The sequence below is a fragment of the Streptomyces sp. NPDC027672 genome (assembly GCF_055566335.1).
Window position 1 is genome coordinate 853,383 of record NZ_JBVHSO010000002.1, and the last position, 55,876, is coordinate 909,258.

Sequence of the window (55,876 nt, forward strand, 5' to 3'; positions counted from 1 at the left end):
CCGGGCGCGGCGCGCGTTGTACCGGGTGCCCTGGAGGAGCACCTTCAGCAGGGCGTCCGCGATGCCCAGCAGCCGTACGGTGCGGACGACTCCGCCGCCGCCGGGGAGCAGGCCGAGGGTGACCTCGGGGCAGCCGATCCTGGTGCCGGGCGTGTCCAGGGCGACGCGGTGGTGGCAGGCGAGGGCCAGTTCGAAGCCGCCGCCGAGGGCCGCGCCGTTGATCGCGGCGACGACCGGCTTGCCGAGGGTCTCGATGCGGCGCAGGTTCCGCTTGATGGCGAGACCGCCCTCGAACAGCTCCCGCGCGGTGTCGGGCGTGACCCGGATGAGGTCGCGCAGGTCGCCGCCGGCGAAGAAGGTCTTCTTCGCGGAGGTGAGGATGACGCCGCGCAGGGAGTCCCGTTCGGCCTCCAGCCGGTCGGTGACGGCGGCGAGGGAGTCGCGGAACGCCTGGTTCATGGTGTTCGCGGACTGGTCCGGGTCGTCCAGGACGAGGGTGACGATCCCGGTGTCGTCCTGCTCCCAGCGGATGGTGGTGCTCTCGGTCATGGCAGTCGTCTTTCGTTGAGGTCGCTAGGTCCGCGGGGAGGTCAGATGCGCTCGACGACGGTGGCGATGCCCATGCCGCCGCCGACGCAGAGCGTGGCGAGGCCGTAGCGCTTGTCCTGGCGCTCCAGTTCGTCGACGAGGGTGCCGAGGATCATGGCGCCGGTGGCGCCGAGCGGGTGGCCGAGGGCGATGGCGCCGCCGTTGACGTTGATCTTGTCCAGGCCGAGGCCCATGTCCCGGGCGAAGCGCAGCACGACGGCGGCGAACGCCTCGTTGATCTCGACCAGGTCGATGTCGTCGATGGTGAGGCCGGCCTTGGCCAGGGCCTTGCGGCTGGCGGGGGCGGGGCCGGTGAGCATGATGGTCGGCTCGGAGCCGGAGACGGCCGCGGAGACGATCCGCGCGCGGGGCGTGAGGCCGTGGCGCTCGCCGGCCTCGCGGGAGCCGACCGCGACGAGCGCGGCGCCGTCCACGATGCCGGAGGAGTTGCCCGCGTGGTGGACGTGGTCGATCTTCTCCACCCAGTGGTACTTCTGCAGGGCGACCGCGTCGAAGCCGCCCAGGTCGCCGATGTCGGCGAACGACGGCTTCAGCTTGGCCAGGGAGTCGGCGGTGGTGCCGGGGCGCGGGTGTTCGTCGTGGTCGAGGACGACGAGGCCGTTGCGGTCGCGGACCGGGACGACCGAGCGCTCGAAGCGGCCGTCCTTCCAGGCGGCGGCGGCGCGTTCCTGGGACAGGGCCGCGTACTCGTCCACGTCCCGGCGGGAGAAGCCCTCGATGGTGGCGATGAGGTCGGCGCCGATGCCCTGGGGCACGAAGTTGACGGCGAGGTTGGTCATCGGGTCGTTGAACCAGGCACCGCCGTCCGAGGCCATCGGGACGCGGGACATGGACTCGACCCCGCCGGCGAGGACGAGGTCCTCCCAGCCGGCCCGGACCTTGGCGGCGGCGAGGTTGACGGCCTCCAGACCGGAGGCACAGAAGCGGTTCTCCTGCACGCCCGCGACCGTGTCCGGCAGCCCGGCGGCCAGGGCGGCGATCCGCGCGATGTCGGAGCCCTGGTCGCCGACGGGGCTGACGACGCCGAGCACGATGTCGTCGATGCCGGCCGGGTCCAGCCCGGGGAAGCGGTCGCGGAGCTCGTGGATGAGGCCGACGACCAGGTCGACCGGCTTGGTGCCGTGCAGGGCGCCGTTCGCCTTGCCGCGGCCGCGCGGGGTGCGGATCGCGTCGTACACGTACGCTTCGGTGCTCACTGGGGTGCCTTTCGGAGGGTGGGCCGGGCGGGGTGGGCGGGTCAGCGGCCGTCGGCGGCCGGGGCGCCGGGGCCGTCGGCCGGGCGGGCCGGTAGGCCCCAGTCCCGGGCGACCGCGGCGGCGTCCGCGCCGGGCCGGGCGGGGCCGGTGCGAACGGCAGTGGGCGTGGCGGAGAACCGGGGCGCGGGGGCGGGCTGGGTGACGCCGTCGTGCTCGGTGAAGGTGCCGCGGGCGGCGAGGTGCGGGTGGGCCGGGGCCTCGCGCAGGCCGAGCACGGGCGCCACGCAGGCGTCGGAGTCGGCGAAGACGGCGGTCCACTCGGCGCGGGTGCGGGACTTGAAGGCGGCGGCGACGCGTTCGCGCAACTCCTCCCAGCGGCTCATGTCCCGGTGGGCGGCGGCCGGTCCGGTCAGGCCGAGCAGGCGCAGGAACTCCGCGTAGAACTTCTCCTCCAGGGCGCCGACCGCCATGTACCGGCCGTCGGCGGTCTCGTAGGTGCCGTAGTAGGGGCAGCCGCCGTCCAGGAGGTTGGCGGCGCGCCGGTCCTGCCAGGCGCCGGCGGCGAGCAGGGCGTGGATCATCGTGGACAGGTGGGCGGTGCCGTCGACGATGGCCGCGTCGACCACCTGGCCGGTGCCGGTGGCGCGCGCGTGGTGCAGGGCGGCGAGGACGCCGACGACCAGGTAGAGGGAGCCGCCCGCGTAGTCCCCGAGGAGGTTGGCGGGCACGGCCGGGGGTTCGTCCGGGCGGCCGATCATGCCGAGCGCGCCGGTGAGCGCGATGTAGGCGACGTCGTGGCCGGCGCGGTGGGCGAGCGGGCCGTCCTGGCCCCAGCCGGTCATCCGGCCGTAGACCAGGCGGGGGTTGCGGGCGTGGCAGTCCCCGGGGCCGATGCCGAGCCGCTCGGCGACGCCCGGGCGGTAGCCCTCGACGAGGATGTCGGCCCGCTCGGCGAGGTCCAGGACGCGCGCGGGGCCGTCCGGTGCCTTCAGGTCGACCACGACCGAGCGCTTGTTGCGGTTGGTGAGGTCGTACGCCGGGTCGACGGCGAGGCCCGCGCCGCCCGGGCGGTCCACCCGGACCACGTCGGCGCCGAGGTCGGCCAGCAGCATGGCGGCGAACGGGCCCGGGCCGATGCCGGCCAGCTCCACCACCCGGACACCGGCGAGCGGGCCGGTGCCCGGCGCCGGCGGCGTCCCTGCCGTTGTCATGCGACCAGCCCCCAAGTGTGTGACACAACCGATGTAACACCGGTGATGCTAAGAACGTGTTCCACTGGACACAAGACCTGAACGAGCAAGCGCTTAGCCAAGTGCCCGACACGCCGGTCCTCACCCGGACGAGTGAACGGCCCGCATCCCGGACCGCGCACTCCTCACGCTAGCCTCGGCCACCGGCAGCGGCGCGGGCTGCGCGGCGGGAGCACGGCCAAGGGGTGTCCATGAGCAGGATGAGCAGAACCGACCGTCCCTACGACCTGGTGCTGTTCGGGGCCACCGGTTTCGTCGGCACGCTGACGGCCCGCTATCTCGCCGCGCACGCGCCGCGGGACCTGCGCTGGGCGGTCGCCGGCCGGGACGAACGGCGGCTGGCACGGCTGTGCGAGAGCCTGCCCGGCGGCGACGGCGTCGGAGTGCTGCGGGCCGACGTGGGCGAACCCGCCACACTGCGGGCGCTCGCCGAGCAGGCCCGCGTGGTCGCCACGACCGTGGGGCCGTACGTGCTGTACGGCGAGGCGCTCGTCGCCGCCTGCGCCGACACCGGCGCCGACTATCTGGACCTCACCGGCGAGCCGGAGTTCGTGGACCTGATGTACGTCCGGCACGACGCACGCGCGCGCGAGACCGGCGCCCGCCTGGTGCACGCCTGCGGCTTCGACTCGGTACCGCACGACCTGGGCGTGTACTTCACCGTCCGGCAGCTTCCCGAGGGCGTGCCGCTGACCGTGGACGGCTACGTCAGCGTGGACGCGGCCTTCTCCGGCGGCACCTTCGCCTCCGCGCTGAACCAGGCCGCACGCGGCCGGGGGATGCTGGCCGCCGCGCGCGACCGGGCCCGCCACGAGCCGCGGCTGCCGGGCCGCCGGGTGGCGGCGTCGGCCGGCGCGCCGCGGTTCGCCCCGGAGGCCGGCGCGTGGGCGCTGCCGCTGCCCACCCTCGACCCGCGGATCGTACGGCGGTCGGCGCGGGCGCTGGAGCGCTACGGCCCGGACTTCCGCTACCGCCACTACGCCGCCGTACGGCACCTGCCGGTCGCCCTCGGCGGGAGCGCCGCCGTGGCCGCGCTCGCGCTGGCGGCCCAGGTCCCGCCCGTCCGGCGCCGGCTGTCGGACCGGCTCAGGCCCGGCGAGGGACCGGACGCCGAGAAGCGGGCGAGGAGCTGGTTCCGGGTGCGGTTCGTCGGCGAAGGCGGCGGCCGGCGCGTGTTCACCGAGGTCGCGGGAGGCGACCCGGGGTACGACGAGACGGCGAAGATGTTCGCCGAGGCCGCCCTCTGCCTGGCCTTCGACGCCCTGCCGCCGACGGCCGGCCAGGTCACGACGGCCGAGGCGATGGGCGACGCGCTGACCGGACGGCTGCGCGCGGCCGGGATCACCTTCCGGGTGGTGGCCGCACGCTGACGGGACCGGCCGGCCCGCTCGTCCAGCCTCCCGGCACCGTGGCGGTGGGGCCTGCCGCTAGCGGCCGGTGAGGACGTCGTCCACGACGGCGGACAGGGTGCCGTTCATGGGGAGGCGGGTCATGTCACGGCGTTCGATGTAGCGGTCCACGAGCCGGGCGTAGGAGAGGGAGACGCGGGAGTAGCGGTCGTAGACGGCGGTGGGGAAGTCGCTGACGTCTTCGAAGCAGGCGGTCAGACGCAGGAACGTGCGGTGGAGTCCGGTGCGCTGCCGTACGTTGTCCTGTTCGCGGCGGTCGGCCCGGACGCCGAAGTTGGTCGGTTCCTTCACGCCGACGCCGTACTGGTCCTTGGAGATGTCCATGCCGAGGGTCTGGGCCACGCCGGCCGAGACGAAGGCCGCCCAGTCGCAGGAGTCGAAGGGGAGACGGAAGTAGTAGGCGATCAGGTGCATGACGGGCAGGGTCTCGGCCGCGTAGGTCCGCACGATGCTCGCGCGCAGCGTGTCCGGCTCACGGACGTACGCCTGGATGGCGTCGAGGTGGGCCGGCGGTGCCAGGTCCGGTCCGGCGGCGGACCACTTCTCGTGGAACTGGATCCGCGCGCTGAACAGCGTTTCCTGGTAGGCGTGGGCGAGCCACCGCGCGTCCCGGTCGCCGCCCAGGGTCTTCACCCGGTCCAGCACCTCACCCAGGCTCTCGTCCCCGATCCGGTGCACGCCGCCGGCCACGTCCTGCGGCGGGACGACGATGTCGTCCAGGACCGCCAGCAACGCCACGGCCTTGGCGAGCGCGTGCCACAGCGGGTCCCGGCGATAACCGGCCAGCCACAGGGTGAGCCACTGCACGGCGTCCCGGACGACATACCGGTGCACGTCCTCCAGTGACGTGTCGCCCTTGCGCGTGCAGATCAGCTCGGCCGGTGCGGCCCCGGCCAGCCACGCGGCGAAGGCACGCCCCCGCGCGCTGCTCCGGTAGGCCTCGTCGGTGGCGTCGAGCAGCGCGAGCCGGTCCCGGCGGCACTCGGCCTCGGTCTCCAGCAGCTCCGCCTTGTCCAGCGGCTCGGGCTCGGTCTCCGGGAGGAACCGGGTCAGCCCCCGTACCTGGGGGTCCAGCGCCCGCGCGGTGTCGAACAGGCCGATCTCGCTCAGGTGGAACTCCAGCATCGGCTCTCCTGGTCAGCCTGTGGCGCGCGGAGTGACGGACATCGGCAGGGCGTCGGGGTGGATCTGCGCGTCCGCCACCGCCCGGACCCTGTGGCCCGGCGCAGGGCGCAGATGCCAGCGCGTGGTGACGGCGGAGAGCACGGCGAGCATCTCGGCCCACGCGAAACCGTCGCCGATGCACTTCCTGTTGCCGGCGCCGAAGGGCAGGTAGGCGGCCCGGGGCAGGCTCTTCTCCGGCCTGGTGAGCCACCGGTCGGGGTCGAAGCGCAGCGGGTCCGGGAAGCAGGCGGGGTCGCGGTGCAGCGTCGCGGCGCTGTAGACCGCCTCGGCCCCGCGCGGGATCTCGTACCGCCCGACGCGCACGGTCTCCAGGGCGCGCCGCCCCATGAACCACAGGGGCTGGTACAGGCGCAGCACCTCGTGGACGAACCGGGCGGTGTACGGCAGGGCGGCGGGGGTGACCACGCCCGGCTCGGCCGCCCGTGCCTCCTCGCTGATCCGGTCGGCCATCCCCGGGTTGCGGGCGAGCACGTGCAGGGCCCACGACAGGGTGGTGGACGTGGTCTCGACACCGGCGACGAGGAAGGTGAGCATCTCGTCGCACGCCTCCTCGTCCGACATGCCGCCTTCGTGCGCGAGCAGGAGCGCGAGGACGCCGTGGCTCTCCGGACTGCTGCGGGCCTGCCGTACGGCCGACTCGGCGAGCCGGCGCAGGGCCGCCGCCGAGGCCAGGAACCTCCGCCGCCCGGGAGTCGGTACGACGGCCAGCGCCGGCGGCAGGATGGTGGCCCGGAGCACGCCGCGCACCAGAACGCCGAGGTCACGGCTGACGCGCGCCCCCAGATCCCCGATGGCCCGCCCGGTTTCCGAACCCTCGGTGAACGGGAAGAGTGCCGGCACCAGCATCGCGACGGCCAGCTCGCGCATCTCCCGCCCCATGTCCATGTCCCGCCCTGCCGGCCAGCCGCCCACCCGCGCCCCGGCGACCTGCACGAACATCTCCGAGTACCGCGCGACCCGCTCCCGGTGGAACGCCGGCTGCACAATGCGCCGCTGCCGGAGGTGGAACGGCCCGTCGGACGACGCCAGGCCGTTGCCTATGTACGGCCGGACCCGGTCGAACAGCATGCCTTTGCTGAACTTCCCGCTCTGCGTCACCAGCACGTCGTGAATGGCCTCAGGGGAATTGAGCACGTAGAACGCACGCCGCCCCAGCCGCATCTCCACCACGTCACCGCGACCGCGCAGCCCCTGCAGGTACATCGCCCGCCCCCGCGCCAGCCTGAGCGAATGTCCCACGAACGGCACTCCACCGGGCGCGAGGGGAACCCCACCCGCCGCTGTCTCGTCCAACCCGAGCCTCCCCCGCCCCCAGGAATGTCCGAACACCTTAGCGACCACAGGCCCCGGGAAACACAGGAGATTCAGCCGGTCAGCAGGGCGGATCCGTACGACCTCCGGGTGCCGTGGAACCTCCTTGGACCCCGGCGTCGGCCTGGCGTCTACGACTCTGCGTGCCGGGAGGCCGGCGACCGGCGCTTCGTCGGCTCCTCACCGCTGTCGGCCAGGTCCCGGACCGCCTCGCGCAGGGCCCGACGGCACAGCGCGTCCGCCCGGCGCGTGGTCTCCGGGAGCCGGAACCGCGGGGTCAGCGCCAGGCTGTGCGCCAGGGCGCCGGCCAGGCCGACCCGGTGGCCCACGGAGACGAAGACCGGCTTGACGCCGTCCCGGGTGCGCAGGGCGCGGCCGACCTCCTCGTCCCCGGCGAGCAGCGGGGCCGAACTGCCCCGCGCCGGGCCGGGCTCGTCGTAGCGGAAGGCGAACGGGTTCTTGGCGACGCCGATGACCGGCAGGCCGGTGAGCACGCCCAGATGGCTCGCCAGGCCGAACCGGCGCGGGTGGGCGAGGCCGTAGCCGTCGCACACGACCAGGCCGGGCGGGCCGGGCAGCCGCTCCAGGGCGGCCCGCACGGTCGGGATCTCCCGGAAGGCGAGCAGCCCGGGCACGTACGGGAAGGAGACCCGGCCGACGGCCGTCGCCTCCGCGACGACCTCCAGCGTGGCGGCGTCCAGGACGACGGCCGCCGCCGCGACCAGGTCCAGACCGTCGTCGTAGGCGACGTCGACGCCCGTGACCCGGCCCGTGCCGGGCGGCGGCCCGGGCTCGTCGAGCACCACACGGCCGCGCAGCCCGTCCTGTACGGCACGGGCCTCTTCCTTGGTCGCGGGCCAGCCCGCGGGGATGCCGACGATCGTCATGCCGGGTGACTGTACGGGTTCCCCGGACACCGTCCGCCGGGCGGGGTAGGCTCATGATCATGTTCGTTCTCGAGCTGACCTACACCGCTCCCCTGGACGCCGTGGACGCGGTGCTGCCCGACCATGTGGCCTGGCTGGAACGGCGGTACGAGGAGGGCCTGTTCCTGGCCTCCGGGCGCAAGAACCCCCGCGACGGCGGCGTGATCCTCGCCGTCGCCGAGGACCGCGCCCGGATCGAGGAGACCGTGGCGACCGACCCGTTCGTCACCGCCGGCGTGTGCTCCTACCGCGTCACCGAGTTCCTGGCCACCAAGACGGCGCCCGAACTGGCGCGGCACCGGCAGACGCTCGGCTGAGCCGCCTGCTCAGCCCTTCTTGTCGTCCAGCGCGCGCTGCAACTGCTCCTTGTTCATGTGCGAACGGCCCTCGATGCCACGCTGACGGGCCTCGTTGTACAACTGGTCGCGGGTCGGGCCGTGCGAACCGGCCCGGTTGCCCGACCGCTGACCGCCGCGCTTGGCCGACGACATGTCCTGCGTCGAGCTGCGGCTGGCGGTCTTGGACTCGCCGGAGCGGGCGCGTTCCTTGTTCACCGTCCGCGCGGCGATCTCCTCGGCGCGTCCGGTGCTCTCGCCCCGGTCCTGCGCGCTCTTCTTGATGTGCTCGTACTGCCGCTCGCGCTTGGGGCTGGAACCGGCTGGCATGATCGCTCCTTTCCTTGGCGGTAGGGAGCGGGTACCCGCCTCGCGCGGACTCACCGCACCGTTCCGGTCACCGCCGCGCCTTCCCACCGCCGGCTCACCGTTCCGGTCCCCGCCGCGGGCTCGCGGTCCCCGCCGTCGCCGTCGTCGCCGTCGTCGCCGTCGTCGCCTCAGCGTTCCAGCGATGCCGCCCGGCCCTGTTCGCCGGCCGCCCAGCAGCTCAGGTCCGGGGCGCAGGCCACGGTGTCGTAGGAGCCGGTGTCGACCGTGCGCCAGGTGCGGCCGCCGTCGGTCGTCAGGTCGGTGCCGGTCGGGCCGACGGCCAGGGCGGTGGTGCGGCTGTGCGGGAGCCAGGCGGCACCGGAGCGGTACGCGGGCGGCGGAGCGGCGGCGGGCCGCCAGGTGCGGCCGCCGTCCGCGGTGACCGCGGCGGCCTGCGGCGAGGGGCGGCCGGCGCGGTAGTCGCCGCCGACCGCGAGGCCGTGCGCGCGGTCGCGGAAGGCGAGCGCGAAGACGCCCCGCGCCGGATCGCCCGCCGGTACCGGGGTGTCGGCGGCCGTCCAGGTCAGCCCGCGGTCGGCGGAGTGCAGCACGCGCGCGCGGGCGCCGCCGCCCGTGGCCAGCCACACGTCGCGCGGGCCGGCGGTGACCAGACACCCGCCGCTCGCGGCGAAGGCGGCCTCGCCGTCCAGCGCGGGCGGCATGCCGGCGGCGGGCAGCACGCGCCAGGAGCGTCCGCCGTCGGCGGTGGACAGCAGGCGGAACCTGCCGTCCACCGGGTCGCTCACGGCGAGGCCGTGGCGGTGGTCGAAGAAGGCGAGGCAGTCGTAGAACGCCGCCGGGTCGGTGTTGCGGAAGGACTCCGTCCAGGTCGTGCCGCCGTCGTCGGTGCGGTAGACGCGGGACGCCTCGCCCTCGCCGACGGCCAGCACCACCGCGCGCCGCGCGCCGGACGCCGAGACGTCCCGGAACTCCAGACCGGCCGCGCCCGGCGGCGAGACGTTCCGCCAGCTCGCGCCGCCGTCCGTGGTGCGCAGCACCGTGCCGCCGGTGCCGGCCAGCCAGGCGGTGCGCCGGTCCACGGCGGCCAGGCCGCGGAAGCGGACCTGCGGCGCACCGGTGTCCCGCACCGCCCAGCGCGGCTCCCCGCGGCCGGGACCCGCCCGCCGGGCACCGGCCCGGCCCGGCTCCGGCTGGCTCTCGCCCGTCCGGACGGCAGCCGCGCGGTCGACGGCGTCCGCCCGGCCGGCGCCGGCCTTTCCGGCGGGCCGGGCCTCGGCCGCCGGGGCCGTGAGCACCGCCCCGCACACGACCGCCGCCGCCAGCGCCGCCGTCACCAGCCGGCCCGCCCGTCCCCCGCGTCGCGTACTCCCCGTGCGCCTCATGGCGGGCGAAGCTAGTCCAGACGCCCGGCCCCGTCCAGAGGGCCGCTCCGCGCGGAGGTCCGCGAAGGGTCGCGGATGGTCGTCGCGGGGCCGCGGATGGTCGTCGCGTGGTCGCGGATGGTCGTCGCGTGGTCGCGGGTGGCCGTGGATGGTCACAGAACCCGCACGAACGGCCCGGGGCCTGCCGCGCATGAACGCGGTGACCGAGGTCACTAGGTCGGGGTGTGCACGCATCGGCCGTTTCCTCCGTCTCTTCCAGTGCCGGGTGCCGCACGTCCGGGCGCAGTCCAGCCGTCACGAGGGAGCAAGGTGTTGTCCACCGTCATCGAGCAGCCCGTCGAGGCCCGTCTCGTCGCCGCCGCACCGCGCATGCCGAACATTCCCGCCACGCTGCGCTACGACCGGCGGGACCCGTTCGCGGTGTGCATGACGTTCCCGGCACCGGCCACCCTGGAGGGTGTCGACGTGTGCTGGACCTTCTCCCGCGAGCTGCTGACGGCCGGGTTGCGGGGCCCCGAGGGCCAGGGCGACGTCCGGGTGCGGCCGTACGGGTACGACCGCACGGTGCTGGAGTTCCACGCCCCGGAGGGCACCGCGATCGTGCATGTGCGCTCGGGTGAGATACGGCGGTTCCTGGCGGCGGCCGACGCACTGGTCCCCGCCGGCATGGAGCACCTCCAGCTCGACCTGGACCACGGTCTCGCGGAGCTGATGCGGGACGCCTGCTGACCGCGGCGCGCGCGGGTGGGCGCCCGTAAAACGCGTTGACACCCCGGACCGCCCCTCCTACGGTGTACAGCGGTTCTGTTGCCGTCGATCGGAGAAGGACGTTGCTCCTCTGAGGTCATGAGACACCGCGTCACACCGGTGAGGTGTGCGTGGCGTACGACCTCGGCGTAGAGCCGTCCCCCGGCACGGGTCCGCTTCAGGACCGGTGTGCCCGGTCTCGAAGGTTTCCGCCTCGCGGTGTCTCGACACGCGTCCCCCGCATGCTCACACCTTTCGCGAGGCGCCCATGTCTGCTTCCCTCACCTGTCACTCCCTGTCCTTCGCCTGGCCCGACGGCACCGTCGTCTTCGACGGTCTGGACATCGCCTTCGGCCCGGGCCGCACCGGGCTCGTCGGCGTCAACGGATCGGGCAAGTCCACCCTGCTCAAGCTGCTCGCCGGGGACCTCGTCCCGGCCGACGGCACCGTGAAGGCCGTCGGCGAGATCGGCCACCTCCCGCAGAACATCACGCTCGACACCGCCCTCCGTGTCGACGCGGCCCTCGGCATCGCCGAGCGGCGGGCCGCCCTGCACGCCATCGAGGCGGGCGACGCGGCCGAGGAGCACTTCGAGACCCTCGGCGACGACTGGGACGTGGAGGAACGCGCCCTGGTCACGCTCGGCGAACTCGGGCTCGGCCACATCGGCCTGGACCGGACCGTCGGCGAGCTGTCCGGCGGCGAGTCGGTGCTGCTGCGGCTCGCCGCGCTGCTGCTGCGCCGCCCGGGCATCCTGCTGCTCGACGAACCCACCAACAACCTCGACCTGTACGCGCGCCGGCGGCTCTGCCAGGCCGTCGCCTCCTATCCCGGCATCCTGGTCATGGTCAGCCACGACCGGGAACTGCTGGACCTGGCCGACCAGATCGCGGAGCTGCACTCCGGCGAGGTCACCTGGTACGGCGGCAACTACTCGGCCTACGAGGAGGCGCTGGCCGTCGAGCAGAAGGCGGCCGAGCGGACGGTGCGCGCCGCCGAGGCGGACGTGCGCAAGCAGCAGCGCGAACTGGCCGACGCCCAGCTCAAACTGGCCCGCCGCAAGCGGTACGGGCAGAAGATGTGGGACTCCAAGCGGGAACCGAAGATCGTCATGGGCGGTCGCAAGCGCGCCGCCCAGGAGTCCGCGGGCAAGCACCGGGCCGTGCACCAGGAACGGCTCGCCGAGGCCCGGGAACGGCTGGACGAGGCGGTGGAGGCCGTACGGGACGACGACGAGATCCGCATCGAGCTGCCGTACACCGCCGTACCGCCCGGCCTCCGGGTGCTCACCCTGGAGGACCTGCGCACGGCGTACCAGGCGCGCGTGGACGGCGTCCTCGATCTGCGCGGACCGGAGCGGATCGCGCTCGTCGGACGCAACGGCGCCGGCAAGACGACGCTGCTGCGGACCATCGCCGGCGAGCTTCAGCCGCTGGCCGGCACGGTGACCGCGCACGTTCCGCTGCGGTTCCTGCCGCAGCGGCTGGACGTGCTGGACGACGACCTGTCGGTGGCCGAGAACGTGGCCCGGTTCGCGCCGGGCGCCACCAACAACCGGGTCCGGGCCCGGCTCGCCCGCTTCCTGTTCCGGGGCGCCCGGGCCGACCAGCAGGCGGCCACCCTGTCGGGCGGCGAGCGCTTCCGGGCAGCCCTGGCCGCGCTGATGCTGGCCGAGCCCGCGCCCCGGCTGCTGCTGCTGGACGAGCCGACCAACAACCTGGACATGGCCAGCGTCCGGCAGCTGACCACGGCGCTGGAGTCGTACGAGGGCGCGCTGATCGTGGCCAGTCACGATCTGCGGTTCCTGGAGTCGGTCGGGATCACGCGCTGGCTGCTGATGGAGGAGGGCGGACTGACGGAGACGACTCCCGAGGCGCTGGCCGGACCGGTGTGACGGGTCCGGCGGGGCGCGGCACCGGGCCGGGGTTTGGCCCCGGCCCGGGTGCCCTGCATGATGACGGACCGGCGTTCCCTCCGGGGCGCCGGCAGCCGCACCATCGCACCGATCGATTCGAAAGGTCCCTCGTGCCCAGCAAGAAGGCCCTCGTCCGCCGTCCCGGTCCCCGCCTCGCCGACGGCCTGGTCACGCACATCGCGCGGGAGAAGGTCGACACCGAGCTGGCCGGCGAGCAGTGGGAGGCCTATGTGGCGGCCCTGCGCGCGCACGGCTGGGAGACGATCGAGGTCGAACCGGCCGACGACTGCCCGGACGCGGTGTTCGTCGAGGACACGGTCGTCATGTTCCGGAACGTGGCGCTGATCACCCGGCCGGGCGCCGAGTCCCGGCGCGCGGAGACCGCCGGCGTCGAGGAGGCCGTGGCGAGCCTCGGCTGCTCGGTGAACTGGATCTGGGAGCCGGGCACGCTGGACGGCGGTGACGTCCTCAAGGTCGGCGACACCGTGTACGTCGGCCGGGGCGGGCGCACCAACGCGGCCGGCGTGCGGCAGGTCCGGGCGGCCTTCGAGCCGCTGGGCGCCCGTGTGGTGGCCGTGCCGGTGAGCAAGGTGCTGCACCTGAAGTCGGCGGTCACCGCGCTGCCGGACGGCACGGTGATCGGGCACATCCCGAAGGTGGACCGGCCGTCGCTGTTCCCGGGTTTCCTGTCGGTGCCGGAGGAGTCGGGCGCGCACGTGGTGGTGCTCGGCGGCGGCACGCTGCTGATGGCGGCGAGCGCCCCGCGCACGGCGGAACTGCTGACGGACCTCGGGCACGAGGTGGTGACGGTCGACATCAGCGAGTTCGAGAAGCTGGAGGGCTGTGTGACGTGTCTCTCGGTACGGCTGCGGGAGCTGTACGCCTGACCGGGTGATCGTTCCCGCCGACGGCACCGGGACCTGCGGGTCCGGTACCGCCGGCGGGTCTGAGGGCGGCGTGTCGGGGTAGCTGATCAGCGGTTCTTTACGGCCTTCTTAACCTACGGTTACGTAACCTACGGGTTCGTAGCCTACGATCACGTAGGGCCCCGTGCGCCGCTCGCCGGGTCACCCACCCTCCCCCTGTCGCCGTCCCCCTGGAGTTCTCCGTGACGATCACTTCCCCTCGCCTCGCCGCCCCGTCCGTCTGGACCGACGAGCGGCTGCTGTACGCCCTGGAGGAAGTGGTCGAGAAGGAACTGAACCGGCATCTGAAGGTCGCCAAGGACTGGATGCCGCACGAGTACGTGCCGTGGAGCGACGGCCGCAACTTCCCCGGTCTGTTCGAGGACGGCGAAGCCTGGGCCAAGGACCAGTCGAAGGTGACGGAGATCGGCCGGATCGCCCTCGTGGTCAACCTGCTGACCGAGGACAACCTGCCGAGCTACCACCACGAGATCGCCACGCTCTTCGGCCGCAACGGCGCCTGGGGCACCTGGGTGCACCGCTGGACGGCCGAGGAGGGCCGGCACGGCATCGTGATGCGCGACTATCTGCTGGCCTCGCGCGCGGTGGACCCGGACCAGCTCGAGCGGTTCCGCATGGCGCACATGAGCGAGGGCTTCGAGTCCGACAACAGCCACTCGATGCTGCACTCGATCGCCTACGTCGCCTTCCAGGAACTGGCCACGCGGATCTCGCACCGCAACACCGGCCACCAGTCCGGCGACCCGGTCTGCGACCGCATGCTGGCCCGGATCGCGACCGACGAGAACCTGCACATGGTCTTCTACCGCAACCTGCTCAAGTCCGCCTTCGAGCTGGCCCCCGACCTGACCATGCAGGCGGTCCGGGATGTCGTGGTGAACTTCCGCATGCCCGGACACAGCCTCCCCGGCTTCGAGCGGGCCGCCGCGCAGATGGCGATCGGCGAGGTCTACAACCTGCGCATCCACCACGACGACGTGCTCCAGCCGGTGCTCCGCTTCCTGAGGGTCATGGAGATCGACGGCCTCGGGCCCGAGGGGCTCAAGGCGCAGGAGGAGCTCGGCCTGTTCCTGGGCGGGCTGGACGCGGAGGCCGCGCGCTTCGACGAGAAGCTGGCCGCGCGCAAGGCCCGGATGGCGGCACGCGCCGCGAGCTGAGGCTCCCCGCGGGGGCCGGGCGGTGCGCCGGCGTTCTCAGCGGGCGGTGCGGTGCGTTCCCGGGGAGCGGTGCGCCGGTGTTCTCAGCGGGCGGTGCGGCGCAGCGCCAGGCGTTCCTTCTCCGACAGGCCGCCCCAGACGCCGAACCGCTCGTCGTGGGTGAGCGCGTACTCCAGACAGGCCGGGCGCAGCTCGCACATGGCACAGATGCGCTTCGCGTCGCGCACCGAGCTGCCGGGCTCCGGGAAGAAGAAGTCCGGACCGGTCTGCGCGCACAGGGCCTGTGCCTGCCAGGTGTCGTCGGCCGGGGTGATGGTTTCGATGTGCATGGCCAGAAGCCTGCCCGAGGCCGAAAAACGTTCGATCAACGCCCGCTCAACGACGGGCCCGAGGCCGCCGGCCGCCCCGATCATGCTCCCCTCGGCCCGGCAGGCGCACGGCGGCGCGCGGAGCATCGCGGAAACCGGGAATACCCGCGCGCTCACGCCGGGTGAGTGCCGGGCGGCCCGGCCCGTCGCCGCTCCCGGCGGCGGGCACCGGCGGGCGGTGCCAGACTCGGCAGTGCACGCGGACGGCACCCTGGCGAGGAGGGCCGAGATGCTCACCACCCGTTTCGTCACCGGCGCGCCCTGCTGGATCGACGTCGGCGACCCCGACCCCGACGCCGCCACCGGTTTCTACGGCGCCCTGTTCGGCTGGCGGTACCGGCCGGCGGCGCCGGACACCGGCGGTTACGGCTTCTTCGAGCTGGACGGCAGGACCGTGGCGGGCGGCGGGCGCCGGGCCGGGCCCGGACAGGAGCCGGCGGCCTGGACGGTGTACTTCCGCAGCGAGGACGCCGAGGCCACCGCCGAGGCGGCGGAACGCGCCCACGGCACGGTGCTGGTCCGCCCGGCGGACGTGCCGGGCCACGGCCGCCTGGCGGTCCTCGCCGACCCGGCGGGCGTGGCGTTCGGGATCTGGCAGCCGGGCCGGACCGAGGGCGTGGACACGACGGGCGAACCCGGCGCGCTGAGCTGGGTGGAACTGCACACACCCGACATCGCGGCGGCCGCCGCGTTCTACCGCCGGGTGCTCGGCCTGGAGACGGCCGGAGTGCCCTTCCCGGGCGGGACGTACACGTGTGTCGGCCCCGAGGGCGGCGAGGACGACGCGATGTTCGGCGGCATGGTGCCGCTGGCGGACGTGCCCGCCGAGGCGGCGGACGGGCCGTACTGGCTGCCGTACTTCGACGTGGCGGACACCGACGCCGTCGCGGCTCGGGCGCGGGACCTCGGCGGGAGGGTGCGCCTGCCCCCGACGGCCGTGGCGGGCGTGGGCCGCATGGCCCATCTCGCCGACCCGTACGGGGCCCGCTTCGCGGTGCTCACGGCCGAGCCGCCGCAGGGCTGAGCCCTACCGGGAGCGGCCGGCCGGAACTCAGGCGGAGACGCGGCGTATGAGGGTGGTCGGCAGGATCACGCCCGCCGCCGGGGTGTCCGGGGTGCCGGCCGGCGCGAGCCGCCGGTCCCGGTCGCCGGACAGGCCGCGCAGCAGCAGGCGGGCCATGAGCCGGCCCATCTCCTCGATGTCCTGCCGGACCGTCGTCAGCGGCGGATCGGTCTGCTCGGCGACCGGCAGCATGTCGTCGAAGCCGACCACGGCCACGTCCTCGGGCACGCGCCGGCCGTGCTCGCGCAGCACCCGCAGCGCACCGAGCGCGGTGAGGTCGCTGGCGGCGAAGACGGCGTCGACGTCCGGGCAGCGGCCGAGCAGTTCGCGCATGGCGCGTTCGCCGCCGGCCGGGGTGAAGTCGCTCTCCGCGACCAGCCGGGGGTCGCAGGCGCCCAGGGCCTCGGTGACGGCGTCCCGGTAGCCGTCGAGCCGGTCCGCGGCCGACGTCTGGTCCAGCGCGCCGGTGAGGTGCGCGACGCGCCGGCGGCCGAGGTCCAGCAGATGCCGTACCGCGGCGCGCGCCCCGCCCCGGTTGTCGCAGTCGACGTACACCACCCCGGGATCCTCGGCCGCGCCGGTGTCCCAGTGCGGACGGCCGCCGAACACGGTGGGCACGCCGGCGTCCCGGATCAGGCCGGGCAGCGGGTCGTCCAGGTGCAGGGAGAAGACGAGCGCGCCGTCGACGTGGCCGCCGGCGAGGTACCGGGCCACACGCGCGTGGTCGGCCCGGCCCTCGGTGAGCAGCAGCACCAGTTGGTTGTCGTGCGCGGTCAGCTCCTTGCTGATGCCGCGCAGTTGGTGGGCGAAGAAGGGGTCGGCGAAGACCCGCGCCTCGGGCTCGGCGATGACGACCGCGACCGCGTCGTGGCGCCGGGTGACGAGGCTGCGCGCCGCCTGGTTGGGGACGTAGCCCAGTTCCTCCACGGCCTGCCGGACCCGTTCGGCCAGGGACTCGCGGACTCCGTCGCCGCCGTTGACCACCCGGGACACGGTGGCCCGCGACACGCCGGCCCGCGCGGCCACGGCCTCCAGGGTGGGGCGCGACACTGCGTCGGTCACTTCGGCACTCCTCATCGGCGGCTGACGATCAGGATAGCCGCGCGACACCGGCCGGTCCGCTGCCCGGACCGATCATGAGGGGGCGCACAGGCGGGCCCGTGGCGGCCCGGCGGGCAGTGGGTGGCCGGCAGGGGCACGACAGCGGTCGCCCCTCAGGGCGAGGGCTCGTCGCGGGCGCGGCTCGGCTGGACCCGTTTCGGTTCGCCGGGCATCTTCGGGTACTCCGGCGGGTACGGCAGGTCGCCCAGGCCGTGGTCGTGTTCGTCCCGGCGGGCCAGCTCCAGGAGCGCGTCCAGGGAGTAGGCGTGGTCGTCCATGTCGGCGTGCACGTCGCCGAGTTCGGCGAACCGGGCCGGCATGGTGGCGAGGTCGAAGTCGCGCGGCTCGGCGACGCCGACCTCCTCCCAGCGCAGGGGCGCCGAGACGGGGGCGTGCGGGCGGGGACGGACGGAGTAGGCGGAGGCGATGGTGCGGTCCCGTGCCGTCTGGTTGTAGTCGAGGAAGATACGGCGCCCGCGTTCCTCCTTCCACCACTTGATGGTCACCTCCCCGGGCATCCGGCGTTCCATCTCCCGGCCGACCGCGATCGCCGCACGGCGCACCTGGGTGAAGGTCCAGCGCGGCGCGATGGGCACGAACACGTGCAGGCCCCGCCCGCCCGAGGTCTTCGGCCAGCCGCGCAGCCCGCCGAACTCGTCCAGCACGGCGCGCAGTTCACCGGCGGCGCGGGCCGCGTCCGCGTAGTCGGTGCCGGGCTGCGGGTCGAGGTCGATGCGGAGTTCGTCGGGGTGGTCGACGTCCGTGGCGCGGACCGGCCAGGGGTGGAAGGTGAGGGTGCCGTACTGGGCGGCCCACACCACGGCGGCCTCCTCGGTGGGGCACATCTCGTCGGCGCTGCGTCCGCTGGGGAAGGTGATGTGGGCGGTCGGGATCCAGTCGGGCATGCCCTTGGGGGCCCGCTTCTGGTAGAACCACTCGCCGCCGACACCGTCCGGGTAGCGCTCCAGGGTGGTGGGGCGGTCGCGCAGGGCGCGCAGGATGCCGGGCGCGACGGAGGCGTAGTACCGGGCGAGGTCCAGCTTGGTGAAACCGCGCTCGGGAAAGAACACCTTGTCCGGGCTGGACAGCCGTACCGTCCGGCCGCCCACCTCCAGTTCCACCGCGTCACCCATGCGGCCACGGTAGGCGCACCCCGCATACCTCGCATACCGGGCGGAGCCGTACGTATGCGAGCAGAATCGGTGCCATGGATCTGCCCGTCATGCCGCCCGTGAAGCCGATGCTCGCCAAGTCGGTGGTGACGATCCCGCCGGGGATGCACTACGAGGCGAAGTGGGACGGCTTCCGGTCGATCGTGTTCCGCGACGGAGCCGAGGTCGAGCTGGGCAGCCGGACCGGCAAGCCGCTGACCAGGTACTTCCCCGAGCTGGTCGCGGCGCTGCGGGAGCGGGTGCCCGAGCGGTGCGTGCTGGACGGGGAGATCGTGATCGCGCGCGACGGCCGGCTGGACTTCGACGCGCTGACCGAGCGGATCCACCCGGCGGCCTCCCGGGTGCGGATGCTGGCCGAGAAGACGCCGGCCTCCTTCGTCGCCTTCGACCTGCTGGCGCTGGACGACCACGCCCTGCTCGACGTGCCCCTGACCGACCGGCGCGCCCTGCTGGACCGGGCCCTCGCCGGGGCGTCCCCGCCGGTGCACCTGGCGCCCTCCACGGCCGACATCGAGGTGGCCCGGCGGTGGTTCGAGCAGTTCGAGGGCGCCGGTCTGGACGGGGTCGTGGCCAAACCGCCCGGCCTGCGCTACCTCCAGGACGAACGGGCCATGTTCAAGATCAAGCACGAGCGGACGGCGGACGTCGTCGTCGCCGGGTACCGCCTCCACAAGAGCGGCCCGGTGGTGGGCTCGCTGCTGCTGGGCCTGTACGACGAGCAGGGCCGGCTCCAGCACGTCGGCGTGTCGGCCGCGTTCTCCATGAAGAAGCGCGCCGAACTGGTCGAGGAGCTGGCGCCGCTGCGCATGGACGACGCCGCCGGGCACCCGTGGGCCGCCTGGACCGACGAGGCCGCGCACGAGACGGCCCGGCTGCCGGGCGCACCGAGCCGCTGGTCCGGCAAGAAGGACCTGTCCTGGGTGCCGCTGCGGCCGGAGCGGGTGGCCGAGGTGGCCTACGACCACATGGAGAACGGACAGCGGTTCCGGCACACCGCCCGCTTCCGCCGCTGGCGCCCGGACCGCACACCGGACGGCTGCACCTACGCCCAGCTGGAGGAGCCGGTGCGCTACGACCTGGCGGAGATCCTCGGCGAGAAATAACTCCGGCACGCACGGCTACGGCTACGGCTACGGCTACGGCTACGGCTACGGCTACGGCTACGGCTGCATGAGGATCTTGACGGCGCCGTCCTGCTTGCGCTGGAACATCTCGTACGCGTGCGGGGCCTCCGCCAGCGGCAGCCGGTGCGTGGCGAAGTCGTCGACGCCGAGCGGGTCCTCGTCCGTGAGGTAGGGGATGATCTGGTCGGTCCAGCGGCGGACGTTGGCCTGGCCCATGCGGAGCTGGATCTGCTTGTCGAAGAGGGTCAGCATCGGCATCGGGTCGGCCATGCCGCCGTAGACACCGCTGAGCGAGATCGTGCCGCCCCGGCGGACCAGGTCGATCGCCATGTACAGGGCGCCGAGCCGGTCGATGCTGAAGCGTTCGGCCAGGGGCGCGCTGAGCTTGCGGGGCATCAGCGAGGTGGCGGTCTGGGCCAGCTTGGCGGCGGCGCTGCCGTGCGCCTCGGTGCCGACGGCGTCGATCACCGCGTCCGGGCCCCGGCCGCCGGTCACGTCCCGGATCGCGTGCACCAGCGCCTTCTCGTCGTCGAAGGCCCGCAGGTCGTACGTCTCGATCCCGCGCCGCTGCGCCCGGGCCAGCCGCTCGGGCACCAGGTCGACGCCGATGACCCGTTCGGCGCCGCGGGCCCGGGCGATCCGGCAGGCCATGTCACCGATCGGGCCGAGGCCGAGGACCGCGAGGGTGCCGCCGGGCGGGACGGCGGCGTACTCGACGGCCTGCCAGGCGGTGGGCAGCACATCCGAGAGGTAGACGAAGCGGTCGTCCGCCGGGCCCTCGGGCACCTTGACCGGCCCGAACTGCGCCTGCGGGACGCGCAGGTACTCGGCCTGGCCCCCGGGCACGGCGCCGTACAGCCGGGTGTAGCCGAACAGCGGGGCGCCCATGCCCTCGCCGGTGACCTGCGTGGTCTCGCACTGGGTGGGCAGTCCGGTGTCGCACATGAAGCAGTGCCCGCAGGCGATCTGGAACGGCACCACGACCCGGTCGCCGGGACGCAGGTTCGGCACCTCGGGGCCGACCTCCTCCACGATGCCCATGGGTTCGTGCCCGAGGATGTCACCGGGCGTCATGAACGGGGTGAGCACCTCGTACAGATGCAGGTCGGAGCCGCACAGTCCGGTGGACGTGACACGGATGACGGCGTCCGTGGGTTCCTCGATCCGCGGATCGGGCACGTCCTCGACCCGGACGTCCCGCTTGCCCTGCCAGGTGACTGCCTTCATAAGCCGCGCTCCCTTGGTCGCGTACGACTGCGTCCCGTGTCTGAGGGCGGCCGGGTACCCGGACCCGCCGCCGCCGAACCCGGGCGGCGCGGTCAGCCCGGGGCGGCCGCCGGTTCGGCCGGGTTGCGCAGTTCCTCCGCCGCGTCGGCGACCCGGCGGATCAGGTCGAAGAAGACGGTCTGCTCCGCGGCGGAGAGCGGGCCCAGGAACACCTGGTTCATCCGGGCGGTGCGCACGCTGAGCCTGCGGTGCGTGCGCAGCCCCTCGTCGGTGAGGCGGAGCAGGAAGCGCCGGCCGTCCCGCGGGTCGCGGACCTTGTGCAGCAGTGCGCGGCGGTCGAGCCGGCTGATCACCTCGGCGATCGTCGACCGGTCCAGGCCGACCCGCTCCCCCACCGTCCGCTGGTCGAGTCCCGGCTCGGCGACGAGCGTGTTCAAGACGGCGAACTGCGGTGAGGTGATCTCCTCCGAGACCATCGTGTTCCACAGCAGGTGGTGCGCCTGCTGGAGCCGCCGGGCCAGGTGCCCGGGATGGGTGGCGAGGTCCACCGCGGCCATGTGCGCTCCCTGATCAGTTCGTAGGTGCACTGAACGATACCCGGCTCCGGAACCGGCCGCCTCACCACGTGGCCGGGGAAAATCCAGGTCTTGACGGCCCTCGCCCGCGGTGGCAGCGTGAGCGGCACCTCGGCGAAATGCTCAGTGCGCTGACTATCGACGCGCTGACGGACGGAGAGACGGAGCTTTCGGGATGGACAAGGTGGTGGCCACGGCTGACGCGGCGGTGGCCGATGTGCCGGACGGCGCGTCCCTCGCCGTCGGCGGGTTCGGGCTCAGCGGTGTGCCGAACGTGCTGATCCAGGCGCTGTACGAGCGCGGCGTCGGCGGGCTGAGCGTGGTGTCGAACAACTGCGGCGCGCTGGACTCCGGGCTCGCGGTGCTGCTGGCCGCGGGCCGGATCACCCGGGTGACCGGCTCGTACATCGGCGGCAACAAGGAGTTCGCCCGCCAGTACCTGGGCGGTGAACTGGAGCTGGAGCTGATCCCGCAGGGCACGCTCGCCGAGCGGCTGCGCGCGGGCGGCGCCGGCATCCCGGCCTTCTACACCCCGGCCGGCGTCGGCACCCAGGTCGCCGAGGGCGGGCTGCCCTGGCGCTACGACGGCTCGGGCGGGGTCGCCCTGGCCTCGCCGCCGAAGGAGGTGCGGGAGTTCGACGGCGTGGAGTACGTGCTGGAGCGCGGGATCCGCACCGACTTCGCGCTGGTCAGGGCCGCGCGCGGGGACCGGCACGGCAATCTGGTGTTCCGCAGGTCGGCCCGGAACTTCAACCCGCTGGCCGCGATGGCCGGGCGGATCACGATCGCCGAGGTGGAGGAGCTGGTCGAGCCCGGCGCGATCGATCCGGACACGGTGCACGTGCCGGGCGTCTTCGTGCAGCGGGTGGTGCCGCTCACCCCGGAGCAGGCGGCGGACAAGCGGATCGAGTTCCGGACGGTGAGCGGCTGATGGCCTGGACACGTGAGCAGATGGCGGCCCGCGCGGCCCGCGAACTGCGGGACGGCCAGTACGTGAACCTCGGGATCGGACTGCCGACCCTGATCCCGAACCACCTGCCCGAGGGCGTCGAGGTGGTGCTGGAGTCGGAGAACGGCATCCTGGGCACGGGCCCGTACCCCGCCGAGGACCGGGTCGACCCGGATCTGATCAACGCGGGCAAGGAGACGGTGACGGTCCTGCCGGGCGCGTCCTTCTTCGACTCGGCGCTGTCCTTCGCGATGATCCGGGGCGGGCACATCGATGTGGCCGTGCTGGGCGCGATGCAGGTCTCCGCCGGCGGCGACCTGGCCAACTGGGCGGTGCCCGGGAAGCTGGTCACCGGGATCGGCGGCGCGATGGATCTGGTGCACGGTGCCCGCCAGGTGATCGTGGTGATGACGCACACGGCGAAGGACGGTTCGGCGAAGATCCTCAAGGAGTGCACGCTGCCGCTCACAGGCAAGGCGTGTGTGAACCGGGTCATCACCGATCTGGCGGTGTTGGACGTCATGGACGGTGGACTCCGGCTGACGGAGACCGCGCCGGGTGTGAGCGTGGACGAGGTCGTCGCCCGGACCGATGCGGAACTCACCGTTGCGGAGGATCTGCTGTGAACCCCGCTCACACCAACGATCCCGCGCACGCCGACAAGGCTGTGAACCCCGGCGAGCCTGTGAACCCCACCCACCCTGTGAACCCGAGCAAGCCTGGGAACCCCGGCAAGCCCCTGTACGCCGGCAAGCCCGTGTACATCGTGGACGCCGTCCGCACGCCGTTCGGCCGTTACAACGGCGGCCTGGCCGCCGTCCGCCCCGACGACCTGGCCGCCCACACCCTGCGCGCCCTCCTCGCCCGCACCCCGGACCTGGACCCGGCCCGCATCGAGGACGTGTACTTCGGCAACGCCAACGGCGCCGGCGAGGAGAACCGCAACGTCGCCCGCATGGCCGCCCTGCTCGCCGGACTGCCCACCTCCGTGCCCGGCGTGACCGTGAACCGGCTGTGCGCCTCCGGTCTGGAAGCGGTGATCCAGGCCGCCCGCGCCATCGCGACGGGCGATGCCTCCATCGCCGTGGCGGGCGGGGTGGAGTCCATGACGCGCGCGCCGTACGTCCTGCCCAAGGCGGACCAGCCGTTCCCGGCCGCGCACACCGAGCTGTACTCGACCACGCTCGGCTGGCGCATGGTCAACCCGCGCATGGACCCGCAGTGGACCATCCCGCTGGGCGAGAGCGCCGAGCTGATCGCCGACAAGCACGGGATCACCCGCGAGCAGCAGGACGCCTTCGCCCTGGACTCCCACCGCAAGGCCGCCGCCGCCCAGGAACAGGGCCTCTTCGACGCCGAGCTGACGTCCGTGCCGGTGCCGCGGCGCAAGGGCGAGCCGGTCGGTTTCGCCGCCGACGAGTGCGTGCGGCCGGACGCCTCCCTCGCCGCGATGGCGAAGCTGCGGCCCGCCTTCCGCGCCGAGGGCGGCACGGTCACCGCGGGCAACTCCTCGCCGCTCAACGACGGCGCGGCGGCCCTGCTGCTCACCGACGAGGAGGGGCTGAGGGCCACCGGCCGGGAGCCGCTGGCCCGGATCAGCGCGACCGGTGTCTCCGCGACCGACCCGCGGTACTTCGGTCTGGCCCCCGTGGAGGCGGTCGGCCGGGCCCTGGCCAAGGCGGGCAGGGACTTCGCCGACCTGTCGGTGCTGGAGCTGAACGAGGCGTTCGCCGCGCAGGTGCTCGGCTGTCTGGCGGAGTGGCCGCGGTTCGACCCGGCGGTCCTCAATCCGCAGGGCGGCGCCCTCGCGCTCGGCCACCCGCTCGGCGCCTCCGGTGCCCGGCTCGCCGGAACCGTCGCCCACCAGCTTGCCCGCCGGGGCTCCGGGACCGGCGTGGCGACCCTCTGCATCGGCGTGGGCCAGGGCCTCGCCCTCGTCCTCGAACGCTAAGGAAACGTCAGGTACTCCGATGACCCTCACCCAGTACGACATCGACCAGGAGATGGCCGCCGCGCACGCCGCGTACGGCAAGCGCGTCGCCGACGGTGCCCCGGCCGAGCACCACCCGCGCCGCGACTACGCGCCGTACCGGTCCTCCGTGCTGCGCCACCCGAAGCAGCCCCTGGTCGCGATCGACACGCGCCGGGACCCGGAACTGGTGGAGCTGCGCTCCCCCGCCTTCGGCGAGCGCGACCTCACCGGCATCGACAACGACCTGACCCGGCAGCACGCCGGGGAGCCGATCGGCGAGCGCATCACGGTCTCCGGGCGGCTGCTGGACCGTGACGGGCGCCCGGTGCGCGGCCAGTTGGTCGAGATCTGGCAGGCCAACTCGGCCGGCCGCTACGCCCACCAGCGCGAGCAGCACGACGCGCCGCTGGACGCGAACTTCACCGGCTTCGGCCGCACCCTCACCGACGCCGACGGCCGCTACCACTTCACCACCATCCAGCCGGGCCCCTACCCGTGGCGCAACCACGTCAACGCCTGGCGCCCGGCCCACATCCACTTCTCGGTGTTCGGCACGGCGTTCACCCAGCGGCTGGTGACCCAGATGTACTTCCCGAACGACCCGCTCTTCCCGTACGACCCGATCCTGCAGTCGGTGACGGACGACGCGGCCCGGCAGCGGCTGGTGGCCACCTACGACCACGGTCTGTCGGTGCCGGAGTTCTCCCTCGGCTACCGCTGGGACATCGTGCTGGACGGCCCGGCCGCCACCTGGACGGAAGAAGGACGCTGAGCACCATGACGATCATCGACCCGGGCAGCCCCGAGCAGGTGCTGCCCACCCCGTCCCACACGGTCGGCCCGTTCTACGGCTACGCGCTGCCGTTCCCCGGCGGCGAGGAGATCGCCCCGCTCGGCCACCCGGACACGGTCACCGTGCACGGGTACGTCCTCGACGGCCACGGCGACCCGCTGCCCGACGCGCTGGTCGAGGTGTGGGGCCCGGGTCCCGACGGCACGGTGCCCCGGGTGGACGGCTCCCTGCGCCGCGACCCGGCCACGGGCGGCTTCCTGGGCCGCAACGGCGTGGAGTTCACCGGCTGGGGGCGGATCCAGACCGACGCGAACGGCCACTGGTACGCGCGCACCCTGCGCCCCGGCGCGCGCGGGCAGAACGCGCCGTACCTCAGCGTGTGCGTCTTCGCGCGCGGTCTGCTCGTCCATCTGTTCACCCGTATCTACCTGCCGGGGAACGCGGCCGCGCTGGCCGCCGACCCGCTGCTCACCCGGGTGGGCGACCGCCGCGGCACGCTGATCGCGGGCGACGAGGGCGGCGGCACCTACCGTTTCGACATCCGCCTTCAAGGCGAAGGCGAGACGGTCTTCCTGGAGTACCAGTGACGTTCGCATCCCCGCCGTACGCCGACACCGGTCTGCTCGCCCCCGAGTGGGGGCCGTCGCCCGCCGCGGCGGAGACCGGCGACCACGCCTATCTGCGGGCCCTGCTCGACGCGGAGGCCGCGCTGACCCGGGCGCAGGCCGCGCTGGGGCTCGCTCCGGCCGCGGCCGCGGCGGCGGTGACCGAGGCGGCCGACCCGGCCCGGTTCGCCATCCGCTCCCTGGCGGCCCGGACCGCGGACGGCGGCAACCCGGTCATCCCGCTGGTCGCCGACCTGACCACGGCGGCCGGCCCGGAGTACGGCCCGTACGTGCACCGGGGCGCCACCAGCCAGGACATCATGGACACGGCGACGATGCTGGTCGCCGTGCGCGCCCTCGGCCCGGTCCTGGCCGACCTCGGCCGTACCGAGCGGGCGCTGGCGGACCTCGCCGCCGGGCACCGGGACACGGTGCAGCCGGGCCGGACGCTCACCCAGCACGCCGTGCCGACCACGTTCGGGCTGAAGGCGGCCGGCTGGCGGGCGCTGGTGCTGGACGCCCGCGACCGCGTCGCCCGGGTGCGCGAGTCGCTGCCCGTCCAGCTCGGCGGGGCGGCCGGCACCCTGGCGGCGTTCCGGGAGTACGGCGCCACGGACGCGGCCGCCCTGCTGCGGGCGTACGCCCGTGAAACCGGGCTCGCCACGCCGGAGCTGCCCTGGCACACGCTGCGCACACCGGTCGCGGACCTCGCCGGGTGCCTGGCGTTCACGGCGGGCGCGCTGGGCAAACTCGCCGTGGACGTGCTGACGTTGTCGCGCACCGAGATCGGCGAGGTGGGCGAGGGCAGCGGCGGCGGCTCGTCCGCGATGCCGCACAAGGCGAACCCGGTGCACGCCACCCTCCTCGCCTCCGCCGCGCGGCGCGCTCCCCAGCTCGCGGCCACGCTGTACGGCGCGCTCGCCGCCGAGGACGAGCGGCCGGCCGGTGCCTGGCACGCCGAGTGGGAGCCGCTGCGCGACCTGCTGCGGCTGGCGGGCGGCGCCGCCTGGCACGCGGCCGGGCTGGCCGAGGGTCTGCGGGTGCACCCGGACGCGATGCGCCGCAACCTCGGCCTGACCCGGGGACTGATCGTCTCCGAGCGGCTGTCCGCCGCCCTCGCGCCCGTCCTCGGCCGGGCCCGCGCCAAGGAACTGCTGACCGAACTGGCCCGCCGCGCCCACGCCGAGGACCGTCCGCTGCGCGAACTCCTCGCCGAGCGGCAGGAGTTGCGGGACGTCGACCTGGACGACCTGACCGACCCCGCCCACTACACCGGCTTCGCCGGCGATCTCACCGACCGTGCCCTGGAGCGACGTTGACCGCGACCCTCCTCAACCACCGCGCCGAAGGACCGGCTTCCGCGCCGCCGCTGCTGCTCGGGCCGTCGCTCGGCACCTCGCTCGCCCTGTGGGACGGGGTCGCGCCCGAGCTGTCCGCCGGCCACCGGGTGATCCGCTGGGATCTGCCCGGGCACGGCGGTTCGGCGGCGGAGCTGATCGCGGCGGGCGCGACCGTCGGCGACCTGGCCGGGCTGGTGCTGGCGCTCGCCGACGCGCTCGGCGCCGACCGGTTCGCCTACGCGGGCGTGTCCCTGGGCGGCGCGGTCGGCCTGCACTTGGCGGTGCACCATCCCGAGCGGCTGTCCTCGCTGGCCGTGCTGTGCTCCTCCGCCCACTTCGGCGGTGCGGCGCCCTGGCGGGAGCGGGCGGAGCGGGTGCGCCGGGAGGGCCTCGGGTGGCTGGCCGAGACCGCCGACGCGCGCTGGTTCACGCCCGGGTTCAGCGTGCCGGAGCTCGTGCGGGACCACCGGACGGCCGACCCGGAGGCGTACGCCGCCTGCTGCGACGCGCTCGCCGCGTTCGACCTGCGCGACCGGCTCGCCGAGATCACCGTACCGACGCTCCTGGTGGCCGGCCGGGAGGATCCCGCGACACCGCCGGCGCACCTGCGGGAGATCGCGGACGCGGTGCCGGGGGCGACGCTGGTGGAGCTGCCCGGCGCCTCGCATCTGGCGCCGGCGCAGGTTCCGCGGGCCGTGCTCGGGGCGCTCGCCGCCCACCTCGACGGGCCGCCGGCGAGCGGGCTGGCGGTGCGCCGGGAGGTGCTGGGCGACGCCCACGTGGACCGCGCGCAGGCCCGGCAGACCCCGTTCACCGCGCGGTTCCAAAACTTCATCTCCCGCTACGCCTGGGGTGAGATCTGGACCGATCCGACGCTGTCGCGCCGCGAACGGAGCATGATCACGCTGACGGCGCTGGTCGCGCACGGCCACTACGACGAGCTGGCGATGCATGTGCGGGCGGCGCGGCGGAACGGGCTGACGCCCGAGGAGATCGGCGCGGTGCTGCTCCAGACCGCCGTGTACTGCGGGGTGCCGGCCGCCAACTCGGCGTTCGCCACGGCCCAGCGGGTGCTCGCCGAGGAGGAGACGGACTGAACCGCGCGCCCGGCCCGGGTCAGCGCGGCTGCCGTCCCGTCCCGAGTGCCTCCCGCGCCCGGGCGGCCAGCCCCTCGGCGCCGCAGGCGACGGCGAGGTCCAGGCCGCGCCGGAGTTCCGTGGCCGAGCGGGCGGCGAGGCCGTACTCGACGCGGGCCGCCGCGAGTTCGTACCGGCAGGGCGAGGCTTCCAGGCAGGTGACGGCCCGGGCGGCGAGCCGTACCGCGCGCTGTCCGGTCTCCAGCGCGGCGGCGCAGCGCAGGGCCTCGCCGAGGGCGGTGTCCGTGCCGAACCGCTCGGCCTGCCGGCGCGCGTCGGACGCGAGCCGGGCGGCGCGGGCGGGGTCCTGCCCGGCGAGGGCCCTGGCGAGGTCGACGCGCCAGGGCGCGAGGACCGGGTTGTGGCCGCCGCGGGAGGCGGCGGTCTGCCCGGCGGCCTCCAGTTCGGCGATGCCCTCCGCGGTGCGGCCGACGGCGAGCAGCAGTCGGCCGCGCACGGAGCGGGCGTCGGGCAGCACGATGGTGGACGGGTACGGGGGCGCGAAGCCGTACCGGCCCGCGACCGACCAGGCCTCCCCGACCCGGCCCCGGGCCAGCAGGGTGTCGACCAGTCCGCAGGTCGCCGACCAGTGCAACGGCAGGCGGCGGCCGACGCGTTCGGCGAGGGCCACGGCCTCGCGCAGGGCGGCCTCGGCCTCGGGCAGCCGGCCCTGCCGGCGGTAGGCGAGGCCGAGGAAGGCGTTGGCCAGGGACAGGTGGACGCCGCGCCAGCCGGCCGAGGTGTAGACGCGCCGGGCCTCGGTGAACAGGCGCTCCGCGCGTTCCAGCCGGTCGGCGTAGGCGTAGGCGCTGCCGAGCATCAGCAGCAGTTCCACGCCCCACTCCGGGTCGGTCCAGCCGAGGCCGGGCGCGAGGCGGCCGTCGACGAGGGCGCGGTCGCACAGGCCAGCCACCGCGTCGGCGCTCTCCCCGTGGGTCATGGCGTCGAAGCCGCGCAGGATGAGCAGGGCGCGCTCGGCGTTGTCACGGCCGGTGCAGGTGTCCGCGAGTGCGGCGAGGCGCCGGGAGCGGGCCGGGGCGGCGGTCTCGCCGTGGATGCCCTCCCACATGAACCGGAACGCCTCCAGCCGCAGCCGCACCGGGCCGGCCGGGTGCCGGGCGGCCTCGGCCCCGACCGTGCGGACGGCCTCCTCCAACTGGTCGTTGTGGAGCAGCGCCTGGGAGAGGCGGACGACGGCGCCGGCCCGGTCGTCCCCGTCGAGGCCGGGCATGCCGAGCGCGCCGCGCAACTGCCCGACGGTGGCGGCGGGGTCGGTCAGGAGGGTGGCGCAGCCCAGTTCGTACAGGACGTGGGCGTGCACCTCGGGCCGGGGCGGTTCCCGCAGCGCGCGTTCCAGGCAGCGGCGGGCCGCGTCCGGCGCGCCGACGGCGAGGTGTTCGCGGGCGGCCTCGCGCAGTTGGCCGACGAGTTCCTCGTCGTCGTCCGGGTGCACCTTCAGCAGGTGCCGCGCGGCCTCGGCGGCGCCGCGGCCGAGCCGGGTGACGAGCCGGGCGGCGACGCCGTGCATGGCGGTGCGCACGCCGGCCGGTATGGACTGGTAGACGGCCTCGGCGATGAGCGGGTGGACGAACTCCAGCTCGTCGGGGCCCGGTCCGGTGCCCGGGCCGGGCCGGGTGAGGACGCGGGCGCCGCACAGCAGGTCGGCGCAGCCGTGGGCGAGACGGTCGTCCATGGTGGCGAGGCGGGCGACCATGTCGACGGTGATGCCGGTGCCGAGGATGGCGGCGGCCCAGGCGAACCGGGTGGCCTCCACGCCGAGGCCCTGGAGCCGGCCGGCCAGTCCGCCGCCCCGGGCCTCCCGGTGGAGCGCGCGCAGCTCTCCGGCCCGCTCCTCGACCGGCCGCAGTTCGCTCGCGCGCACCTTGGCGAGGAGTTCGACGGTGTCGTAGGGGTTGCCGGCGGTGACGGCCCAGACCTCGCGGCAGAACGCGTCGTCGGCGTGGCGGCCGAGGGTGGCGCGGGTGAGGCCGGCGGTGGCGTCCGGGGTGAGGGCGCCGAGGGTGTGGACCGGGTGGCCGGCGGTGGTGACGGCGTCGAGGTGGCGGGCGGCGTCCCCGCGGGCGGCGTCGGGTCTGTGGGCGACCACGAGGAGGACGGGCAGGTCGTCCAGGCGCCGGGCGAACGCGGCGAGCCAGCGCAGGGACTCGGCATCGGCCCGGTGGGCGTCGTCCAGGAGCAGCACCAGCGGCCACGCGCGGCGGGCGAGCCCGCGCACCGCGGCGACGAGTCCGTCGCACACGTACCGCGGGTCGGCGTGGTCGCCGCGCGGTGCGGCTATGCCGAGGGCGGGGCCGGCGATGTCGTACCAGTCGCCGAGGTGCGCGCGGGCCTCCTCGGGCAGCAGGGTCGGCAGCGCCGGCTGGAGCAGTTGCCGTACGACGTGGAACGGGACGGAACTCAGTGCCTCGGCGCCGCGGGCGGACCAGACGGCGCAGCCGCGGCGTTCGGCCCTGCGGCGGATCTCGGCCAGCAGCGCGGTCTTGCCGAGTCCCGCCGCGCCGCGCAGGACCAGCAGGCCGCCCGTGGCGGACCGGTCGGCGCACAGGGCGTCCAGCGCCCGCACGGCGGTGGCGATCTCGGCGTCCCGCTCCCACAGGGAAGCCGAACCGGCCACGGAGGGCCGTCCGTCCGTCATCCCGTTCCCTCCCCAGGTCACCCGAACGACGTACCGCCACCGAGCGTAGCCGTCCGGTGGCACCCCGGTGGCGGGCCGAACCGGCCGCTGCCCGGCCGGGTGAACGAGGCGGCGGGCGGGTGCCCTGGTCCCCGGCACGACCGGCGGCGCGCGCGTCGACGGCGGTACGCGTGCCGGCCACGACGCAAGTGCACGGCGCCCCGGGAGACCGGCGGGAGATACGGCGCGGACGCGGCCGGCGGCCCGGGCAGGCGACCCCGACGCGCTGTCGGACGATGCGGTCGGCGGTCCCGGCGGGTGGCCCCTGGGCGCTGTCGGACGATGCGGCCGGCAGACCGGGCAGGCGACCCCGCCGCGCTGTCGGACGATGCAGCCGACGGACCGGGCGGGCGACCCCGGCGCACTGTCGGACGATGCAGCCGGCGAACCGAACAGGCGGGCCCCGGGCACTGTCGGGCGGTATGTCCTGGTGCGCCCGCCGGGTGGTGGCATCGGCCGGCGGATCCTCTCATCGCGCTTTCACCGTCGCCTCATACGGTGGGGGCATGACGCAGGTGACTCCTCCCGGGTGGTATCCCGACCCCGGGCAGACGAATGACGCTCCGCCCACCGAGCGCTGGTGGGACGGCGGTGCCTGGACGGACCGGACCCGGCCCGCCGGCCAGGCCGCCCCGTGGGGTCCCCCGGCGGCCGGCCCGGCGGCCGCGCCGCCCGCGGGGTTCGGCGGCCACCCGGGATATCCGGCGTATCCGGCCCAGCCGCCGGGCCGGCCGCGGCGCGGGCTGCGCACGGGCATAGCCGTCGCGGTGACGGCCGCGGTCCTGGCGAGCATCGGGGTCGGTGTGTACGCCCTCTCCAAGGACGACGGCGGCGGCGGTGACCGCGCGGGCTCGCGGCAGGGTCCGGGCGGTGACGGCGGCCGGGGCGGTGTCTCCGGCGGGACCGGCGGCGGCCCGGGCGGGACCGGCGGCTCCGGTGGGTCCGAGGGCTCGGGCGGGTCCGGTGGGTCCTCGCCGTCGCCGGGGCCGTCCGAGGCGCCGGAGGTCCAGGGCGGCGGCACGGTGCCGGACCCGGTGAACGGGATCAGCCTGCCGGTGCCGCAGGGCTGGACCGGGCAGACGATCAGCGCCGGGGCGCGGGTGACCTCCGCCCACTCCTACCCGTGCCCGGGCGACACGGCCCAGACGTGCACCGCGGGCGGCGCCTACACGGCTCCCGCCGCGGTGCTGGGCCTCGCCCAGGACACCGCCGAGAAGGTCGCGAAGGCGGACATCGCGGCCAACGCCAAGGAGTCCTACGGCGGCGCGAGTTACGGCAGCATCACCTCGCACGAGGTGCTGGCCTCGCAGGCGGTGACGGTGGCCGGCCAGAAGGGCTATCTGGTGCGCTGGAAGGCGGTCACCAGCAAGGGCGCCGACGGCTACGTCGAGTCCGTCGCCTTCCCCTCGCCCGACGACCCGCGCCGGCTCGTGGTGATCCGGTTCGGCGTGGACGTGGGGCAGGAGGTGTCCGTGATCGACGACATCCTGAAGGGCATCAAGGTCTCGTCCGGCGGCGGGAACGGCCAGGACGTCTGAGGAAGGTCCCCGGGCATCGGCCGGGACACGGATCGGCCGGGCGGGATTCCCCTCCGCTCAAGGGAAATCCCACCCGGCCGGGGGGTGCGCGCCGCCCCCGTCCCCACGGTGCGGCGCGAGCAGGTCACCGTTCAGTCATCCCGTGAACGGCGGCCTGGTTCTCCTCCCAGTCCGAGCGCGGGCAGCACGACGGCCTCCACGAAGCGGACCAGGTAGCCGGCGTCGGCGTACTGCCCGTTGAGCACGGGCCGTACACGCAGGACGCCGAACATCATGGCGGGGACGTACTCCAGGGCGGGGTGGTCGGCGCGGACCTCGCCGCGCGCCACGCCCCGGCCGAGCATCTCCTCCAGCGCGGCGATCTCCGGGTGGACCAGCGCCTCGCGCAGCGCCTGGGCCAGCTCCTGGTCCGAGGTCACCGCGTGCCCCAGCGCCTGGAGCAGCCGGGTGTCCTTGCCGGACCAGTCGCCCGCGGCCCGCGCGGCCTGGCGCAGGTCCTCGGCGAGCGATCCGGTGTCGATGCCGGCGAACCGCACCCGGCGGCTGGCGCGCAGCGCCGCGGCGACGAACTGCGGCTTGGTCTTCCACTGCCGGTAGAGCGTGGACTTGCTGCACCGGGTGGTGGCGGCGACGCCCTCCATGGTGACGGAGTCGTAGCCGCACTCCCGGATCTGTTCCAGCACGGCGTCGAAGAACTCCCGCTCACGCTCCGGCGTGATCTTGGAGCGGCGCGAGGCGACGACCGTGTCCGGTCCGTCCGCGGCCTGCGACGTCATGGCGGTGCTTCCCCTCACTCGTGCTGTCTCCAGTGTGGCGCACATCAATCGATACGTCAGTGTACCGGTACTCAGTCGTATCGGTACACTTGCGTATCGGTACGGAAGCGTATCGATGTATCACCACTGTCAGCGAAGGGGCCGGGGGATGAACGCCCGAACCGAGCCTGCGGAGGCGGAACCAGTGCCGAAGACCTCGGCACGTCCGCCTCTGATCCGTGAGTTCGTGCTGGTCGCCGGGCTCTTCCTGGTCTACAAACTCGGCCGCCGGCTGGCCGTCGGGCACACCGGGAACGCCTTCCACAACGCCCGCCGTGTGTGGGACCTGGAGCGGACCGCGCACCTGCCCCACGAGAACGCCGTGCAGTCCGCGCTGCTGCACGGCGACACCCTCGTCCACCTGGCGAACACCTACTACGCGACGGTGCACTTCCCGGCCACCCTCGCCTTCCTGGTCTGGCTGTACCTGCGCCGGCCCGCGCACTACGTGTGGGCCCGCCGGGTGCTCGCGGTGGTCACCACGGCCGCCCTGGTGCTGCCGTTCACCTTCCCGCTGGCCCCGCCGCGCATGCTGACCGGGACGGGCCTGCTGGACACCGGCCGGCTCTACGGCCCGTCCGTGTACGGCCCGCCCGCCAGCGACCACCTCTCCAACCAGTTCGCGGCGATGCCCTCGCTGCACTTCGGCTGGGCGCTGATGGTGGCGATCGGCCTGATCGCGGCCACCCGGTCCCGGTGGCGCTGGCTGTGGCTGCTGCATCCGCTGGTCACCCTGCTGGTGATCGTGGGCACGGCCAACCACTACTGGCTGGACTCGGTGGTGGCGACGGCCATGCTCGGGTGCGCCCTCGCCGCCCTCCATCCACCGCGGCGCACGCTCACCACGGCCGGACGCGGCACCGGCGCCGGCACCGGCACCGGCCGCCCGGTCACCCGGGAACCCGTCCTGGCGGGAGCGGGCCGATGAGCGCCGCCGCCCTGGCCGCCCTCGGCCTGTCGCTGGTGTCGGCCGTCGCCTACGCGCTGGCCGCCGTCGCCCAGGAACGCCTCGCCGCGCGCAGCGCCGGCACCGGTCTGCTGCGGCTGCTGGCGACCGGCGCCTGGTGGTCGGCGGTCGGGCTCAACGCCGCCGCCGCGCTGCTGCACGTCGTCGCCCTGAAGTACGGCCCCCTGACGGTCGTCCAGCCGCTGGGCGCGCTCACCCTGGTCGCCGCCGTGCCGCTGGGCGCGCGGGCGGCCGGGCGGCGGGTCAGCGCGGTGGAGTGGCGCGGTACGGCGCTCACGCTGCTGGGACTGGCCGCGCTGCTGGCCGCCGCCTCCGGTCCGGCGCCGGACCGGGTGCTGTCGCTGACCGAGGCGCTGGTGGTCGCGGGGACGACGGCCGCCGCGATCGGCCTGCTGTCCTGGCCCGGCACGCGGCCGGGCCTGCGGCACGCGACCGCGTCCGGCGTGGCCTCCGGTGTCGCCTCGGCGCTCACCCAGACGGTGACGGTGGCGGCCACGGACCGCTCCGGGCCGGTGCTGAGCACCGAGGTGGCCGTGGTGGCCGTGCTCGTCGCCGCGTTCGCCGTCGGCGGGCTGCTGCTGTCCCAGACGGCCTACCGCGGCGGCCTGGGCGCCCCGCTGGCCGTGGTCACCCTGGCCAATCCGGTGGCCGCCGCGGTGATCGGCCTGTCCCTGCTGGGGCAGGGCCTGCACGGCGGGGCCGGCGGGATGCTGCTGGCCCTGGCCGGCGCGGCGCTGGCCGCGTGGGGCGTGCTGCTGCTCACCCGGGCCGCGCCCGGGGCCGCTGCCCCACAGGAGGACGACGAGCATCCGGTGGCGGCCGTCCTGGCGCTGGAGCCGGGGACGGCCACGGCGGAGCCGGCGCTGGTGCCCCGGCAGCCGGATCAGCCGGGGCACCTCACGCCACTGTGAGCACCCGCGGGAACGACGGCGGCCGGTGCGCGGGAAGTCCCGCGCACCGGCCGCCGTCGTCTTGACCCGTCCGTCCGGGCGCGGCCCGGTCAGCCCCAGCCGCGCGCGTCCTGCTTCAGCGCGGTGTCGACCGTCAGCGCCGTCGCCACGACGAGGGTCACCAGCGGCTCGGGCAGTTGGTAGTGGATCTGCAGGACGTAGTTGTCCGCCGTCGTGAACAGCGTCTTGGCGAGGCCCTCCCAGGTCTTGGTGATCCGGGCGACCTCGTTGTCCGCGTGGTCGACGATCGCGAAGTTCCAGGCCCGCCAGTTCTCCGCCTTGATCGCGCCGACCTGCTGGCCGTTCACCATCATCGCGAAGTTGATCTTGCCGATCATGTTCTTCTGGACGATCTCGCCGACCGGCGAGCCGTCCGGGCGGGTCACGACCACCCGGGACTTGAAGATCTTCGCGGGCCGGGTCAGCAGCAGCTGCGGCTGGCCGTAGGCGTCCCGGATCTCCAGCTTGTGGGTGAGGAACTGGTCCAGGCTGGAGACGAAGCGCAGGATCTTGCGCAGCACGCCCTGCCCGACCTGGGTGACCGAACCGATCTCCCGGCCGTTCTGGTCCATGACCTTGTACTCGTTGGTCAGCTCGATGAGCTTGGCCTTCTGGTTCACGACCAGGACGGGCTCGGTGAAGAGGGTGCCGCCGCCGGGGCCGCCGGCCGCGACACCGGCCTGCTTCTGTACCTGGCGCTGCACCTTGGCGTCGCCGTGCTGCTGCTGCGGGAAAGCGGCCTGCTGCTGGGCCGGGGCCTGCTGCGGCGGAACCTGCCCGGCGGGCTGCCCGCCCGGGTTGGTGTGCTCGGTCCACTGCGCGCCGTCCCAGTAGCGGAGCGTCTGCTGCGCTCCGTGCGGATCCGGGTACCAGCCTGCAGGAGTGTTCGATTGCGTGGTCACCGGGGCACACTACCCTGCGGTGACCGGTACCTGACCAGTACGCACGGAGCGGTGTTCATCGCCCGTTCACCCCGTCGCGATCGCCGGGTCGCTGACACCGGACAGCCCGTTCTCCACGTGCCCGGCGAAGCCGCGCAGCCAGGCCGGGTCGGCCTCGGAGGTCACCGTCAGGTCGTACCAGCGCTTGCTCGCCGTGAGGGAGACGGTCCGCCGCACGGTCTCGCCGGGCCGTACCGTCACCGTGACCGGGGCGGCGCCGTAGCCGTCGGCCAGCGTCAGCCGCGCCGTGCCGGAGCCCTTGTTGGTGAAGGTGAGCGCGACGTCGTCCCCGGTGTGCCGGGCGGTGACCTCGGGTCCGGCGGTCTTGTTGCGGCCCTTGAAGACGCGCAGGAAGCCGTTGGGCCCGTGCACGGCCAGGTCGTAACGGCCGCCCGAGTACACCGAGTTCCAGGTGTCCGAGAGCGTCTTGCCGGCTTCCGTGGTGTAGGTCCAGGGGCCGTCGGTACGGCTGTCGGACGTCACCAGGAAGACCGCGCCGGCCTGGGGTCCGGAGGCGAAGGTGAGCGCGAACGTGCCCGCGGCGGTGTCCGCGGCGCCGTCCACCACCGGGGCGTACTTCAGCGGGCGGGTGGGCCGGCTGCCGGGCTCCTGGCGGGGCAGGGAGGCGGTGGCGGGCGGCTTGGGCACGTAGTCGGGGTGGCGGCCCCGGTCCGGCGGCCGGTAGCCGGCCGTGGAGGGCAGCACGACCGGGGCGGTGTCCTTGCGGGAGAAGTCGAAGGCGCTGGTCAGGTCGCCGCATATGGCGCGCCGCCAGGGCGAGATGTTGGGTTCCCGGACGCCGAAGCGGCGCTCGATGAACCGGATGACCGAGGTGTGGTCGAAGGTCTCCGAGCAGACGTAACCGCCCTTGCTCCACGGGGAGACGACCAGCATCGGCACCCGCTGGCCGAGCCCGTAGGGGCCGGCGACATGGCCGCTGTCGCCCTTGAACAGGTCGAGCGAGGGATCGACGGTCGACTTGCCCTGGGCGGCGGAGGCCGGCGGGTAGGGCGGGATGACGTGGTCGAAGAAGCCGTCGTTCTCGTCGTAGGTGATCAGCAGCGCGGTCTTCCCCCACACGTCCGGGTCGGAGGTGAGCGCGTCGAGGACCTGGGAGACGTACCAGGCGCCGTAGTTCGCGGGCCAGTTGGGGTGCTCGGTGAACGCCTCGGGGGCCACGATCCAGGAGACCTGGGGCAGCCGGCCGCCCTTGACGTCCGCCTTCAGCCGGTCGAACAGGCCCTCGCCCGTGCGGGCGTCGGTGCCGGTGCGGGCCTTGTCGTACAGCGGGTCGCCGGGCTTGGCGTTGCGGTACTGGTCGAAGTAGAGCAGCGAGTTGTCGCCGTAGGTGCCGCGGTAGGCGTCGCTGATCCAGCCCCAGGAGCCGTTCGCGTCGAGACCGTCGCCGATGTCCTGGTAGATCTTCCAGGAGACCCCGGCCTGCTCCAGGCGCTCGGGGTACGTCGTCCAGCCGTAGCCCTTCTCCTCGTTGCCGAGGACCGGGCCGCCCCCCTTGCCGTCGTTGCCGGTGTACCCCGTCCACAGGTAGTAGCGGTTGGGGTCGGTGGAACCGATGAACGAGCAGTGGTAGGCGTCGCAGACGGTGAAGGCGTCCGCCAGCGCGTAGTGGAAGGGGATGTCGTCGCGGGTCAGGTACGCCATCGTCGTCGCGGACTTGGCGGGCACCCACTTGTCGTACCTGCCGCCCGCGAAGGCGGCGTGTCCGTCGTTCCAACCGTGCGGGAGGTCCTGGAGGAAGGCCAGGCCCAGGTCGTCGGCGTCCGGGTGGAAGGGCAGGATGTCCCTGGTGCCGTCGGACTGCTTCCAGACGGACCGGCCGTTCTGGGTGACCGGACGGGGATCGCCGAAGCCGCGCACGCCGCGCAGCGAGCCGAAGTAGTGGTCGAAGGAACGGTTCTCCTGCATCAGGACGACGATGTGCTCGACGTCCTCCACCGATCCGGTGCGGTAGTGGGCGGGCAGGGCCGCCGCGCGCTGGATGCTGCCGGCCAGCGCCGAGAACGCCGTGGTGGCGCCCGCGAGCTGGAGGAAGCGCCGCCGGTTGACTTCGGACATGGGTGAGGACCCTCTCCTTCTGACGTACGGCCGTACCGGCCTGCGGGATGCCGCCGGATGACGGAAACCGCGCGGAGCGAGTGTTCCAAGAGCAGCAAACGTCAGGGAAGGGTCCGATGGCGCCGGTGTGAAACCCGGCGGTCGGTGCGGTGCGGGGGCGACCGCGCGCTCCTGGCAACGACAGAGCGCCACGCCGAGTTGACGCGGGGGGGCGGTGTCGGTGATGCGGGGCGGAGCCGGTCAGGTCTCGGTCGCGGGGACGACCGTGAGGTGGGAGCCGCCGCTCCGGGGGCGGCGGGCGCGGCGCACCGGTGCGGCGGGCCGTTCGCGCAGCACCATCGACAGCCGCCGGTAGCCGAGTTCGCGCAGCGGCAGCGGCGCCTCCTCGACGATGCGGCACTCCGTGCGCCCGCGGCGCGGGTCCGGGTGGTGCAGCAGGCGCACCGCGCCGTCCAGGCGGGTCGCGGCCTCGCCGACGGCGCGGATCCAGTGCGGCAGGCCCTGCCGGTAGGCGGCCTCCATGATCGGATCCTCGGCGATGTCCCGGCGCACGGCCTGCAGTTCGTGGTCGTGTCCGGAGGACTCCAGGGCGTCCCGGAGCTGGGCCAGCATCGGCAGGCACCAGTCCGGCTCGTGCTCGCCGAGGATCGCGCCCGCGTCCGGGTGGAACAGCACGAACCGCAGGAAGTTCTCCCCCGGCATGGCCGTCGGATGCGGACGCACGCCGCCGAAGAGCGTCTCGAACGCCCGGTTCGTCATGACCACGTTCCACTGGCGGTCCACGACCAGGGACGGACAGGACACGTTCTCCAGCAGCGCTCCGTAGTCCTGTAGGTACGCCTTGGTTTCGCCAATGTCGGGGACGGGCCGCGGTGCCGGCCGCTGCCCTCCTGCCTGATGTGCCATCGGGAGGTCACCCCTCTTGCCTCTGCGGCCTTTCACGCGGCGATGCGATCCTGCTGCCCAGGCAAGAGTCGTGTCAACTATCGTGGCATTTCATGCCGGTTGACGGCTGAAATTCGCCACAGTTGTGGCGACACCTGGATGTGGGTTCCGGACACGGGCTACGCTCCGGGAAGTTCACGGCGATCGCTCGTGAGAAGCACGGACACATCTGAAGCCCTCTAGAGACGTAGGAGTTCTGTCGGTGACGGATGGCTACGAGGATCCGGGCGCCTCGGCGACCGCCCAGCTGCCGGCCGTCGTCGCCCGCGTCACCGCGCTCGCCGACCGGCTCGGCGTACCGCACGCCGAGGTCTTCGACGTCGTGCGGCTCTCCACCGCCTGCGGGGTGCCCGAGCCGGTGGTGAGGGCCCTGCTCAGCGGTCGGCCCGCGGGCGAACCGGACGTCCAGGCCCGCTTCCTGCAACGTCTGGACCTGCTGCGCCGGACCCGGCTGAAGCCCGGCGGACGCCGCTACACCCAGCAGGAGATAGCCGACGGCGCGGGCATGTCCCGGCAGCAGGCCGGCGCCCTCATCAACGGCGACCGGCGGCCCACGATGGAGCACTGCGACGCCCTCCAGCGTTTCTTCCGGGTGCACGCCGGTTTCCTCACCGCGGAGGACCCCGAGGCCCTGGCGGGCGCGTTACAGCGTACCGAGCAGGAGCTGTTGCAGAAGCTGGCGGACCGGGAGCGGGCCGACGTGGAGGCCGTGGAGGACCCGCTGGAGCGGCTGCTCCAGGACCACGGGGTGCGCGGAATCGCCTGGCGGGCGGCGCAGTTGCCCACGGACCAGCACCGGGACAAGGTCGCGGAATGGCTGGACATGCTCCTGGAGAGCGTCAAGCGGCCCGAGTCCTGACCCGCCGGGGCGGGGAGCCGTACGGCGTGTCCGGTACGGCCGTTTCTCCCGCCGTGCCTGCGCTGAGCGGGCGAACCGGAGCCGAGCCGGACGGCATTGTCAGTGGTGGGCGGCAAGCTGGGGGTGTGCGCCGAGCTACGACGCGGTGCACGGCGCCGCAGGGCGCGTGACCGTGACGCCTACCCGGGGAGAGCCGACCGATGCCCACCGCCGTACTGACCGACCGTGAGCGCACCGCCGTCCAGGCGTACCTGCGGCTGCTCCATACGGTGCGCGCCGCCTTCGACGGACCACCGGACACCGCCCGGCCTGCCCTCGTCCCGCCCGCCGTCCTCGCCGAGGCGGACCGGGCACTGGCCCAGGCGGGACTCGCGGGCAACGAGGCGGAGTTCTTCCACCTGCTGCGCAACTGGCACCCGCCGGCCTGACGAACCCTCCGGACGGGGTCCGCCGTCACCGCCCGGGCGGGAGCGGGACGGCGGGCCGGGAGACGCCGGTGCCGATCTGGCCGGAACACGCCGGAGCGGCCCGCCTCGGCCGGGGTGCGCTCGGGCAGCGGCGCGCCGGTCGGTGCCGGCGCGGTGACCGGTCACCTGGCACGGACGGTCGCGTCCGGGCGGTCACGTCGTGACGAGGTGCACCGGTCCGCTCGGTAACCGGTCGCCCGCCCGGGCGGTCATCCGCCGGGAGGCACAATCGCGCGGCGGAGGGCGGCCGGCATGCACCGCGGACGGCTCGGGCGTACCTCGGACGGCGAAGTGCGCGTCCGGACGGCGGGCGCCGCCCCGCGAGCAACCCGTGCGCGCCCCCGACAGCGGGGCGATCAGGCGGCCGGTCCACCCGGACCGGCCGCACGTCGATCGCCGCGCCACGTAGGTCGCCACCGCGCCCGCGTCGGTCGCCGCGTACGTCGCCCCGGCGGCCCGTCCTCAGGCGGAGGGTGTCGTGGGGTGCGGGATGACCACCGATGTGGCGAGCACCCCGTCCCGTACGACCCATCGGCCCTCGAATGTCTGGAGGCGGTGGCCGCCGACCAGCGGGCCCGGGACGAGGAGTTCGGCGCTCAGGGTGCCGTACGGCTCGCCGGCGGAGTCCGCGCGCAGGGTGATGTCGGCCTCGGAGAAGTCCAGCCACTTGCGGGTGAGCGGGAACCACGCCTTGTAGACGGACTCCTTGGCGCTGAACAGCAGGCGGTCCCAGTGCACGGCGGGTGATTGCGCGGCGAGCAGGTCGAGCCGGGCGATCTCGGCGGGCAGGAACACGGACTCGCCGACACCTTCGGGCAGCGCCCCGTGCGGTTCGGCGTCGATGCCGAGGGAGGCGAGGTCGGTGGCGCGGACCAGCGCGGCGGCGCAGTAGTCCTGGCAGTGGGTCATGCTGCCGGCCAGCCCGGCCGGCCACAGCGGGGCGCCCCGCTCACCGCTGACGACGGCCTGCGGCGGCACGCCCAGCTTCTCCATGGCGCGCCGGGCGCAGCCGCGGACCGCGGCGAACTCGCGGCGCCGCTTGGCCACCGCGCGCACGACCAGCGCCTCCTCCTCCGGATAGAGCGGGGCCTGCCACAGCGGGTCGTCAGCGTGTGCCTCCACGGCCACGACCGACTCCGGGAGCAGCTCCTCGATCACCGGTCTCGACCTCCATCGGCAGGATGCGGCGCAGCCTTCCCGGGGCTTCCGGGCGCTTGCGCCATTCGCGGGGGTAGCCCACGGAGACCTCCATGAAGCGGACTCCGTCGTGCCAGGTGGTGCGCGGGATGTGCAGATGGCCGTAGACCATGGTGGCGACGCGGAACCGGCGGTGCCAGTCCGCGGTCAGCCCGGTGCCGCACCACATGGCGAACTCGGGGTGCCACAGGACCTCGGTGGGGTGCCGGTCCAGCGGGTAGTGACCGGCCAGCACGGTCGGGAGGTCCTCGGGCAGCTCGGCGAGCCGGCGCTCGGTCTCGGCGACCCGCGCCCGGCACCACGCCTCACGGGTCGGATACGGGTCGGGGTGCAGCAGGAACTCGTCGTTGCAGACGATGCCCGTGCTCTCCGCGTAGGCCAGGCCCTCCGCCTTGGTGGCGCAGCCGGCCGGCAGGAACGAGTAGTCGTACAGCAGGAACAGCGGGGCGACGACGGCCGGGCCGCCGGCGCCGCGCCACACGGGATAGGGGTCTTCGGGGGTGAGGACGCCCAGCTCGCGGCAGACCTCGACCAGGTGCTCGTAGCGGGCGACGCCGCGCAGGGTGACCGGGTCCCGGGGGTGGGTCCACAGCTCGTGGTTGCCGGGCGCCCACAACACCTTGCGGAAGCGGCGCGCGAGCGTGCCGAGCGCCCAGCGGATGTCGTCCACGGTCTCCGCGACGTCGCCGGCCACGATCAGCCAGTCGTCGTCGCTCCCGGGCCGCATCTCCTCGACGAGGGCGCGGTTCTCCGGGTAGCTGATGTGCAGGTCGCTGATGGCCAGTAGCTGTCCGGCCCCGGCCGTCGACTCCACCCCGCGCACCCCTTCCGATCATCCGATGGCACCACAACAACACATGGACCCGGCCGGGGACAAGAGGCATCCGACCGAGTGTCGGCTTCCGGAACCGGCGGCGCTCCAAAGGGTCATGGGTGATTTCGAGACGCCGTCAGGGGACGTGCGCGGACGGCTGCCCGTCCGGCTCCGGACGCGAGGGATCGCCTGGTCCACGGTAACGCGACCGCCCGGGGAAGCGCTCGTCCAGGCGGCCTCCCCGAGGGTGCCGGCCGCCCGGACGGCCGCGACACCTGGCCGGAAGGCGACGGTTCGATTGAGGAATGTACGACAGTACGAGAGTATCCGTACTGTCGTCGTATGAGCCGGGCCGCCCTGCCCACGAACCGAAGGGGCCGACCTCCATGTCCACCTCCCCCAGGCCGCACGCGCACCCGGCCGGTGCCGGCCGCGGCCGACCGGGCTGGAGCCTGGCGCTGCTGGCGCTGGCACAGCTGATCTTCTCCCTCGACCTGAACATCGTCTTCGTCGCGCTGCCCGACATCGGCTCCGACCTGGACTTCCCCGGCCAGACCCAGCAACTGGTCGTCAGCGCCTACGTGGTGTTCGCCGGCGGTTTCCTGCTGCTCGGCGGCCGGGCCGCCGACCTGCTCGGCCGGCGCCGGATCTTCGTCCTCGCGCTCGCGGTGTACGCCGTCTCGTCGCTGGCCGGCGGGCTGGCGGGCAGCCCGGCGATCATCGTCGCCGCGCGGGCGGTGCAGGGCATCGGCGGCGCCCTGCTGCTGCCGTCCACCCTGTCGCTGATCAACACCCTGTTCGAGGAGGGCCCCCGGCGCAACCGGGCGCTCGCGGTGTGGGGCGGCGCCGGGGCCAGCGGGCTGACCGTCGGCGCCCTGCTGGGCGGCCTGCTCACCCAGGCCTTCGGCTGGCCCGCCGTGTTCTTCGTCAACGTGCCGCTGGCCGGGCTCGTCGCCGTGGCCGCCGTGTTCGTCATCCCGCGCGATCCGGCGGGCAGCGCGGGCCGCCGGTTCGACCTGCCCGGCGCCCTGACCGTCACGGCCGGCGCCACCCTGCTCGTCTTCGCCCTGGTGGAGGGCCCCGAGTGGGGCTGGGCCTCCCCGGCGGTCATCGGCGCGGCCGTCGCCGCCGTGGTCTCCCTGACCGCGTTCGCCGTGATCGAGACCCGCAGCGCCGACCCGCTGATGCCCTTCCGGCTGTTCCGCAACCGCAGCCTGACCGTGGCCATCACGGTGACGTTCCTCTACATGGCCACGTTCGGCACCCTGCCGTACTTCCTGACCGTCCTGCTCCAGTCGGTGCACGGCTTCAGCGCGCTGGACACCGGGCTGGCCTTCCTCGTGCCCTCCGTCGCCATCGCCGCCGGCACCCAGCTCGGCGAGCGCATGACCACCCGGCTGGGCGCCCGCACCACGCTGATCGCGGGCTTCCTGGTGGGCGCCGTGGGCACCGCGGTCCTCGCCCTCGGCTTCGACGCCGACGCCGGGTACGCCGTGGCCGTGCCGGGACTGATCGTCTCCGGGCTGGGCCAGGGCGTGGTGTGGACCGCGATGTGGATCGCCGCCGCCACCAAGGTCGCGCCCGGCGAGCAGGGCATCGCCAACGGCATGGCCTCCACCACCCTCAACCTGGGCAACGCCATCGGGCTGGCCGTCCTCACCGCGCTCGCCGACGCCGGCACCGGCGGCAAGGCGGGCCAGGCGCTGCGGACCGCCACCGCGGACGGGGAGTTCCGCGTCGTCCTGCTCACGGCGCTCGGCATGGTCGCCGGCCTGCTGATCGCGCTGCGGCTGCCCCGCGCCCGAAGCGGCGACGCCCCCGTGGCCGGCGCGCCGGACGCGGCGGAGGACGCGGGCCTGCCCGCCGGGGTCGCGGACCGGGCGGTGCCCGGGAATCCGTGAGCCAGGCGTGGCACGGGCGGGTGGTGGATGGCCGTATGATCGCCCCGACACCAGCGCTCTCGACTCCCCTTTCCCCGGGGCCGTTTGGTGACCCTTCCTCCCACCTGCCCGGGCACGGGCCGCTCCGCCGTGCCCGCACACCCCGAAAGGCGGCCCGCATGGTCTCTCGCGTACGCGTCTGGCTCAACCGCACGTACGCGGAGAACGTGTTCTTCATGGATCAGCTACGGAGGAATCCCAGCGACCGGGCGGTCGAGATCCACGCCACGCACGGCGACCCGGACTCGCCCGTGCTGGCCGCCGCCGACACCGCCGAGCTGGAGCCGGAGGGCCTGTCCCCGGCCGCGTACGCGGAGTACGCGCTCGACCAGTGCGTCCGGCGCGGCATCGACGTGTTCGTGCCCCGGCTGCACCAGGCCGCGATCGTGGCGCAGCGGGCCGAGTTCGCGGCGGCCGGCACGGCGCTGCTGGCACCGACGCCCGAGGCGATCGCCGTGTTCGAGGACAAGGCGACCGCGTACGAGGCGGTGTGCTCGGTGGGCGTGCCGGTGCCGCCGTGGTGGCGGGTCCGCACGGCGGACGAACTGCTCGACGCGGTCGCCCGGTTGGAGGCCGCCGGGCACCGGGCGTGCTTCAAACCGGCCGTGGGCGCGGGCGGGGCGGGCTTCCGGACGATCACCCGGGCGCCCTTCTCGCTGGCACAACTGAACGGCTTCCCGGGCCCGGAGGTACGGCTGGACGTGGTCGTGGCGGCGCTGCGGCGGGCCGAGGAGCCCGTGGACTGGCTGGTGATGCCGCGCCTGGAGCAGCCCGAGGTGTCCGTCGACTGCCTGACCGGACCGGACAACCGGGTGCGGCTCGCGGTGGGCCGCACCAAGAACGGCCGCCGCCGGGGCTTCACCCTGGACGAACGGTGGCTGGCGCCGGCCCGGCTGATCGCGGAGGGTTTCGGGCTGCACCACCTGTCCAACATCCAGTTCCGCATGCTCGGCGACCGCCCGGTGCTGCTGGACGTCAACACCCGGCCCGCCGGAGGGCTGCACCAGCTATCCCTCTGCGGGGTGAACGCGCCGTGGGCGGCGGTGCGGCTGGCCCTGGGCGAGGACCCCGGCGTGATCGAACCGCCGTTCCTCGGCCAGGACTACACGGTGGTGTCGGGCCCGCGCCCCCTGACACCGACGGCGGGGCCCCGGCAACGGCCGGCAGCCGATGTACCGCTGCCGACCACACCCGCCACCGCCGCCCCCGTGGAAACGGCCCAGGCACTGCCCCTGTAGGGGCCTGAGGGCCCCTATCCGGCGCCCGGCGGGCGCCGTCCGCTCCCCCGGTGCCTACGCCAGGTACGCCAGTCCCGGGTGGGCCTCGGTGTAGTGGTCGACCAGGCGGCGGGCGACGGTGACCGAGTCGACCAGGGGGTGCAGGGCGAAGGCCGTCACGGCGGCCGCCCGGGAACCCGACTCGGCGGCGGCCAGCACCTCCCGCTCGACGGCCTTCACCGCGCACACCAGGCCGGTGGCGTGGCCGGGCAGCGGATCGGCGGCGAGCGGATGGGCGCCGTTCGCGTCGACCAGGCACGGCACCTCCACGACCGCGTCGGCGTCGAGGACGCGCAGCGTGGAGCGGTTGCGGACGTTGAGGATCAGGGTGGCGCGCTCGTCGCGGGCGATGGCCCGCATCAGGGCGAGGGCCACCTTCTCGTACCCGCCGGACAGGTCCTCGGCCTCGCGTTCGCCCGCGCCGGCGCTCTCCCGGTTCTCGGCCATGTACGTCGCCTCGCGCTCGGCCCGGGTACGGTCCCAGGCGAGCAGCGCGGAGCCGCCGGGACCGCCGGCCTGCTGGTAGAAGCGGGCCTGCTGGTCGCGCAGGAAGGCGCCGCGGGTCCGGTCGGCCTCCTGGTAGGCGCGGACGGTCTCCCGGTTGAAGTAGTAGTAGTGCAGGTACTCGTTGGGGATCGCGCCGAGCGAGCGCAGCCAGTCGGCGCCGAACAGCCGGCCCTCCTCGAAGGAGCCCAGCAGCTCGGAGTCGGCCAGCAGGCGCGGCAGTTCGTCCCGGCCGTTGACGCGCAGGCCGCGCACCCAGCCGAGGTGGTTGAGGCCGACGTAGTCGACGAAGGCCCGCTCCGGGTCGGCGCCGAGGACCCGGGCGATACGGCGGCCGAGGCCGACCGGCGAGTCGCAGATGCCGATGACGCGGTCGCCGAGGTGCCGGGACATGGCCTCGGTGACCAGTCCGGCGGGGTTGGTGAAGTTGATGACCCAGGCGTCGGGGGCGAGCCGGGCCACCCGGCGGGCGATGTCGACGGCGACCGGGACCGTGCGCAGACCGTAGGCGATCCCGCCGGCGCCCACGGTCTCCTGGCCCAGCACTCCTTCCGCGAGCGCGATCCGTTCGTCCGCCGCCCGGCCCTCCAGACCGCCGACGCGGATCGCGGAGAAGACGAAGGCGGCGCCGCGCAGGGCCTCGTCCAGGTCGGTGGTGGCGGACACGGCGGGCGCGTCGGGGACGCCCTCGGCCTGCTCGGCCAGCACCCGGGACACCGCGCGCAGCCGGCCGGCGTCCAGGTCGTGCAGCACGACCTCGGTGACCCGTCCTTCGGCGTGGTCGGCCAGCAGCGCGCCGTACACCAGCGGCACCCGGAACCCGCCGCCGCCCAGAATCGTCAGTTTCACGCCCGTACCTCTCTGTCGCTCCCGCACCCTTCTAGCAGACCGGCACCGCGCGGACGCCGGTGACCGCCTCCCGGCGGCAGGTGCCTTCCGCGCACCTGTGCCGGGCGAGGTGGCGCGGTCCGCGCGGACGGGCCACCGGGCGAGGTGGCGCGGGCCGCGCGGACCGGCCAGGCTTCGACCCCTGAACTCCCCTGCGGTGCGGGGACTTTCCATGTTTCACGTCTTGACTGCCCTCGGGCCGCAGAGCACATTGGCTCACCGTGAGAGCGCTCTCAGAATCCGTTGCGGGTGCTCTCGCCGTCCCCCGCACCCCTCCGCGTATCCGAGAGGCTCCCCATGAGCGCATCCTCCGGTGTTCCCAGACGCCGCTCCGCACGGCGCGCGTTCGGCTCCGTCGTGGCCGCACTCGGCCTGGCCGCCGCCCTCGCCACGGCCGCCGGCGCACCCGCCGACGCCTCCGTGCCCGCCCCGCCCGCCGGCTGGACCCAGGTCTTCGCTGACGACTTCAACGGCGCGGCCGGTTCCGCCGTCGACTCCGCCAACTGGCGCTACGACACCGGGACCTCCTATCCCGGCGGCGCCGCCGGCTGGGGCACCGGCGAGGTCGAGACGATGACGTCGAGCACCGCCAACGTCGCGCTGGACGGGAACGGCAATCTGCTCATCACCCCGCGCCGCGACGCCTCCGGCCAGTGGACCTCGGGCCGGATCGAGACCAACCGCACCGACTTCCAGCCGCCGGCCGGCGGAAAGCTGCGCGTGCAGGCCCGGATCCAGCTACCGAACGTCACCGGCGCCGCCGCCAAGGGCTACTGGCCGGCGTTCTGGATGCTGGGCGCGCCGTTCCGCGGCAACTACTGGAACTGGCCGGGCGTCGGCGAGCTGGACGTCATGGAGAACGTCCAGGGCCTGAACACCGACTGGGCCACGATGCACTGCGGCACCAACCCGGGCGGCCCGTGCAACGAGACCACCGGCATCGGCGGTTCGACCTCCTGCGCCGGCACCACCTGCCAGGCCGGCTTCCACACCTACGCGATGGAGTGGGACCGCTCGGCCAGCCCCGAGGAGATCCGCTTCTCCCTGGACGGCACCACCTTCCACACCGTCCGGGCGAACCAGGTCGACGCGACCACCTGGGCGAACGCCACCAACCACGGCTACTTCCTCATCCTCAACGTCGCGATGGGCGGCGGCTTCCCGGGCGCGTTCGGCGGCGGCCCGGACGGCGGCACCGAACCGGGCCACCCGATGACCGTCGACTACGTGCAGGTCCTGCAGTCCTCCGGCGGCGGCACCACTCCCCCGCCGCCCGGCGGCCGGGACGCCTACAGCCCCGTCCAGGCCGAGTCCTACGACGGCCAGTCCGGCGTCGTCACGGAGACCACCACGGACACCGGCGGCGGCCAGGACATCGGCTCCCTCGCCAACGGCGACTGGGCGCTGTACAAGGGGGTCGACTTCGGCGCGACCGCGGCGAGGCAGTTCTACGCCCGGGTCGCGAGCGGCGCGGCGAGCGGGGTCAGCGGCCTGGTCGAGGTGCGCCTCGACAGCCGTACCAGCGCGCCCGTCGGCAGCTTCGCCGTGGGCGGCACCGGCGGCTGGCAGTCCTGGCGGACGGTCCCGGCGAACATCGGCGCGGTCACCGGCACGCACGACGTCTACCTCACCTTCACCAGCGGCCAGCCGGCCGACTTCGTGAACGTGAACTGGTTCGACTTCGGGCACTGAGCCCGGGGCGGTGACCGGGCGGCGACGCGGACGGGCCCACGGCACGGACACACCGGCCCTCGCGCCGCCGCCACTCCGGAGCCGTCTCGCCGCCCGCCCGGGAGCGCCGGCGCCCGGCACCCCGGCCACGTAACCCGCCGGAAGCCCGGACGGCCGGCGCCCGGCCGTCCACGCGCGCGACCTCCGCCGCGCCTGCGGTGTCGTCCAGGCGTGCGACCACGAAAAGCCGGCGCCGGTCCCCCTCCGGTCAGCCCTCCACACCCCGCCGCCCGTCCGGCCGTTCCCGTCAGGGCGTCAGCGCAGCGCCGCACAGAAGCTCACCGGTGTCGTTCCCGTCGGAGCGTCAGCGCAGCTCCGCGCGGAACGTCACCGGTGTCTGGCCGGTGTGCAGCTGGAAGAACTTGGAGAAGTTCGCCGCGTCCGGGAAGCCCACCGCCGCCCCGACGCGGCCGATCGGCAGGTCCGTGTGGGCGAGCAGGCGCTTGGCCTCCAGGACGACGCGTTTGTCGATGAAGCCCTTCGGGGTCTCGCCGGTGGCCGCGCGGACGGCGCGGACCAGGGTGCGCCGGGAGTAACCGAGCGCGTCGGCGTAGGCGCTGACGCTGTGATTGGTGGCGAAGTCCTCTTCGACGGCGTCCCGGAACCGGGTGAAGGTGCTGTCGGTCTGCTGCCGGGAGGTCTCCGCGGCGCTGGTGGCGAGATGGGCGAGGCGCAGCAGCAGCGCGGTCAGGGTGTGCCGCAGGACGGCCGTGTGCAGGCCGGGCGGGAGCGTGGCGGTGTCCTCGTACTCGCGGCGGAGCTGGTCGAGGGCGGCTCGCACCGCGCTGAGCTGGGCCGGGTCCGGGCGCAGCAGCGGCGGCAGGTCGTAGCGGTACAGGCCGGCGGCCTCGACGGTGGCGCGGGGCAGGAAGCCGGGTTGCATGGTCAGCACGGTTCCGCGGTACACGATGTCCCGGGAGAAGCGGTGGACCTGTCCGGGACGGATCCACAGCAGGTCGCCGGCGCCGGCCTCGTACTCGGCGAAGTCGATCATGTGTCGTACGGGGCCGTCGGTGAAGAGCATGACCACATGGAAGTCGATGCGGTGGACGCGGTGCAGCGGGGCGTCGGCGTGCCAGGTGCGGTCGGTGCCCATGGGGCCGATCTGCATGCCCACGCCGCCGACGGCCAGCTCGGCCGGGAAGGGGAAGGTTCTGATCCCGTCGTCGTCAGGCCCGCCACCAGCGGCTTCGCCTCTTATAGCCGTCATGTCCTTTTCGTGCCGTTCTCGTCGTGCGATCACTGTCCCAGATTCACCACAGGCTGACACACCCCGACCTTTCTTCGAAAAAGTCAGACTTTTAAGTTTGAACGCGTCCGGCCAGCCACTTCGCACTGAACGAGGACTTCTTGAAGATGACCACGCAGACTTCCGACGGCTTCGAGTGGACCGACCTCGACCGGCGTGCCGTGGACACTGCCAGGCTCCTGGCGGCCGATGCGGTGCAGAAGGTGGGCAACGGACACCCGGGCACCGCGATGAGCCTGGCCCCTGCCGCGTACACGATCTTTCAGAAGGTGATGCGACACGACCCGGCCGACCCCGAGTGGACCGGCCGTGACCGGTTCGTCCTCTCCCCCGGCCACACCTCGCTCACCCTCTACACGCAGCTCTACCTCGCCGGCTACGAGCTGGAGCTGGACGACCTGAAGGCGTTCCGCACGCACGGCTCGAAGACGCCGGGCCACCCCGAGTACGGGCACACCGCGGGCGTGGAGACCACCACCGGCCCGCTCGGCCAGGGCGTCGCCAACGCCGTGGGCATGGCGATGGCGGCCCGCTACGAGCGCGGCCTGTTCGACCCGGAGGCGCCCGCCGGCGAGTCCCCCTTCGACCACACCATCTGGGCGATCGTCTCCGACGGCGACCTCCAGGAGGGCGTCTCCGCCGAGGCGTCCTCGCTGGCCGGCCACCAGAAGCTGGGCAACCTGGTCTTCGTCTACGACGACAACCACATCTCCATCGAGGGCGACACCGCGACCGCCTTCTCCGAGGACGTGCTCAAGCGGTACGAGGCCTACGGCTGGCACACCCAGCGCGTCGAGCCGACCGCGGACGGCGACATCGACGCCCCGGCCCTGTACGAGGCGCTGCGGGCGGCCCGGGCCGAGACCGGACGGCCGTCCATCATCGCCCTGCGCACGATCATCGCCTGGCCCGCCCCGAACGCCCGGAACACCGAGGCCTCGCACGGCTCCGCGCTCGGCGAGGAGGAGATCGCCGCCACCAAGCGCCTCCTCGGCTTCGACCCGGAGCGCACCTTCGAGGTCGCCGACGAGGTGCTCGCGCACACCCGCCGGGCCCTGGACCGGGGCGCGGAGGCGCACGCCGCCTGGGACAAGCGGATCGCCGAGTGGCGGGCCGCCCGGCCGGAGCGCGCCGAGCTGTTCGACCGGGTGAGCAAGGGCGAGCTGCCCGCGGGCTGGGAGGACGCCCTGCCCGTGTTCGAGGAGGGCAAGTCCGTCGCCACCCGCGCCGCCTCCGGCAAGGTCCTCCAGGCGCTCGGCCCGGTCGTCCCGGAGCTGTGGGGCGGCTCCGCCGACCTGGCCGGCTCCAACAACACCACCATCGACAAGGGCAGCTCCTTCCTGCCCGCGGGCAATCCGCTGCCCGAGTCCGACCCGTACGGCCGAACCGTGCACTTCGGGATCCGCGAGTTCTCCATGGCCGCGGAGATGAACGGCATCGCCCTGCACGGCAACACCCGGATCTACGGCGGCACCTTCCTGGTGTTCTCCGACTACATGCGCAACGCCGTGCGCATGTCGGCGCTGATGCAGCTTCCGGTCACCTACGTGTGGACGCACGACTCCATCGGCCTCGGCGAGGACGGCCCCACCCACCAGCCGGTCGAGCACCTGGCCTCGCTGCGCGCCATCCCCGGTCTGAACGTCGTCCGCCCGGCGGACGCCAACGAGACCGCGATCGCCTGGGCCGAGATCCTGAAGAGGCACGCCACGCACCCCGCCCCGCACGGGCTCGCGCTGACCCGCCAGGGCGTGCCGGTCTACGCGCCGAACGAGGACGCGGCCAAGGGCGGCTACGTACTGCGCGAGTCCTCGACGGAGGTCCCGGAGGTGGTCATCATCGCGACGGGCTCCGAGGTGCACCTCGCCGTGGCCGCGCGGGAGCTGCTGGAGGCCGCGGGGACCGGCACCCGGGTGGTGTCGATGCCGTGCGTGGAGTGGTTCGAGGAGCAGCCGCGCGAGTACCGCGAGCGGGTGCTGCCGCCGGCCGTCAAGGCCCGGGTCGCCGTGGAGGCCGGGATCGGCCTGACCTGGTACCGGTACGTAGGCGACGCCGGATGCGTCGTCTCGCTGGAGCACTTCGGTGCCTCCGCGGACGCCGAGACCCTCTTCGCCGAGTTCGGCTTCACCCCCGAGAACGTCGCCGCGGCGGCCCGCGCCTCGCTCGCCGCCGCGCGCGCCTGACACCGACACAAAGAGAAAGATGAGCACAGTGACCGAAGCAATCGCGACCCCGGGAGCCCTCAAGCGCCTCGCCGACGAGGGCGTGTCGATCTGGCTGGACGACCTGTCGCGCAAGCGGATCACCTCGGGCAGCCTCGCCGAGCTGGTGGCGAGCGGCAGTGCCGTCGGTGTCACCACGAACCCGTCCATCTTCCAGGCCGCCATCGGCTCCGGGGAGGGCTACGAGGAGCAGCTCGCCGACCTCGCCGTGCGCGGTGTCACGGTCGAGGAGGCCGTGCGGATGATGACGACGGCCGACGTGCGCGACGCCGCCGACATCCTGCGGGACGTGTACGACGCCACGGACGGCCGGGACGGCCGGGTCTCCATCGAGGTCGACCCGCGCCTGGCGCACCGCACCGAGGCGACCGTCGCCGAGGCCCGGCAGCTGCACTGGCTGGTCGACCGGCCCAACGTGATGATCAAGATTCCGGCGACCACGGCGGGCCTGCCGGCCATCACCGAGGTCGTCGGGCTCGGCATCAGCGTCAACGTGACCCTGATCTTCTCCCTGGAGCGCTACCGCCAGGTCATGGACGCCTACCTGGCCGGCCTGGAGAAGGCCCGCGAGCGGGGCGTGGACCTGTCCACCGTGCACTCGGTGGCGTCCTTCTTCGTCTCCCGCGTGGACAGCGAGATCGACAAGCGGCTGACCGCCCTCGGCACCGACGAGGCCCTGGCCCTCAAGGGCCGCGCGGCCCTCGCCAACGCCCGTCTCGCCTACGAGGCGTACGAGGAGGTCTTCTCCTCCGGCCGCTGGCAGGCCCTGGAGAGCGCGGGCGCCAACAAGCAGCGCCCGCTGTGGGCCTCCACCGGTGTGAAGGACCCGGCGTACAAGGACACCCTGTACGTGGACGAGCTGGTCGCCCCGGGCACCGTCAACACCATGCCCGAGGCCACCTTGAGGGCCGTCGCCGACCACGGCGAGATCACCGGTGACACCATCACCGGCGGCTACGAGCAGGCCCGCGCCGACCTGGCCGCCGCGCAGCGGCTCGGCATCTCCTACGACGAGGTCGTCCAGCAGCTCGAGGACGAGGGCGTCGCCAAGTTCGAGGCGGCCTGGCAGGACCTGCTGGACGCCGTCGCCACGTCCCTGAAGAGCAAGGGAGTTGACGCCTGATGACCGAGAACGCCCCCGCCGCCCAGGCACCCGAGGAGGTGCGCGTGCCGGTGGTCCCGGCCGCCGACTGGGTGAACCCGCTGCGGGACGCCCGCGACCGCCGGCTCCCGCGCATCGCCGGCCCGTCGGGTCTGGTCATCTTCGGGGTGACCGGTGACCTGTCCCGCAAGAAGCTGATGCCGGCCGTCTACGACCTGGCCAACCGCGGTCTGCTGCCGCCGGGCTTCTCCCTCGTCGGGTTCGCCCGCCGGGACTGGGAGGACCAGGACTTCGCGCAGGTCGTGCACGACGCGGTGCGCGAGCACTCCCGCACCCCGTTCCGCGAGGAGGTGTGGCAGCAGCTCGCCGAGGGCATGCGCTTCATCCCCGGCGACTTCGACGACGACACCGCGTTCAAGCAGCTCAAGGACGCCGTGGACGAGCTGGACGCCTCCCGCGGCACCGGCGGCAACTTCGCGTTCTACCTCTCGGTGCCGCCGAAGTTCTTCCCGAAGGTCGTGCAGCAGCTGAAGAAGCACGGCCTGGCGAGCCCGCCCGAGGGCTCCTGGCGGCGCGCGGTCATCGAGAAGCCGTTCGGTCACGACCTGGCCAGCGCCCGTGAGCTGAACGCGCTCGTGCACGACGTGTTCGAGCCGGACCAGGTGTTCCGGATCGACCACTACCTCGGCAAGGAGACCGTCCAGAACATCCTGGCGCTGCGCTTCGCCAACCAGATGTACGAGCCGATCTGGAACCGGTCGTACGTCGACCACGTGCAGATCACCATGGCCGAGGACATCGGCATCGGCGGCCGGGCCGGCTACTACGACGGCATCGGCGCCGCCCGGGACGTCATCCAGAACCACCTGCTCCAGCTCATGGCGCTCACCGCCATGGAGGAGCCGATCGCGTTCGACGCGGAGGCGCTGCTCACCGAGAAGCTGAAGGTGCTGAAGTCGGTGCGCCTTCCGGAGGACCTCGGCGGGCACACCGTGCGCGGGCAGTACGCGGCGGGCTGGCAGGGCGGCGAGAAGGTCGTCGGCTACCTCCAGGAGGAGGGCATCGACGCCAAGTCCAAGACCGACACCTTCGCCGCGATCAAGCTGGGCGTCGACAACCGCCGCTGGGCGGGCGTGCCGTTCTACCTGCGCACCGGCAAGCGGCTCGGCCGCCGGGTCACCGAGATCGCGGTCGTCTTCAAGCGGGCCCCGCACTCGCCGTTCGACTCCACCGCCACCGAGGAACTCGGCCAGAACGCGATCGTCATCCGGGTCCAGCCCGACGAGGGCATGACCGTGCGGTTCGGCTCCAAGGTGCCGGGCACCTCGATGGAGATCCGGGACGTGTCGATGGACTTCGCCTACGGCGAGTCGTTCACCGAGTCGAGCCCGGAGGCGTACGAGCGGCTCATCCTGGACGTGCTGCTCGGTGACGCCAACCTCTTCCCGCGCCACCAGGAGGTGGAGGAGTCCTGGAAGATCCTCGACCCGATCGAGGAGTACTGGGCGGCGCACGGCCGGCCGGCGCAGTACGCGTCGGGCAGCTGGGGACCGAGGGAAGCCGACGAGATGCTCGCACGAGACGGACGGAGCTGGCGCAGGCCATGAAGATCGACCTGACCGACACCACGGCAAGCAAGATCAACAAGGCGTTGGTGCAGGGGCGCCGCGCCATCGGCACACCGGCCGTGGGCATGGTCCTGACGATGGTCATCGTCACGGACGAGGAGAACGCCTACGACTCGATCAAGGCCGCCGAGGACGCCTCGCGCGAACACCCCTCGCGGACCCTGGTCGTCATCAAGCGGCACGCCCGCACGCTGCGCGACCGCACCCACTCCCGGCTGGACGCCGAGGTGCGCGTCGGCTCCGAGGCCGGCACCGGCGAGACGGTCGTGCTGCGCACCTACGGCGAGGTGTCCGACCACGCCGACTCGGTGGTCCTGCCGCTGCTGCTGCCGGACGCCCCGGTGGTGGTGTGGTGGCCGGTGGACGCGCCCGACGCCCCCGCCAAGGACCCGCTGGGCGCGCTCGCCCAGCGCCGGATCACCGACCTGTACGCCGTCGAGCGGCCGCTCGACGTGCTCCAGAACCGCGCCCGCAGCTACGCGCCCGGCGACACCGACCTGGCCTGGACCCGGCTGACCCTGTGGCGCTCCATGCTGGCCGCCGCCCTGGACCAGGCCCGGGTGCGGGTGACCTCGGCGGCCGTGGAGGCCGAGGCCGACAACCCCAGCGCCGAGCTGCTCGCGCGCTGGCTGGAGGCCCGTCTGAAGGTGTCCGTGGAGCGGGTGCACAGCGCCGGCCCGTTCGTCACGGCCGTCCGGCTCGGCACCGCGAACGGCGACATCGTCGTGGACCGGCCCGAGGGCCCGCTGGCCACGCTGACCCTGCCGGGCCAGCCGCCGCGCACCCTCGCCCTGAAGGTCCGCCCCACCTCCGAACTGATCGCCGAGGAGCTGCGCCGCCTCGACGCCGACGAGATGTACGCCATCGCCCTCCAGGGCGTGGCAACCAAGGAGAACGCCTGAGATGGCCGAGTTTCCGAAGCTCACCGACCGCCCCGAGTGGACGGCCCTCGCCGATCACCGCGCCCA

Annotated in this window: 50 protein-coding genes (2 of these 50 only partly in view); 28 read left to right on the top strand and 22 right to left on the bottom strand. The window is 73.8% G+C overall.

The genetic code is table 11. From position 1 onward, the window contains the following. The 3 genes in view from ACZ4SV_RS08100 to ACZ4SV_RS08110 are tightly spaced (at most 41 nt apart) and all read right to left on the bottom strand, a layout consistent with a single transcriptional unit that may run on beyond the window. Window positions 1–549, bottom strand: the 5' portion of a protein-coding gene (locus tag ACZ4SV_RS08100) for a 3-hydroxyacyl-CoA dehydrogenase NAD-binding domain-containing protein (RefSeq protein ID WP_468002395.1). The gene continues 1,629 nt to the left of window position 1, outside the view; only the first 549 of its 2,178 coding nucleotides appear in the window; the start codon lies at window positions 547–549; its stop codon lies off the left edge, out of view. A gap of 41 nt (window positions 550–590) precedes the next feature. Then, the gene (locus ACZ4SV_RS08105) at window positions 591–1,805 is read right to left on the bottom strand and encodes an acetyl-CoA C-acetyltransferase (protein WP_468002397.1); all 1,215 of its coding nucleotides are present in this window, start codon (window positions 1,803–1,805) and stop codon (window positions 591–593) included. A 41-nt stretch (window positions 1,806–1,846) separates the two neighbouring features. Further along, window positions 1,847–3,016, bottom strand: a complete 1,170-nt coding sequence (locus tag ACZ4SV_RS08110; RefSeq protein WP_468002399.1) for a CaiB/BaiF CoA transferase family protein — start codon at window positions 3,014–3,016, stop codon at window positions 1,847–1,849. A gap of 230 nt (window positions 3,017–3,246) precedes the next feature. On the opposite strand from ACZ4SV_RS08110, the gene ACZ4SV_RS08115 reads away from it, so the two are divergent. Then, window positions 3,247–4,425: a saccharopine dehydrogenase family protein gene (locus ACZ4SV_RS08115; RefSeq protein WP_468002401.1), complete on the top strand. Its 1,179-nt coding sequence runs from the start codon at window positions 3,247–3,249 to the stop codon at window positions 4,423–4,425. 57 nt (window positions 4,426–4,482) lie between these two features. Here ACZ4SV_RS08115 and ACZ4SV_RS08120 read toward each other — a convergent pair whose 3' ends face one another. The 3 genes from ACZ4SV_RS08120 to ACZ4SV_RS08130 all read right to left on the bottom strand — a co-directional run bounded on the left by ACZ4SV_RS08120 (window position 4,483) and on the right by ACZ4SV_RS08130 (window position 7,847). Next, window positions 4,483–5,589 (bottom strand): hypothetical protein, encoded by a 1,107-nt coding sequence (locus tag ACZ4SV_RS08120; RefSeq protein WP_468002403.1) that lies wholly within the window; start codon window positions 5,587–5,589, stop codon window positions 4,483–4,485. A 12-nt stretch (window positions 5,590–5,601) separates the two neighbouring features. Beyond that, window positions 5,602–6,990, bottom strand: a complete 1,389-nt coding sequence (locus tag ACZ4SV_RS08125; protein ID WP_468002405.1) for a cytochrome P450 — start codon at window positions 6,988–6,990, stop codon at window positions 5,602–5,604. A 101-nt stretch (window positions 6,991–7,091) separates the two neighbouring features. Then, window positions 7,092–7,847: an endonuclease V gene (locus ACZ4SV_RS08130; RefSeq protein ID WP_468002407.1), complete on the bottom strand. Its 756-nt coding sequence runs from the start codon at window positions 7,845–7,847 to the stop codon at window positions 7,092–7,094. Between the two features lie 59 nt (window positions 7,848–7,906). Here ACZ4SV_RS08130 and ACZ4SV_RS08135 point away from each other — a divergent pair, with 59 nt between their 5' ends. Beyond that, the gene (locus ACZ4SV_RS08135; RefSeq protein ID WP_365884224.1) at window positions 7,907–8,203 is read left to right on the top strand and encodes a YciI family protein; all 297 of its coding nucleotides are present in this window, start codon (window positions 7,907–7,909) and stop codon (window positions 8,201–8,203) included. 9 nt (window positions 8,204–8,212) lie between these two features. Here ACZ4SV_RS08135 and ACZ4SV_RS08140 read toward each other — a convergent pair whose 3' ends face one another. Together ACZ4SV_RS08140 and ACZ4SV_RS08145 are read right to left on the bottom strand one after the other, a co-directional pair. Next, window positions 8,213–8,551, bottom strand: a complete 339-nt coding sequence (locus tag ACZ4SV_RS08140) for a plasmid stabilization protein (RefSeq protein WP_365884226.1) — start codon at window positions 8,549–8,551, stop codon at window positions 8,213–8,215. Window positions 8,552–8,718: 167 nt separating this feature from the next. Beyond that, complete coding sequence (locus ACZ4SV_RS08145; RefSeq protein ID WP_468002410.1) at window positions 8,719–9,933, bottom strand: WD40/YVTN/BNR-like repeat-containing protein; 1,215 nt, start codon at window positions 9,931–9,933, stop codon at window positions 8,719–8,721. Between the two features lie 312 nt (window positions 9,934–10,245). On the opposite strand from ACZ4SV_RS08145, the gene ssgD reads away from it, so the two are divergent. From ssgD to ACZ4SV_RS08165, 4 genes are all read left to right on the top strand, one after another. Beyond that, window positions 10,246–10,662, top strand: coding sequence for a spore wall synthesis regulator SsgD (gene ssgD / locus ACZ4SV_RS08150; RefSeq protein ID WP_365876494.1), 417 nt, complete (start codon window positions 10,246–10,248; stop codon window positions 10,660–10,662). Window positions 10,663–10,948: 286 nt separating this feature from the next. Further along, complete coding sequence (locus ACZ4SV_RS08155) at window positions 10,949–12,574, top strand: ABC-F family ATP-binding cassette domain-containing protein (RefSeq protein ID WP_468002412.1); 1,626 nt, start codon at window positions 10,949–10,951, stop codon at window positions 12,572–12,574. 131 nt (window positions 12,575–12,705) lie between these two features. Beyond that, a complete protein-coding gene (gene ddaH, locus ACZ4SV_RS08160) occupies window positions 12,706–13,482 on the top strand; it encodes a dimethylargininase (protein ID WP_397935589.1) in 777 nt (258 codons plus the stop codon). A 221-nt stretch (window positions 13,483–13,703) separates the two neighbouring features. Beyond that, window positions 13,704–14,678, top strand: coding sequence for an acyl-ACP desaturase (locus tag ACZ4SV_RS08165; protein ID WP_365876488.1), 975 nt, complete (start codon window positions 13,704–13,706; stop codon window positions 14,676–14,678). Window positions 14,679–14,761: 83 nt separating this feature from the next. Here ACZ4SV_RS08165 and ACZ4SV_RS08170 read toward each other — a convergent pair whose 3' ends face one another. Further along, entirely contained in the window at window positions 14,762–15,007 is a 246-nt protein-coding gene (locus tag ACZ4SV_RS08170) for a WhiB family transcriptional regulator (RefSeq protein ID WP_468002415.1), read from the bottom strand. Window positions 15,008–15,275: 268 nt separating this feature from the next. Between ACZ4SV_RS08170 and ACZ4SV_RS08175 the strand changes: the two genes are divergently transcribed. Then, complete coding sequence (locus tag ACZ4SV_RS08175) at window positions 15,276–16,070, top strand: VOC family protein (protein WP_468002417.1); 795 nt, start codon at window positions 15,276–15,278, stop codon at window positions 16,068–16,070. 27 nt (window positions 16,071–16,097) lie between these two features. Here ACZ4SV_RS08175 and ACZ4SV_RS08180 read toward each other — a convergent pair whose 3' ends face one another. Both ACZ4SV_RS08180 and ligD read right to left on the bottom strand, forming a co-directional pair. Next, window positions 16,098–17,171 carry a LacI family DNA-binding transcriptional regulator gene (locus tag ACZ4SV_RS08180; protein ID WP_468002419.1) on the bottom strand — a complete coding sequence of 358 codons (1,074 nt, stop codon included), beginning with the start codon at window positions 17,169–17,171 and terminating at the stop codon, window positions 16,098–16,100. A 152-nt stretch (window positions 17,172–17,323) separates the two neighbouring features. Then, the gene (ligD, locus tag ACZ4SV_RS08185) at window positions 17,324–18,343 is read right to left on the bottom strand and encodes a non-homologous end-joining DNA ligase (RefSeq protein ID WP_365876480.1); all 1,020 of its coding nucleotides are present in this window, start codon (window positions 18,341–18,343) and stop codon (window positions 17,324–17,326) included. A gap of 74 nt (window positions 18,344–18,417) precedes the next feature. Here ligD and ACZ4SV_RS08190 point away from each other — a divergent pair, with 74 nt between their 5' ends. Next, window positions 18,418–19,485 carry an ATP-dependent DNA ligase gene (locus ACZ4SV_RS08190; protein ID WP_468002421.1) on the top strand — a complete coding sequence of 356 codons (1,068 nt, stop codon included), beginning with the start codon at window positions 18,418–18,420 and terminating at the stop codon, window positions 19,483–19,485. A gap of 57 nt (window positions 19,486–19,542) precedes the next feature. Here the strand turns inward: ACZ4SV_RS08190 and ACZ4SV_RS08195 are convergent, their stop codons facing one another. Together ACZ4SV_RS08195 and ACZ4SV_RS08200 are read right to left on the bottom strand one after the other, a co-directional pair. Then, a complete protein-coding gene (locus ACZ4SV_RS08195) occupies window positions 19,543–20,733 on the bottom strand; it encodes a zinc-dependent alcohol dehydrogenase (protein ID WP_397972617.1) in 1,191 nt (396 codons plus the stop codon). A 92-nt stretch (window positions 20,734–20,825) separates the two neighbouring features. Beyond that, window positions 20,826–21,290, bottom strand: a complete 465-nt coding sequence (locus tag ACZ4SV_RS08200) for a MarR family winged helix-turn-helix transcriptional regulator (protein WP_365876474.1) — start codon at window positions 21,288–21,290, stop codon at window positions 20,826–20,828. A 193-nt stretch (window positions 21,291–21,483) separates the two neighbouring features. On the opposite strand from ACZ4SV_RS08200, the gene ACZ4SV_RS08205 reads away from it, so the two are divergent. The 7 genes from ACZ4SV_RS08205 (at window position 21,484) to pcaDC (ending at window position 28,064) form a co-directional block, all read left to right on the top strand. After that, window positions 21,484–22,239 carry a CoA transferase subunit A gene (locus ACZ4SV_RS08205; RefSeq protein ID WP_468002424.1) on the top strand — a complete coding sequence of 252 codons (756 nt, stop codon included), beginning with the start codon at window positions 21,484–21,486 and terminating at the stop codon, window positions 22,237–22,239. Then, a complete protein-coding gene (locus ACZ4SV_RS08210; protein ID WP_468002426.1) occupies window positions 22,239–22,883 on the top strand; it encodes a CoA transferase subunit B in 645 nt (214 codons plus the stop codon). The genes ACZ4SV_RS08205 and ACZ4SV_RS08210 overlap by 1 nt, the downstream gene beginning before the upstream one ends. Before the next feature lie 113 nt (window positions 22,884–22,996). Continuing rightward, entirely contained in the window at window positions 22,997–24,208 is a 1,212-nt protein-coding gene (locus ACZ4SV_RS08215; RefSeq protein ID WP_365876496.1) for a thiolase family protein, read from the top strand. A 19-nt stretch (window positions 24,209–24,227) separates the two neighbouring features. Continuing rightward, complete coding sequence (gene pcaH / locus ACZ4SV_RS08220) at window positions 24,228–25,001, top strand: protocatechuate 3,4-dioxygenase subunit beta (RefSeq protein WP_468002428.1); 774 nt, start codon at window positions 24,228–24,230, stop codon at window positions 24,999–25,001. Window positions 25,002–25,006: 5 nt separating this feature from the next. Beyond that, window positions 25,007–25,609, top strand: coding sequence for a protocatechuate 3,4-dioxygenase subunit alpha (gene pcaG / locus ACZ4SV_RS08225; protein ID WP_468002430.1), 603 nt, complete (start codon window positions 25,007–25,009; stop codon window positions 25,607–25,609). Then, window positions 25,606–26,946, top strand: a complete 1,341-nt coding sequence (gene pcaB, locus ACZ4SV_RS08230; protein WP_468002432.1) for a 3-carboxy-cis,cis-muconate cycloisomerase — start codon at window positions 25,606–25,608, stop codon at window positions 26,944–26,946. The genes pcaG and pcaB overlap by 4 nt, the downstream gene beginning before the upstream one ends. After that, window positions 26,943–28,064, top strand: a complete 1,122-nt coding sequence (pcaDC, locus tag ACZ4SV_RS08235) for a bifunctional 3-oxoadipate enol-lactonase/4-carboxymuconolactone decarboxylase PcaDC (protein ID WP_468002434.1) — start codon at window positions 26,943–26,945, stop codon at window positions 28,062–28,064. Before pcaB ends, pcaDC begins: the two co-directional genes overlap by 4 nt. Window positions 28,065–28,083: 19 nt before the next feature. On the opposite strand, the gene ACZ4SV_RS08240 is transcribed toward pcaDC, so the two are convergent. Next, window positions 28,084–30,759: an ATP-binding protein gene (locus ACZ4SV_RS08240; RefSeq protein ID WP_468002436.1), complete on the bottom strand. Its 2,676-nt coding sequence runs from the start codon at window positions 30,757–30,759 to the stop codon at window positions 28,084–28,086. 545 nt (window positions 30,760–31,304) lie between these two features. Here ACZ4SV_RS08240 and ACZ4SV_RS08245 point away from each other — a divergent pair. Further along, entirely contained in the window at window positions 31,305–32,336 is a 1,032-nt protein-coding gene (locus tag ACZ4SV_RS08245; protein WP_468002438.1) for a DUF2510 domain-containing protein, read from the top strand. Window positions 32,337–32,467: 131 nt separating this feature from the next. Here the strand turns inward: ACZ4SV_RS08245 and ACZ4SV_RS08250 are convergent, their stop codons facing one another. Beyond that, on the bottom strand, window positions 32,468–33,112 hold the full coding sequence (locus ACZ4SV_RS08250) for a TetR/AcrR family transcriptional regulator (RefSeq protein WP_397935604.1): 645 nt from the start codon (window positions 33,110–33,112) through the stop codon (window positions 32,468–32,470). Between the two features lie 148 nt (window positions 33,113–33,260). Between ACZ4SV_RS08250 and ACZ4SV_RS08255 the strand changes: the two genes are divergently transcribed. Further along, window positions 33,261–34,079, top strand: a complete 819-nt coding sequence (locus ACZ4SV_RS08255) for a phosphatase PAP2 family protein (RefSeq protein WP_365876454.1) — start codon at window positions 33,261–33,263, stop codon at window positions 34,077–34,079. Continuing rightward, entirely contained in the window at window positions 34,076–35,029 is a 954-nt protein-coding gene (locus ACZ4SV_RS08260) for a hypothetical protein (RefSeq protein WP_468002441.1), read from the top strand. Before ACZ4SV_RS08255 ends, ACZ4SV_RS08260 begins: the two co-directional genes overlap by 4 nt. An 89-nt stretch (window positions 35,030–35,118) precedes the next feature. Here ACZ4SV_RS08260 and ACZ4SV_RS08265 read toward each other — a convergent pair whose 3' ends face one another. The 3 genes from ACZ4SV_RS08265 to ACZ4SV_RS08275 form a co-directional block, all read right to left on the bottom strand. Beyond that, window positions 35,119–35,970: an LURP-one-related family protein gene (locus ACZ4SV_RS08265; RefSeq protein WP_365881442.1), complete on the bottom strand. Its 852-nt coding sequence runs from the start codon at window positions 35,968–35,970 to the stop codon at window positions 35,119–35,121. Between the two features lie 66 nt (window positions 35,971–36,036). Further along, window positions 36,037–38,085, bottom strand: a complete 2,049-nt coding sequence (locus ACZ4SV_RS08270) for a phosphocholine-specific phospholipase C (protein ID WP_468002444.1) — start codon at window positions 38,083–38,085, stop codon at window positions 36,037–36,039. Window positions 38,086–38,325: 240 nt separating this feature from the next. Then, window positions 38,326–38,991 carry an MmyB family transcriptional regulator gene (locus ACZ4SV_RS08275; RefSeq protein WP_365881446.1) on the bottom strand — a complete coding sequence of 222 codons (666 nt, stop codon included), beginning with the start codon at window positions 38,989–38,991 and terminating at the stop codon, window positions 38,326–38,328. 241 nt (window positions 38,992–39,232) lie between these two features. Here ACZ4SV_RS08275 and ACZ4SV_RS08280 point away from each other — a divergent pair, with 241 nt between their 5' ends. Together ACZ4SV_RS08280 and ACZ4SV_RS08285 are read left to right on the top strand one after the other, a co-directional pair. Continuing rightward, window positions 39,233–39,889: a helix-turn-helix domain-containing protein gene (locus ACZ4SV_RS08280; RefSeq protein WP_365881448.1), complete on the top strand. Its 657-nt coding sequence runs from the start codon at window positions 39,233–39,235 to the stop codon at window positions 39,887–39,889. A gap of 200 nt (window positions 39,890–40,089) precedes the next feature. After that, the gene (locus ACZ4SV_RS08285) at window positions 40,090–40,317 is read left to right on the top strand and encodes a hypothetical protein (protein WP_468002446.1); all 228 of its coding nucleotides are present in this window, start codon (window positions 40,090–40,092) and stop codon (window positions 40,315–40,317) included. 501 nt (window positions 40,318–40,818) lie between these two features. Here ACZ4SV_RS08285 and ACZ4SV_RS08290 read toward each other — a convergent pair. Both ACZ4SV_RS08290 and ACZ4SV_RS08295 read right to left on the bottom strand, forming a co-directional pair. Next, on the bottom strand, window positions 40,819–41,514 hold the full coding sequence (locus ACZ4SV_RS08290) for a 4'-phosphopantetheinyl transferase family protein (protein ID WP_468002448.1): 696 nt from the start codon (window positions 41,512–41,514) through the stop codon (window positions 40,819–40,821). Then, complete coding sequence (locus ACZ4SV_RS08295; RefSeq protein WP_365881453.1) at window positions 41,462–42,367, bottom strand: metallophosphoesterase family protein; 906 nt, start codon at window positions 42,365–42,367, stop codon at window positions 41,462–41,464. The genes ACZ4SV_RS08290 and ACZ4SV_RS08295 overlap by 53 nt, the downstream gene beginning before the upstream one ends. A gap of 386 nt (window positions 42,368–42,753) precedes the next feature. On the opposite strand from ACZ4SV_RS08295, the gene ACZ4SV_RS08300 reads away from it, so the two are divergent. Together ACZ4SV_RS08300 and ACZ4SV_RS08305 are read left to right on the top strand one after the other, a co-directional pair. Next, window positions 42,754–44,268, top strand: a complete 1,515-nt coding sequence (locus ACZ4SV_RS08300; protein WP_468002451.1) for an MFS transporter — start codon at window positions 42,754–42,756, stop codon at window positions 44,266–44,268. 158 nt (window positions 44,269–44,426) lie between these two features. Further along, window positions 44,427–45,545 (top strand): ATP-grasp domain-containing protein, encoded by a 1,119-nt coding sequence (locus tag ACZ4SV_RS08305; protein ID WP_468002453.1) that lies wholly within the window; start codon window positions 44,427–44,429, stop codon window positions 45,543–45,545. Between the two features lie 54 nt (window positions 45,546–45,599). On the opposite strand, the gene ACZ4SV_RS08310 is transcribed toward ACZ4SV_RS08305, so the two are convergent. Continuing rightward, window positions 45,600–46,937, bottom strand: coding sequence for a 6-phospho-beta-glucosidase (locus tag ACZ4SV_RS08310; RefSeq protein ID WP_365881232.1), 1,338 nt, complete (start codon window positions 46,935–46,937; stop codon window positions 45,600–45,602). A gap of 336 nt (window positions 46,938–47,273) precedes the next feature. On the opposite strand from ACZ4SV_RS08310, the gene ACZ4SV_RS08315 reads away from it, so the two are divergent. Then, entirely contained in the window at window positions 47,274–48,668 is a 1,395-nt protein-coding gene (locus ACZ4SV_RS08315; protein WP_468002455.1) for a glycoside hydrolase family 16 protein, read from the top strand. A 343-nt stretch (window positions 48,669–49,011) separates the two neighbouring features. Here the strand turns inward: ACZ4SV_RS08315 and ACZ4SV_RS08320 are convergent, their stop codons facing one another. After that, window positions 49,012–49,917 carry a helix-turn-helix domain-containing protein gene (locus ACZ4SV_RS08320; RefSeq protein WP_397948403.1) on the bottom strand — a complete coding sequence of 302 codons (906 nt, stop codon included), beginning with the start codon at window positions 49,915–49,917 and terminating at the stop codon, window positions 49,012–49,014. Window positions 49,918–50,063: 146 nt separating this feature from the next. Between ACZ4SV_RS08320 and tkt the strand changes: the two genes are divergently transcribed. The 5 genes from tkt to ACZ4SV_RS08345 all read left to right on the top strand — a co-directional run. Then, window positions 50,064–52,139, top strand: coding sequence for a transketolase (gene tkt / locus ACZ4SV_RS08325; protein ID WP_468002458.1), 2,076 nt, complete (start codon window positions 50,064–50,066; stop codon window positions 52,137–52,139). Window positions 52,140–52,158: 19 nt separating this feature from the next. Further along, on the top strand, window positions 52,159–53,301 hold the full coding sequence (tal, locus tag ACZ4SV_RS08330) for a transaldolase (protein WP_468002460.1): 1,143 nt from the start codon (window positions 52,159–52,161) through the stop codon (window positions 53,299–53,301). Next, window positions 53,301–54,887 carry a glucose-6-phosphate dehydrogenase gene (gene zwf / locus ACZ4SV_RS08335; protein ID WP_397935626.1) on the top strand — a complete coding sequence of 529 codons (1,587 nt, stop codon included), beginning with the start codon at window positions 53,301–53,303 and terminating at the stop codon, window positions 54,885–54,887. Before tal ends, zwf begins: the two co-directional genes overlap by 1 nt. Continuing rightward, entirely contained in the window at window positions 54,884–55,810 is a 927-nt protein-coding gene (gene opcA / locus ACZ4SV_RS08340) for a glucose-6-phosphate dehydrogenase assembly protein OpcA (RefSeq protein WP_468002462.1), read from the top strand. Before zwf ends, opcA begins: the two co-directional genes overlap by 4 nt. 1 nt (window position 55,811) lies before the next feature. Continuing rightward, on the top strand, window positions 55,812–55,876 hold part of the coding region annotated (locus ACZ4SV_RS08345) for a glucose-6-phosphate isomerase (protein WP_468002464.1) (this coding region is incomplete at its 3' end). The annotated region continues 936 nt past the right edge of the window; 65 of 1,001 annotated nt are visible.

What these genes read in the sequence shown, in the direction of transcription:
- ACZ4SV_RS08110 (WP_468002399.1), bottom strand. Translation starts at nt 3,016, where the DNA reads ATGACAACGGCAGGGACGCCGCCGGCGCCGGGCACCGGCCCGCTCGCC.
- ACZ4SV_RS08115 (WP_468002401.1), top strand. Translation starts at nt 3,247, where the DNA reads ATGAGCAGGATGAGCAGAACCGACCGTCCCTACGACCTGGTGCTGTTC.
- ACZ4SV_RS08120 (WP_468002403.1), bottom strand. Translation starts at nt 5,589, where the DNA reads ATGCTGGAGTTCCACCTGAGCGAGATCGGCCTGTTCGACACCGCGCGG.
- ACZ4SV_RS08130 (WP_468002407.1), bottom strand. Translation starts at nt 7,847, where the DNA reads ATGACGATCGTCGGCATCCCCGCGGGCTGGCCCGCGACCAAGGAAGAG.
- ACZ4SV_RS08135 (WP_365884224.1), top strand. Translation starts at nt 7,907, where the DNA reads ATGTTCGTTCTCGAGCTGACCTACACCGCTCCCCTGGACGCCGTGGAC.
- ACZ4SV_RS08140 (WP_365884226.1), bottom strand. Translation starts at nt 8,551, where the DNA reads ATGCCAGCCGGTTCCAGCCCCAAGCGCGAGCGGCAGTACGAGCACATC.
- ACZ4SV_RS08145 (WP_468002410.1), bottom strand. Translation starts at nt 9,933, where the DNA reads ATGAGGCGCACGGGGAGTACGCGACGCGGGGGACGGGCGGGCCGGCTG.
- ACZ4SV_RS08155 (WP_468002412.1), top strand. Translation starts at nt 10,949, where the DNA reads ATGTCTGCTTCCCTCACCTGTCACTCCCTGTCCTTCGCCTGGCCCGAC.
- ACZ4SV_RS08170 (WP_468002415.1), bottom strand. Translation starts at nt 15,007, where the DNA reads ATGCACATCGAAACCATCACCCCGGCCGACGACACCTGGCAGGCACAG.
- ACZ4SV_RS08175 (WP_468002417.1), top strand. Translation starts at nt 15,276, where the DNA reads ATGCTCACCACCCGTTTCGTCACCGGCGCGCCCTGCTGGATCGACGTC.
- ligD (WP_365876480.1), bottom strand. Translation starts at nt 18,343, where the DNA reads ATGGGTGACGCGGTGGAACTGGAGGTGGGCGGCCGGACGGTACGGCTG.
- ACZ4SV_RS08190 (WP_468002421.1), top strand. Translation starts at nt 18,418, where the DNA reads ATGGATCTGCCCGTCATGCCGCCCGTGAAGCCGATGCTCGCCAAGTCG.
- ACZ4SV_RS08195 (WP_397972617.1), bottom strand. Translation starts at nt 20,733, where the DNA reads ATGAAGGCAGTCACCTGGCAGGGCAAGCGGGACGTCCGGGTCGAGGAC.
- ACZ4SV_RS08200 (WP_365876474.1), bottom strand. Translation starts at nt 21,290, where the DNA reads ATGGCCGCGGTGGACCTCGCCACCCATCCCGGGCACCTGGCCCGGCGG.
- ACZ4SV_RS08205 (WP_468002424.1), top strand. Translation starts at nt 21,484, where the DNA reads ATGGACAAGGTGGTGGCCACGGCTGACGCGGCGGTGGCCGATGTGCCG.
- ACZ4SV_RS08210 (WP_468002426.1), top strand. Translation starts at nt 22,239, where the DNA reads ATGGCCTGGACACGTGAGCAGATGGCGGCCCGCGCGGCCCGCGAACTG.
- pcaH (WP_468002428.1), top strand. Translation starts at nt 24,228, where the DNA reads ATGACCCTCACCCAGTACGACATCGACCAGGAGATGGCCGCCGCGCAC.
- pcaG (WP_468002430.1), top strand. Translation starts at nt 25,007, where the DNA reads ATGACGATCATCGACCCGGGCAGCCCCGAGCAGGTGCTGCCCACCCCG.
- ACZ4SV_RS08240 (WP_468002436.1), bottom strand. Translation starts at nt 30,759, where the DNA reads ATGACGGACGGACGGCCCTCCGTGGCCGGTTCGGCTTCCCTGTGGGAG.
- ACZ4SV_RS08245 (WP_468002438.1), top strand. Translation starts at nt 31,305, where the DNA reads ATGACGCAGGTGACTCCTCCCGGGTGGTATCCCGACCCCGGGCAGACG.
- ACZ4SV_RS08250 (WP_397935604.1), bottom strand. Translation starts at nt 33,112, where the DNA reads ATGACGTCGCAGGCCGCGGACGGACCGGACACGGTCGTCGCCTCGCGC.
- ACZ4SV_RS08255 (WP_365876454.1), top strand. Translation starts at nt 33,261, where the DNA reads ATGAACGCCCGAACCGAGCCTGCGGAGGCGGAACCAGTGCCGAAGACC.
- ACZ4SV_RS08260 (WP_468002441.1), top strand. Translation starts at nt 34,076, where the DNA reads ATGAGCGCCGCCGCCCTGGCCGCCCTCGGCCTGTCGCTGGTGTCGGCC.
- ACZ4SV_RS08270 (WP_468002444.1), bottom strand. Translation starts at nt 38,085, where the DNA reads ATGTCCGAAGTCAACCGGCGGCGCTTCCTCCAGCTCGCGGGCGCCACC.
- ACZ4SV_RS08275 (WP_365881446.1), bottom strand. Translation starts at nt 38,991, where the DNA reads ATGGCACATCAGGCAGGAGGGCAGCGGCCGGCACCGCGGCCCGTCCCC.
- ACZ4SV_RS08285 (WP_468002446.1), top strand. Translation starts at nt 40,090, where the DNA reads ATGCCCACCGCCGTACTGACCGACCGTGAGCGCACCGCCGTCCAGGCG.
- ACZ4SV_RS08300 (WP_468002451.1), top strand. Translation starts at nt 42,754, where the DNA reads ATGTCCACCTCCCCCAGGCCGCACGCGCACCCGGCCGGTGCCGGCCGC.
- ACZ4SV_RS08305 (WP_468002453.1), top strand. Translation starts at nt 44,427, where the DNA reads ATGGTCTCTCGCGTACGCGTCTGGCTCAACCGCACGTACGCGGAGAAC.
- ACZ4SV_RS08315 (WP_468002455.1), top strand. Translation starts at nt 47,274, where the DNA reads ATGAGCGCATCCTCCGGTGTTCCCAGACGCCGCTCCGCACGGCGCGCG.
- ACZ4SV_RS08320 (WP_397948403.1), bottom strand. Translation starts at nt 49,917, where the DNA reads ATGACGGCTATAAGAGGCGAAGCCGCTGGTGGCGGGCCTGACGACGAC.
- tkt (WP_468002458.1), top strand. Translation starts at nt 50,064, where the DNA reads ATGACCACGCAGACTTCCGACGGCTTCGAGTGGACCGACCTCGACCGG.
- tal (WP_468002460.1), top strand. Translation starts at nt 52,159, where the DNA reads ATGAGCACAGTGACCGAAGCAATCGCGACCCCGGGAGCCCTCAAGCGC.
- zwf (WP_397935626.1), top strand. Translation starts at nt 53,301, where the DNA reads ATGACCGAGAACGCCCCCGCCGCCCAGGCACCCGAGGAGGTGCGCGTG.
- opcA (WP_468002462.1), top strand. Translation starts at nt 54,884, where the DNA reads ATGAAGATCGACCTGACCGACACCACGGCAAGCAAGATCAACAAGGCG.